The 57,671-nt window shown below is 46.2% G+C and carries 57 protein-coding genes (1 of these 57 running past the window's edge); 30 read left to right on the forward strand and 27 right to left on the reverse strand.

The window, feature by feature from the left end; genetic code table 11:
• Positions 1–156: 156 nt before the first annotated feature.
• Positions 157–1,347 (forward strand): hypothetical protein, encoded by a 1,191-nt coding sequence (locus CALK_RS01810; protein WP_022635929.1) that lies wholly within the window; start codon positions 157–159, stop codon positions 1,345–1,347.
• A gap of 16 nt (positions 1,348–1,363) precedes the next feature.
• Here the strand turns inward: CALK_RS01810 and CALK_RS01815 are convergent, their stop codons facing one another.
• The 9 genes from CALK_RS01815 to CALK_RS11895 all read right to left on the reverse strand — a co-directional run bounded on the left by CALK_RS01815 (position 1,364) and on the right by CALK_RS11895 (position 12,519).
• Positions 1,364–2,473, reverse strand: a complete 1,110-nt coding sequence (locus CALK_RS01815; RefSeq protein ID WP_022635930.1) for an aminopeptidase — start codon at positions 2,471–2,473, stop codon at positions 1,364–1,366.
• The gene (gene xerD, locus CALK_RS01820; RefSeq protein WP_022635931.1) at positions 2,454–3,380 is read right to left on the reverse strand and encodes a site-specific tyrosine recombinase XerD; all 927 of its coding nucleotides are present in this window, start codon (positions 3,378–3,380) and stop codon (positions 2,454–2,456) included. Before xerD ends, CALK_RS01815 begins: the two co-directional genes overlap by 20 nt.
• Positions 3,377–3,856 (reverse strand): GNAT family N-acetyltransferase, encoded by a 480-nt coding sequence (locus CALK_RS01825; RefSeq protein WP_022635932.1) that lies wholly within the window; start codon positions 3,854–3,856, stop codon positions 3,377–3,379. The genes xerD and CALK_RS01825 overlap by 4 nt, the downstream gene beginning before the upstream one ends.
• Positions 3,853–5,031 (reverse strand): BaiN/RdsA family NAD(P)/FAD-dependent oxidoreductase, encoded by a 1,179-nt coding sequence (locus CALK_RS01830; RefSeq protein ID WP_022635933.1) that lies wholly within the window; start codon positions 5,029–5,031, stop codon positions 3,853–3,855. Before CALK_RS01830 ends, CALK_RS01825 begins: the two co-directional genes overlap by 4 nt.
• A 69-nt stretch (positions 5,032–5,100) precedes the next feature.
• Positions 5,101–6,768, reverse strand: coding sequence for a hybrid sensor histidine kinase/response regulator (locus tag CALK_RS01835; RefSeq protein WP_022635934.1), 1,668 nt, complete (start codon positions 6,766–6,768; stop codon positions 5,101–5,103).
• An 83-nt stretch (positions 6,769–6,851) separates the two neighbouring features.
• A complete protein-coding gene (locus tag CALK_RS01840; RefSeq protein WP_022635935.1) occupies positions 6,852–11,129 on the reverse strand; it encodes an acyl-CoA dehydratase activase in 4,278 nt (1,425 codons plus the stop codon).
• A gap of 130 nt (positions 11,130–11,259) precedes the next feature.
• Entirely contained in the window at positions 11,260–11,721 is a 462-nt protein-coding gene (locus tag CALK_RS01845) for a Spy/CpxP family protein refolding chaperone (protein WP_022635936.1), read from the reverse strand.
• Positions 11,718–12,005, reverse strand: a complete 288-nt coding sequence (locus tag CALK_RS01850) for a hypothetical protein (RefSeq protein ID WP_022635937.1) — start codon at positions 12,003–12,005, stop codon at positions 11,718–11,720. Before CALK_RS01850 ends, CALK_RS01845 begins: the two co-directional genes overlap by 4 nt.
• Positions 11,989–12,519, reverse strand: coding sequence for an RNA polymerase sigma factor (locus tag CALK_RS11895; RefSeq protein WP_022635938.1), 531 nt, complete (start codon positions 12,517–12,519; stop codon positions 11,989–11,991). The genes CALK_RS01850 and CALK_RS11895 overlap by 17 nt, the downstream gene beginning before the upstream one ends.
• Before the next feature lie 176 nt (positions 12,520–12,695).
• On the opposite strand from CALK_RS11895, the gene CALK_RS01860 reads away from it, so the two are divergent.
• The 4 genes from CALK_RS01860 (at position 12,696) to CALK_RS01875 (ending at position 19,059) form a co-directional block, all read left to right on the forward strand.
• Positions 12,696–14,153: a TolC family protein gene (locus CALK_RS01860; RefSeq protein WP_022635939.1), complete on the forward strand. Its 1,458-nt coding sequence runs from the start codon at positions 12,696–12,698 to the stop codon at positions 14,151–14,153.
• A 12-nt stretch (positions 14,154–14,165) separates the two neighbouring features.
• Positions 14,166–15,197 carry an efflux RND transporter periplasmic adaptor subunit gene (locus tag CALK_RS01865; protein ID WP_022635940.1) on the forward strand — a complete coding sequence of 344 codons (1,032 nt, stop codon included), beginning with the start codon at positions 14,166–14,168 and terminating at the stop codon, positions 15,195–15,197.
• Positions 15,198–15,209: 12 nt separating this feature from the next.
• Positions 15,210–18,314: an efflux RND transporter permease subunit gene (locus CALK_RS01870; RefSeq protein ID WP_022635941.1), complete on the forward strand. Its 3,105-nt coding sequence runs from the start codon at positions 15,210–15,212 to the stop codon at positions 18,312–18,314.
• Positions 18,315–18,393: 79 nt separating this feature from the next.
• On the forward strand, positions 18,394–19,059 hold the full coding sequence (locus CALK_RS01875) for a TetR/AcrR family transcriptional regulator (RefSeq protein ID WP_022635942.1): 666 nt from the start codon (positions 18,394–18,396) through the stop codon (positions 19,057–19,059).
• A 35-nt stretch (positions 19,060–19,094) separates the two neighbouring features.
• On the opposite strand, the gene CALK_RS01880 is transcribed toward CALK_RS01875, so the two are convergent.
• The 4 genes from CALK_RS01880 to CALK_RS01895 form a co-directional block, all read right to left on the reverse strand.
• A complete protein-coding gene (locus CALK_RS01880) occupies positions 19,095–19,307 on the reverse strand; it encodes a hypothetical protein (protein ID WP_022635943.1) in 213 nt (70 codons plus the stop codon).
• A gap of 211 nt (positions 19,308–19,518) precedes the next feature.
• Positions 19,519–20,703: an FtsX-like permease family protein gene (locus CALK_RS01885; protein ID WP_022635944.1), complete on the reverse strand. Its 1,185-nt coding sequence runs from the start codon at positions 20,701–20,703 to the stop codon at positions 19,519–19,521.
• Positions 20,700–21,341, reverse strand: a complete 642-nt coding sequence (locus tag CALK_RS01890) for an ATP-binding cassette domain-containing protein (RefSeq protein ID WP_022635945.1) — start codon at positions 21,339–21,341, stop codon at positions 20,700–20,702. Before CALK_RS01890 ends, CALK_RS01885 begins: the two co-directional genes overlap by 4 nt.
• Positions 21,338–22,243, reverse strand: a complete 906-nt coding sequence (locus CALK_RS01895) for a metal ABC transporter solute-binding protein, Zn/Mn family (protein ID WP_022635946.1) — start codon at positions 22,241–22,243, stop codon at positions 21,338–21,340. Before CALK_RS01895 ends, CALK_RS01890 begins: the two co-directional genes overlap by 4 nt.
• A gap of 95 nt (positions 22,244–22,338) precedes the next feature.
• Here CALK_RS01895 and CALK_RS11900 point away from each other — a divergent pair, with 95 nt between their 5' ends.
• The 7 genes from CALK_RS11900 to CALK_RS01930 all read left to right on the forward strand — a co-directional run bounded on the left by CALK_RS11900 (position 22,339) and on the right by CALK_RS01930 (position 29,146).
• Positions 22,339–24,084, forward strand: a complete 1,746-nt coding sequence (locus CALK_RS11900) for a serine/threonine-protein kinase (RefSeq protein ID WP_022635947.1) — start codon at positions 22,339–22,341, stop codon at positions 24,082–24,084.
• Positions 24,081–25,265 (forward strand): ribonuclease D, encoded by a 1,185-nt coding sequence (locus CALK_RS11905; protein ID WP_022635948.1) that lies wholly within the window; start codon positions 24,081–24,083, stop codon positions 25,263–25,265. Before CALK_RS11900 ends, CALK_RS11905 begins: the two co-directional genes overlap by 4 nt.
• Positions 25,249–25,443, forward strand: a complete 195-nt coding sequence (locus CALK_RS01910) for a hypothetical protein (RefSeq protein ID WP_022635949.1) — start codon at positions 25,249–25,251, stop codon at positions 25,441–25,443. Before CALK_RS11905 ends, CALK_RS01910 begins: the two co-directional genes overlap by 17 nt.
• Positions 25,444–25,566: 123 nt before the next feature.
• Positions 25,567–26,382, forward strand: coding sequence for a peptidylprolyl isomerase (locus CALK_RS01915; protein WP_022635950.1), 816 nt, complete (start codon positions 25,567–25,569; stop codon positions 26,380–26,382).
• A gap of 14 nt (positions 26,383–26,396) precedes the next feature.
• Positions 26,397–27,680, forward strand: coding sequence for a peptidylprolyl isomerase (locus CALK_RS01920; RefSeq protein WP_022635951.1), 1,284 nt, complete (start codon positions 26,397–26,399; stop codon positions 27,678–27,680).
• Positions 27,680–28,426 carry a class I SAM-dependent DNA methyltransferase gene (locus tag CALK_RS01925; RefSeq protein ID WP_022635952.1) on the forward strand — a complete coding sequence of 249 codons (747 nt, stop codon included), beginning with the start codon at positions 27,680–27,682 and terminating at the stop codon, positions 28,424–28,426. The genes CALK_RS01920 and CALK_RS01925 overlap by 1 nt, the downstream gene beginning before the upstream one ends.
• Positions 28,427–28,429: 3 nt before the next feature.
• Positions 28,430–29,146: a cell division ATP-binding protein FtsE gene (locus CALK_RS01930; protein WP_022635953.1), complete on the forward strand. Its 717-nt coding sequence runs from the start codon at positions 28,430–28,432 to the stop codon at positions 29,144–29,146.
• On the opposite strand, the gene CALK_RS01935 is transcribed toward CALK_RS01930, so the two are convergent.
• Genes CALK_RS01935 through CALK_RS01950 form a run of 4 tightly spaced genes read right to left on the reverse strand, consistent with a single transcriptional unit; the run spans position 29,133 to position 32,925 of the window.
• Complete coding sequence (locus CALK_RS01935) at positions 29,133–30,029, reverse strand: ABC transporter ATP-binding protein (protein ID WP_022635954.1); 897 nt, start codon at positions 30,027–30,029, stop codon at positions 29,133–29,135. The genes CALK_RS01930 and CALK_RS01935 overlap by 14 nt on opposite strands.
• Before the next feature lie 10 nt (positions 30,030–30,039).
• Entirely contained in the window at positions 30,040–30,795 is a 756-nt protein-coding gene (locus tag CALK_RS01940; RefSeq protein ID WP_022635955.1) for an MlaE family ABC transporter permease, read from the reverse strand.
• Positions 30,795–32,216: a replicative DNA helicase gene (gene dnaB, locus CALK_RS01945; protein WP_022635956.1), complete on the reverse strand. Its 1,422-nt coding sequence runs from the start codon at positions 32,214–32,216 to the stop codon at positions 30,795–30,797. The genes CALK_RS01940 and dnaB overlap by 1 nt, the downstream gene beginning before the upstream one ends.
• 31 nt (positions 32,217–32,247) lie before the next feature.
• A complete protein-coding gene (locus tag CALK_RS01950; protein ID WP_081697958.1) occupies positions 32,248–32,925 on the reverse strand; it encodes a uracil-DNA glycosylase in 678 nt (225 codons plus the stop codon).
• Positions 32,926–33,052: 127 nt separating this feature from the next.
• On the opposite strand from CALK_RS01950, the gene CALK_RS01955 reads away from it, so the two are divergent.
• A complete protein-coding gene (locus CALK_RS01955) occupies positions 33,053–34,093 on the forward strand; it encodes a serine hydrolase domain-containing protein (RefSeq protein WP_022635958.1) in 1,041 nt (346 codons plus the stop codon).
• Here the strand turns inward: CALK_RS01955 and CALK_RS01960 are convergent.
• Entirely contained in the window at positions 34,074–34,571 is a 498-nt protein-coding gene (locus tag CALK_RS01960; protein WP_022635959.1) for a shikimate kinase, read from the reverse strand. The genes CALK_RS01955 and CALK_RS01960 overlap by 20 nt on opposite strands.
• Positions 34,572–34,685: 114 nt before the next feature.
• Here CALK_RS01960 and CALK_RS01965 point away from each other — a divergent pair, with 114 nt between their 5' ends.
• From CALK_RS01965 to CALK_RS02015, 13 genes are all read left to right on the forward strand, one after another.
• On the forward strand, positions 34,686–35,408 hold the full coding sequence (locus CALK_RS01965) for a polyprenol monophosphomannose synthase (protein ID WP_022635960.1): 723 nt from the start codon (positions 34,686–34,688) through the stop codon (positions 35,406–35,408).
• 88 nt (positions 35,409–35,496) lie between these two features.
• Positions 35,497–36,363, forward strand: a complete 867-nt coding sequence (locus CALK_RS01970; protein WP_022635961.1) for a glycosyltransferase family 2 protein — start codon at positions 35,497–35,499, stop codon at positions 36,361–36,363.
• On the forward strand, positions 36,360–37,757 hold the full coding sequence (locus CALK_RS01975) for an undecaprenyl-phosphate glucose phosphotransferase (RefSeq protein WP_022635962.1): 1,398 nt from the start codon (positions 36,360–36,362) through the stop codon (positions 37,755–37,757). The genes CALK_RS01970 and CALK_RS01975 overlap by 4 nt, the downstream gene beginning before the upstream one ends.
• 188 nt (positions 37,758–37,945) lie before the next feature.
• A complete protein-coding gene (locus CALK_RS01980) occupies positions 37,946–38,209 on the forward strand; it encodes a hypothetical protein (protein WP_022635963.1) in 264 nt (87 codons plus the stop codon).
• Positions 38,210–38,223: 14 nt separating this feature from the next.
• Positions 38,224–38,442 carry a cell division protein ZapA gene (zapA, locus tag CALK_RS13390; RefSeq protein WP_162146688.1) on the forward strand — a complete coding sequence of 73 codons (219 nt, stop codon included), beginning with the start codon at positions 38,224–38,226 and terminating at the stop codon, positions 38,440–38,442.
• Positions 38,382–38,516: a hypothetical protein gene (locus tag CALK_RS13325; RefSeq protein WP_022635964.1), complete on the forward strand. Its 135-nt coding sequence runs from the start codon at positions 38,382–38,384 to the stop codon at positions 38,514–38,516. Before zapA ends, CALK_RS13325 begins: the two co-directional genes overlap by 61 nt.
• A gap of 34 nt (positions 38,517–38,550) precedes the next feature.
• Entirely contained in the window at positions 38,551–40,119 is a 1,569-nt protein-coding gene (gene rny / locus CALK_RS01985) for a ribonuclease Y (protein ID WP_022635965.1), read from the forward strand.
• A 6-nt stretch (positions 40,120–40,125) separates the two neighbouring features.
• Positions 40,126–40,908 (forward strand): TIGR00282 family metallophosphoesterase, encoded by a 783-nt coding sequence (locus tag CALK_RS01990; RefSeq protein ID WP_022635966.1) that lies wholly within the window; start codon positions 40,126–40,128, stop codon positions 40,906–40,908.
• 6 nt (positions 40,909–40,914) lie between these two features.
• Positions 40,915–42,141 (forward strand): exodeoxyribonuclease VII large subunit, encoded by a 1,227-nt coding sequence (gene xseA, locus CALK_RS01995; protein WP_022635967.1) that lies wholly within the window; start codon positions 40,915–40,917, stop codon positions 42,139–42,141.
• Positions 42,138–42,410 (forward strand): exodeoxyribonuclease VII small subunit, encoded by a 273-nt coding sequence (xseB, locus tag CALK_RS02000; RefSeq protein ID WP_022635968.1) that lies wholly within the window; start codon positions 42,138–42,140, stop codon positions 42,408–42,410. The genes xseA and xseB overlap by 4 nt, the downstream gene beginning before the upstream one ends.
• A complete protein-coding gene (locus CALK_RS02005) occupies positions 42,403–43,275 on the forward strand; it encodes a polyprenyl synthetase family protein (protein WP_022635969.1) in 873 nt (290 codons plus the stop codon). Before xseB ends, CALK_RS02005 begins: the two co-directional genes overlap by 8 nt.
• A 64-nt stretch (positions 43,276–43,339) precedes the next feature.
• Complete coding sequence (locus CALK_RS02010; RefSeq protein WP_022635970.1) at positions 43,340–43,783, forward strand: universal stress protein; 444 nt, start codon at positions 43,340–43,342, stop codon at positions 43,781–43,783.
• Between the two features lie 7 nt (positions 43,784–43,790).
• Positions 43,791–44,531 carry a pseudouridine synthase gene (locus CALK_RS02015; protein WP_022635971.1) on the forward strand — a complete coding sequence of 247 codons (741 nt, stop codon included), beginning with the start codon at positions 43,791–43,793 and terminating at the stop codon, positions 44,529–44,531.
• A gap of 4 nt (positions 44,532–44,535) precedes the next feature.
• On the opposite strand, the gene CALK_RS02020 is transcribed toward CALK_RS02015, so the two are convergent.
• Genes CALK_RS02020 through CALK_RS02035 form a run of 4 tightly spaced genes read right to left on the reverse strand, consistent with a single transcriptional unit; the run spans position 44,536 to position 47,252 of the window.
• Entirely contained in the window at positions 44,536–44,865 is a 330-nt protein-coding gene (locus CALK_RS02020) for an HU family DNA-binding protein (RefSeq protein ID WP_022635972.1), read from the reverse strand.
• Positions 44,866–44,910: 45 nt separating this feature from the next.
• Positions 44,911–45,696 carry a TatD family hydrolase gene (locus CALK_RS02025; protein WP_022635973.1) on the reverse strand — a complete coding sequence of 262 codons (786 nt, stop codon included), beginning with the start codon at positions 45,694–45,696 and terminating at the stop codon, positions 44,911–44,913.
• 1 nt (position 45,697) lies between these two features.
• Entirely contained in the window at positions 45,698–46,618 is a 921-nt protein-coding gene (locus tag CALK_RS02030) for a helix-turn-helix domain-containing protein (RefSeq protein WP_022635974.1), read from the reverse strand.
• A complete protein-coding gene (locus CALK_RS02035; protein ID WP_022635975.1) occupies positions 46,605–47,252 on the reverse strand; it encodes a Maf family protein in 648 nt (215 codons plus the stop codon). The genes CALK_RS02030 and CALK_RS02035 overlap by 14 nt, the downstream gene beginning before the upstream one ends.
• A gap of 297 nt (positions 47,253–47,549) precedes the next feature.
• On the opposite strand from CALK_RS02035, the gene CALK_RS02040 reads away from it, so the two are divergent.
• Genes CALK_RS02040 through CALK_RS02050 form a run of 3 tightly spaced genes read left to right on the forward strand, consistent with a single transcriptional unit; the run spans position 47,550 to position 49,955 of the window.
• A complete protein-coding gene (locus tag CALK_RS02040; protein ID WP_022635976.1) occupies positions 47,550–48,401 on the forward strand; it encodes a PHP domain-containing protein in 852 nt (283 codons plus the stop codon).
• A 9-nt stretch (positions 48,402–48,410) separates the two neighbouring features.
• Positions 48,411–49,493 carry a mannose-1-phosphate guanylyltransferase gene (locus tag CALK_RS02045; RefSeq protein WP_022635977.1) on the forward strand — a complete coding sequence of 361 codons (1,083 nt, stop codon included), beginning with the start codon at positions 48,411–48,413 and terminating at the stop codon, positions 49,491–49,493.
• Positions 49,494–49,955, forward strand: a complete 462-nt coding sequence (locus tag CALK_RS02050) for a DUF151 domain-containing protein (protein ID WP_022635978.1) — start codon at positions 49,494–49,496, stop codon at positions 49,953–49,955. It abuts the gene before it with no gap.
• Here CALK_RS02050 and hemW read toward each other — a convergent pair.
• From hemW to CALK_RS02070, 4 genes are all read right to left on the reverse strand, one after another.
• Complete coding sequence (gene hemW / locus CALK_RS02055; protein WP_022635979.1) at positions 49,947–51,104, reverse strand: radical SAM family heme chaperone HemW; 1,158 nt, start codon at positions 51,102–51,104, stop codon at positions 49,947–49,949. The genes CALK_RS02050 and hemW overlap by 9 nt on opposite strands.
• A gap of 59 nt (positions 51,105–51,163) precedes the next feature.
• Positions 51,164–52,540 (reverse strand): DUF4139 domain-containing protein, encoded by a 1,377-nt coding sequence (locus CALK_RS02060; RefSeq protein ID WP_022635980.1) that lies wholly within the window; start codon positions 52,538–52,540, stop codon positions 51,164–51,166.
• A 107-nt stretch (positions 52,541–52,647) separates the two neighbouring features.
• Positions 52,648–54,933, reverse strand: a complete 2,286-nt coding sequence (locus tag CALK_RS11910) for a response regulator (protein WP_022635981.1) — start codon at positions 54,931–54,933, stop codon at positions 52,648–52,650.
• Positions 54,926–55,192 carry a hypothetical protein gene (locus CALK_RS02070; protein WP_022635982.1) on the reverse strand — a complete coding sequence of 89 codons (267 nt, stop codon included), beginning with the start codon at positions 55,190–55,192 and terminating at the stop codon, positions 54,926–54,928. Before CALK_RS02070 ends, CALK_RS11910 begins: the two co-directional genes overlap by 8 nt.
• A 421-nt stretch (positions 55,193–55,613) precedes the next feature.
• Here CALK_RS02070 and CALK_RS02075 point away from each other — a divergent pair, with 421 nt between their 5' ends.
• Positions 55,614–57,071, forward strand: a complete 1,458-nt coding sequence (locus tag CALK_RS02075) for a transporter (RefSeq protein WP_155851765.1) — start codon at positions 55,614–55,616, stop codon at positions 57,069–57,071.
• 47 nt (positions 57,072–57,118) lie between these two features.
• On the opposite strand, the gene CALK_RS02080 is transcribed toward CALK_RS02075, so the two are convergent.
• Positions 57,119–57,671, reverse strand: the 3' portion of a protein-coding gene (locus tag CALK_RS02080) for a fatty acid desaturase (protein ID WP_052569159.1). The gene runs 491 nt beyond the window's last position; only the last 553 of its 1,044 coding nucleotides appear in the window; its start codon lies off the right edge, out of view; the stop codon is at positions 57,119–57,121.

Here is a 57,671-nt window from a genome sequence, read left to right on the forward strand (position 1 = left end):
CCATGCAAGCTATAAGCTATTGGTACAACGAATTAATCAGTTTCGGAAAGAGCTGCTTAACCTTGCAGAAGATGATGATCGATCGGATCGTGTATACAATGTGAATTTTCTTGTGGTGCCTGTTTCTGAACAGGTTCAGAGGGGAGATACAGGTTCATGAGACTCTCTTTCTGCCTGCTTCTGCTGATACTGTGTTCCTGTTCTGTTGATCTGGCTGGCCCAGGATCTGAGACGGGGAATCCGAAAGTGGCCGGTGTTATTATGCATGAGGACGAACCGGTAGAGCACGGGAGTGTCTCCTTTTTCCCTGAAACCCCTTCCCACGGTATTGAAGGGGGAGAAGAAATTCGGACAGAGAGCAATGATAAGGGAGTTTTCTCCGTCTCTCTTCCTGAGGGTGGACGGTACCGGGCCTTGGCATGGAGCACGGATTCATCCTTTGGGGTGACCATGCCCCTTGATGATATTCAGGAGGATATCGAATTTTCCCCGTGGCACATGGATACTACAAGTAGCGTACAAATATACCGCGGAAATTTCGGGGCGGATTCCCTGGATGTTCATATGGTGGCAACCCCTTTTTCTGCAAAGGTTGCTCCGGAAAAAGAGTTTGTCGACTTCGATCACGTACCCCCGGGAAATTATGCCCTTTCTTTTGGTACGGAGGATACCCTTTCCAAGGACTCTCTTACCGTGTATTCGGGCGAATCGGGTATCTATATTATCGAGGCATCCACGGTGGTTGTTTTGGGTGATCCCGATGATACGGTTTTAGTAGAGTTACTGCAGTATCTACACGGAGCAACAGGGCTTCAATATGGTATTGTTTCGTGTCTGGAAGAGGCCCCCGAAGTGTTGACAGAGGCAGAACTTGTATACATTACTCCCGACTTTGCCTTCTCACAAACGGTGGCAGATCAAATCCGTAAGCAGGCTTTCCCCGTATTGTCCGGGCATGGAGAATATCACCACGCCCTTGGATTTGGTACGGATGGGTCTTCCTCATTGTATCGGGAAACCACGTCCATCCAAATTACCGAAGAAGGCCTTTCGCATCCTCTTGCAGCATTTCTCAATGCGGTGACAGTACAGCATATGCCGCTCTATGCCGATACCACTGCTCTTGCCTGGACCCATGTCGGCCCTGATGCTAAGATAATCGGACAGGGTATTACGGATCAGCAGGAAAGTTACGTTTTTCTCTATTCCATGGGATCTCTTCTGGCCGATGGAACCCTGGCTCATGGACATCGAATGGGATTTCCTCTCTCTTCCTCCCCGCTACTACACAACGGTGATGCACGTAGATTGCTTGCAGAGATGATCCTCTGGGCGGTTTTGTCGTAGGCAACCGGTGGAGTAATTACAAGTCAATTAAGAAGTTTCCTGCCTCGTAGATACATTGATTGTCTGCAAAGATTTTTCCCTCTGTGCGCATATCACAAATCATATCCCAGTGGAGCGCTGATTCGTTTGAGCCCCCCGTTTCCGCGTAGGCTGAGCCGAGAGCAAGATGTACGGTTCCTCCCATTTTCTCATCGAAGAGGATGTTCCCCGTGCAGCGGGTGATATTCTCATTGGTTCCAAGGGCTACCTCACCTACGTACGATGCATTTGCATCTGTGGCAATCATTTCGTGAAGAAAGGATTCGCCCCGGGCGGCCCGCGCCTCCACAACCGCTCCTTTTTTAAAGGTAAGACGTACATCTTCCACAATATTTCCTGCGTACACTGCGGGAAAGGAGTAGCGAATTGTTCCATTTACGGAGTATTTATGGGGTGCCGTAAAAACTTCTCCGTCAGGAAAATTGCGCTTGCCATGGCTGTTTATCCACGTTCTTCCCGCAATAGAGAAGGAGATATCCGTGTCGGGTGCGACATAGCGCAGGGTCGATTTTGTTTCGAGAAATCGACAAAGTCTTTCCTGTGTGCGTCCTCTTTTTTCCCATATCCCAACCGGATCGGGATGGGAAAGAAAGCCAGCGGAAAAGACAAAATCTTCGTACTCGCGCAGTGACATGGAGGCTTCCTGCGCATCGAGGGCTGTAGGGTATTGGGTTCCCACCCATGCGAGTTTTTTCTCTGCAGCCCGTTGTGAAAAGCGTTTCATCCAGTCACGACGAGAACGCTTCCGTAGGGCAATTTTCTCACTGGGAATGTGAGATAACTCCCGGGTGTTGGTGCCGCCCCACACCATCAGCAGGGCGTCGTACGTATCGGGAATACACGCTTCCCGTGGGCTTATATCGGTAATCTGTGTAGATGATCCTTCGCTCAGCAAAATTTCCTGTAGTCCTGTCAGAGAGACATCAACTTCGGGCAGCCCTCCCCGGGCAAGCACCTTGGCATAGCACTCATGGATAAGTGGGAGAGTGTGCTCATTTCCGCGAATCAGTACGCGCTGTCCTTTCTGTATATTGAGTGAGTGCGTGGTGAGTACATGGGCGAGACGTTCAAGGCGAATATCTTTCAAGGGATCTCTCCTGTTTTGATCGTGGGTGGAAGGATCGATGTACCTCCATAAGATGGGTACGGTCGATGTGGGTATAAATTTCGGTGGTGCTGATATTACGGTGTCCGAGCAGTTCCTGTACGACACGAAGGTCTGCCCCTCCTTCGAGCAGATGTGTGGCATAGGAATGACGAAAGGTGTGGGGAGAAACCGACTTTTCTATTCCTGCCTGAATACAGAGGGTCTGTACTATTTTCCACACCCCCATGCGTGAAAGCTTTGTCCCGCGATTATTGAGGAAGATCTCCGGTGCGGAGGGACTTTTTTTTCGTAGGCGGGGGCGTTCTTCTTCCATATAGCGTTTCAGGGTGCGACGACCATAGGCTCCCAGGGGAACCAGACGTTGTGTGTTTCCTTTCCCGGTAATATGAAGAAAGGTATCGTCCTCAATGCAGGCTCCGGGGGTGAGGTTTATGAGCTCTGAAACCCGCAGACCGCACCCGTAGAGTAATTCTATTATGGCTGTGTTGCGAAGCGAGAGTTTGGCAGAGGCAGGAATATGAGAAAGAATACGCTCTATTTCATCGACGGAAAGCACTTGGGGAAGATCTCGCGTTTTCCGTGGGGGTCGGAGCTGTTTGGTGGGGTTGCTTTCCACCACTTCTTCTGCGGTAAGAAAGGTGTAATAACTTCTGAGAGTACTGATTGTACGAATGATGGAGGCACGGGCAAAGCCTAAATCTGCAAGAAGATCCAGATACTGGGCAATTTCCTTGTGGCCTACGGAGGTATCAGTACGGCCATGGTCGTGCAAAAAGGCGGCAAAACGGTGCAGGTCGAAGGTGTATGAGGAATAGCTATTTTCGCTCAGCCCTTTTTCTGCGCTCAGCCAGCTTTGATACGCCGTAAGATGGGAAACCTCCTTCACGGTTTCAGCTCTTTTTCCATAATGACAATCTCTTTCTGCGGGGTTGCAATCCGTTCATGTACGGAGTAGCCCAGTTTTGCATAGAGGCCTTCGGCAGAACCTGTGTACAAATAGACGCGAGGGATATTAAAATCTTCCCACAGGAGTTTTTCAGCGTGGGTAATCAATTTCTCCGATATTTTTTGTCCCCGGAATTGAGGACATACAAATACTCCGGCAATCCATGGAGAGAGGTCGGGGCGCGTGGCGAAGTCGTTTTCCTTGAGGGTGATTGAACCGGCAAGGACCGAATCAACTACGGCTATGATCGTACAGGGGATCTTTCCTTCGACAGCGCGTTGGCGTACCTTGGTGATAACTTGCTCCTGCGATTCTCCCCGTTCGGTGTACATGGTTTCCCACTGGCGATAAATTTCTTCTCCCAGGGGAATAATATGGTGTGGATGACGGGCTAAATAGGTAATTGTAATATTCATTCATCCTCCGATACAGGCGTAATGCCGGTGGTATATGCCGTTGCTATATGAACGTGCACGGCAATGGATTCATGGAGCTGTATTCCCAGGCACGGGCCAGCGAAAAAGAGCCCTTCACAGCGAGTAGATTCTCCTGTTTTTTCATGGCGATCATGGATGTCAACGACCCAGGAGGGCTCACGGGAAGGCCCTGTACTTTCGGGAATACAGGGGAATTGTTTGAGTGTAAAGAGTATTTCTCTTCGTTCTTTTTTTCGGAGGTTCGGCACCGAAGAGGTGCAGCCCCGAGCATGGAGATGGTTTTCACAAGAAGGTATGAGTGCTGGGGGAATAAAGCAGGCGAGTAACTCGGCGTAGGTTTTATGTCCTCCCTGTTCTATTTCCCGGTTTAGGGCTTTCTTTACTTCTCCCTCGTCTAATTGAGGAAGAAAGTCGATGGTGAGTGAATCGTCCTCCTTGTGTACGAAGGGGGTAATACGACGAACTGCTGGTCCATCGATGGTTGTACCGGAAAAGAGAATCTCCCCATCGGTGTGGGTGATCTTTTTTCCGGTGGAAGACCACAGCACAATACGGCCCTTAACCCTGCACGGTTTTTCCAGATTTTGCGTGGTAGAGAGGGGCCTGGGAAGGGGGGGAGCGGCTGTGAGGGTATGCCCCATTGCTCGAATAAAGGCGGTACAAGGGGCGTTGTCTTCAAGGGGGCTGGTGGCTACTATTAAACGATGGGATTTTTCGGTTTTTCCCCGCTCTAACTGGACCACAAACTCTTTTATGCCGTACTCTATCTTTTTGATAGGTTCATGGATGACGGATACTCCAAGACGATCTGCCCAGGAGGAGAACGCCTCTGCCATATCCTGTGATGTGTTCCCTGAGATGCTGCACTGTCCCGCTGTATTTGTGGTCAGGGCTACGCCCATTCCAGCCAAGAGTGTTCGGAGCGTTCGTGCAGAACAGGTGCGAAGAGATTCTTGGAGGTGGTTTTTCCCTGAGATGATGTCATGTCCCACGGCATGGCGAGACCACGCACCGAAAAGATACCCCTTTTCGTCATAGGAATGGCTTTTGGGGAGATCCTGGGTAATTAGCTGTACCGTGTCACCCCGTAGTTTCGCTGCACAGGCAGCGGTGTAGCCGTAAATACCACTGCCGATAACAATGGTCTGTATCATAGTTCACCTTTTTGAAAGAGTCTCTAGAGAAAATATATTTTTCTCACGATTGGAGGGACACTGGAGCGCTTAGGAGAGTACTCGGGAAATCTCAGCGGTGATCGTGGCAAGAGAGAAGGGTTTAGCAAGAAACCCCTGGGCGCCCATATCATTAATATGTTTTCGCTGTTGTTCCTCCGAAAAACCTGAGATAAAGATAATCTTCATATTCGGTTGAATTTTCCGTAACTCCTGAGCAGCACTTACCCCATCCATTTCCGGCATGATAATATCAAGAATTGCCAAGTCAATGGGAGAAGATTCCCCTTCAGCATACTCTACGGCTTCAATACCATTGGAACAGCAGTGAACGGAGTGGTGAAGCCGTTGTGCAATAATTTTTGCAAGAATTCGTTGTACCGCCGGTTCATCATCGGCAATGAGAATTCTTTTTCGGGGAGTGTTTTTTGAAGAAAGAGTGTATTCTTCCTCGGCAGGGATGTCTTCTTTTTTATCTGTACGGGGAAGCGTGATTTTGAACACACTGCCCCTCTCCGGACTACTCTCAATTTCAATTGTTCCCCCATGTTTTTCAAGGGTCGTGTAGGCCGATGCAAGGCCCATACCCAAGCCATGGCCCGGGTCTTTTGTGGTGAAGAATGGCTCAAAGATACGATCTTGAATGGCTTCGGGAATGCCGCATCCTGTATCTGAAATTGTCAAGAGCAGTGACGTGGGGCCATCTTTTGTAAGGCGTATTGCGAGAGTTCCCCCCTCTGGCATGGCGTCTCGGGCGTTAAGAACAATGTTTAAAAGTGCATTTTGTAAGGCTGATTTATTTCCATGTACAAAGATATCTTCTTTGGGAAGGGTGTGTGTTACGTGTATATCTTTATTGAAGGTTCGTTCACAGATAGTGCTAATAGTACGAAGGAGGTGGGTGAAATGTACTGGTGTAAATTCGGGGACATCTTTACGGGAGAAGCTAGATAGTTTTTCTGTTAAGGTGGCAGCGTGATGTGTCGCAGCAAGAATAATATCAAGATTTTCACGACCGTCTTTTGAAAGGCTTTTGTCTTCTTTGAGAAGTTCTGCAACGCCATGTATGGCTGAGAGTTGATTGTTGAAATCATGGGAGATGCCCCCGGCTAATTCTCCCAGGGCACGCATTTTTTCCGAGAGAGCTATGGCCTGTTTCTGTGCAAGTTGCTCAGTAATATCTTTGAAAAGAAGGAGTGTTTTTTCTCCCTGTTGCAAAGAAAAAAGTTGTACGTGATGGATCGTACCATGAAGATCTCGAACATCGTAGGAAATCCCCTTTTCTGGGACATCTTGGTGCTCGGAAGAGGGGGTACGCACGGCCTTTGTACACCAGGAGGAATAGTTTGGTAGTTCTTCCCGGGTGTAGCCGAAGGTTTCCGTAAATGCCGGGTTCAGAAAGGTAATTTTGTCTTGAGATGAATACTCCATAATAGGGTGGGGAATGTCTGTAATTAGTTGGTACTTCTTATGAATTGTCTCTATGTTTTTATTGAGCATGGTGCGAATTAAGGCATAGAGAAAAATTGTGGTTGCTGTGACAAAGAAGAACCCCTTCCACGTTTGTAAGAAGGTAAGCTGTCCTGTGTCATGGGTTATGCGTTCAAGGGCGGCATCGGAAAAGGCAATCCACGTAATGCTGATACAAAAATAGAGTAGAATAATGCAAAAGGGGCTTTGAAGACATCGGCTGATACCCCTTTTGAGTAGTGCTCCCATGATGAACCTCGTACAGACAAACTGTTTGGAAAAAGTATACCATAGATACACTGTCCTGTCTATGATTTTATACAGGTGTGGTCTTAACTGTTGAGAATAAGCATTTGCAACCTGTTATGAATATTGGCAATACTGCTGTCGGGATCAAAGTCAAGAGAAAGAATTGTACTGTGTGGAGCGCGTTTTTTCAGTCGCTGAATTAAGCCCTTCCCCGTGATATGATTGGGAAGACAGCCAAAGGGCTGCAGTATAAGAAATGAACCAATACCGGCATCCATCCACGAGAGAATCTCTCCGGGCATAAGCCACCCTTCTCCCGTGCGATAGGAGATATCCATAACCTGTGCGGCCCGTGCAGCAATGTCCCGAATGTCGCTGTGTGGTTCATAGTATTTAAAAGAGCGCATCTGTTTCTCAACGCGACCAATGACATGACCAAACATACCTTCGTAGAGTGAGCCTTGGAGTGCCTTCAGTTTTCCTGCACGGGTATGACCCCGTTCAGCCATGGTTTTCCAGTTTATCGCATCTTGCCGCCAGAATTCTATGAGAGACGGCAGTACCACTTCTAAATTATTTTCTTCCAGATAAGGTACAATTCCATAATTACTGGCTGGGTGAAAATTAACCAGAATTTCTCCAATAATTCCCACTCGCTTTTTACGAACTCTTCTATCCGTAGCAAGATCATTGAAGGCGGAAACGGCTGTGGCAAGTTTTTTGAGTGCAGGGGAAAACCCCCGTGTGCGGAGAGTGGTGACACAAGTGGTGAGCATCCTGTCATGGAGGTTATCTACCTCTGAAGGAGATGCCGCATAGGGACGACATTTATAGAGCATATCATCAAGGGCATCAATCAGAGCGAGGCCATGCAAGGTGAAGAGATTAAACTGGAGGGTATTGACGCGAAATCCAGGATTTATCTTGGTATCGGAAAACTCCGTGGTTGCAACGGGAGTGTGGGAAAACCCCGCCTCATCAAAGGCTTTTCTTCCGAGGGCAGCGTAATGACCGGCGCGACAGTCTTGACAGTTTTTTGCAAATACTGCTGCTACGCGATGAGCCTCATGGGGATTGGTCTCAAGCCAGTGGAGGTGTTCGCCGATATTAATTTGAGCAGGAAAACAGATATCGTTATGAACATACTTTTTTCCCAGGTCAATGGCACGGCGGGTCGCCATGGGAACAATTTCAGGGGTGTACCCCTGTTTCCGAATTGCTTCACTGAGCAGGTATGAGAATGATTTTGACAAGTTGGGGATAAGAATTTTCCTGTCTCTATCCTTTTTGGTAAACAGTGGAGAGAAGGGGTGTGGCAAGGCGATATGTTGTGAAGGGGTGAGCTGTTTTCGTGCACGAAGTGATTCGATAAATGAGGTAATCCGTATTTTGAGAGGACCGTGAGCATCGCTTTCGTCAATTTTTAAAATGAGGGGTGTCTTCTGTGCTCCCGCAAAGAGAATTCGCTGGAGCTCATCACTGTAGATCGCATCGTGTCCGCACCCGAAACTCACCAGTTGCACCAATTCTGTGCGGGGGGTCGTAATGGTGTAGTGTGCCGCGTGGAAGAGGCGGGTGTGATAGTTGTTTGTAAGATCAATGCGAAGTGTACTTGGCTCAAGGGGTTGTCGCGGAAGATTCTCCGGTATCAATACGGCAATCCCCATGGCGGTAAATAAATCGGCTACACGATGGTTTACCAATTGATCTCCATGGTAGGGGCGACCAGCCATAACAATGGAGGTGGTACCGGTCTCTTCTGCATATTTCTCCACGTCATGGGCGAACTCCCGGAGACGCTTTTCGTAGTTTTTACGGGCATCCTCTGCTGCTGAGAGGGCTTGTAAAACGGCCTTTTTAGGTTCGCCGAAAGTCTCTTTGAAAAAGCGGATAATCTGGGTGCGGTAGAGCCGTTTGTTGGTCCATTTAAAGGCGGGAGAAATGAGGGGGACTTCTTTTGTGTCTCCTGTGGTTAGTCGGGTCGTTTTCACCAGTTCAGGATATCCCTGCAGCACGGCACAATTCCAAGAAGCTTTGTTTTCTGTGTAAGCGGGAAGGTTTTTTAACATGCGCGGTAAAAAGATGCAGTCAACCCCTTTTTCGGCAAGCCGATGGAGGTGGCCGTGTACAAGTTTTGCGGGGAAGCAGGCCGTGTCAGAGGGGATGTCTTGTAATCCCTTTTCGAAAAGTGGGTAGGAACTTCTACCGGATACATGAACGGCATAGCCTAAACGAGTAAAGAGAGTCTCCCAAAAGGGAAGGGTTTCATAGAAATCGAGTACCAGGGGAATACCCACATGTTTTTTCGGTTTTGCCGGTGGTGTGCGGCGTTTGAGAAGAAGTTTTTCGCGGAAATTCATGCCGTTGGGAACGCGGCGTTTTTCCTGTTTTGTTGGGGTGATTTCTTCGCCCCGCGGGCATCTATTTCCCTTGATAAAGGTTGTGCCATCGCAAAAGGTTATTATGGTTCGCAGGCAGGCGTTACTACACAAGCCACAGCGGTTTTCTTCTGATTGACGCCAGGTGAGTTTGCGCACTGCGTGTTCTCCAATAAAGTGCGACGAGGGCTTTCCCCTTTGCGCCTTGCGTGTGAGGAGGGCAATACCAAGAGCACCCATTTCACCTGGAAGGGGAGGTCGAATCACCTCTACATCATGACCCACATAGTCAATAAACGCCTTGAGTACCGCATCGTTTTTAAACGTGCCCCCTTGGACAACGATTTTCTTTCCCAAGGTGTTGGTATTTGAAAGACGTATTACCTTAGTAAAGAGATTTTCAATGATGGATCGGCATAATCCTCCAAGAATTTCACCCCGACTATGTCCCCGTTTTTGTTCTGAAATAATTGAACTGTTCATAAAGACCGTACATCGAGAGCCCAACTGGGGCGGATCTGCTGCGGTAAAGGCGTGATGGGCAATTTCTTGAGCAGGGATTCCCACGGAAGAGGAATAGGACTCTATAAAGGAGCCGCATCCAGCACTGCATGCTTCATTGAGCACCATGTTGGTAATTACGCCGTCCCGTAAGAACAGAGCTTTCATGTCCTGTCCACCCAGATCTAGTATAAAGGAGGTCTCGGGTTCATAAAAACAGGCTGCCTCCTTATGCGCCATGGTTTCTACGGTATGGATGTCTGCCCCAAAGGCTTTTGCAAACAATTCTTCTCCATATCCTGTGGTCCCCACACCCGCAATGTGGCAGGTTTTTCCTGCCTCTCTCATGCGATTAAAAAAAGAGATCAATCCCTTTTGTGCTGTACGTAGTGGTTCCCCGCTGTTACTTGCATAAAAGGTGTGAATAAGCTCTCTATCTTCTGTGATCACAACAAATTTGGTGGTTGTTGATCCTCCATCAATCCCAAGGTATACTCTCAGGGTGTCTGGAAGTTCTGTCAGATCTTTACATGGGAGCGATGAGGTGTAACGGTTTTGAAATTCTATTTGTTCTGCTGTTTTTGCGAAAAAGGGCCGCGGGGGGGCCTGTCTTTTCCGCGTGTGTTCTTGTGTATAGTGTTCCAGGGTTGTGAGCATTTCCTCTTTGTGCAGGGGCGTGGTGGTGTGGTTGAGCTGTGTGGAAAGGCAAAGAGCCGCGCCTTGTGCAATGAGTGTTTGCCCGTTGGGAGGAAGAGAGATATCTTCATCGGAGAGCTTGAGTCGTCTTTGAAATATCTCTTTAAGGAGCGGAATAAAATGAAAGGGACCACCGGAAAGAAGGAGTGGAGCATTGATCTCCATTCCTTGCGCTAAGCCGCCAATGGTTTGCTTTGCCAGTGCGTGGAGGCATGAGTAGGCGATATCCTCCCGGGGAATGCCTTGATTGAGGAGTGGTTGAATATCGGTTTTTGCAAAAACCCCACATCGGCCGGATATTTCATAGTGCCGTGTTCCCTTTGCGGCATACTCTTGAAATTGTTCCACAGGAATTGCAAGCAGAGAGGCTATTTGATCAATGAAGGCCCCCGTGCCACCGGCGCATACTCCGTTCATGCGCATATCATGAATATCTCCTGGCTGTTCCGTGGAGAAAAAGAGCATTTTTGCATCTTGTCCGCCCAGTTCAATTGCAGTTTGTATGGTCGGGTAGAGTTTTTGAATAGCCACGGCTCCGGCTATAACCTCCTGAACGTGCATGCAGGATAATGCCTGAGCGTATTCGGAACTTTGCGACCCCGTTAAGGCAAGATAACACCAGGGGGTAGTGAAGGTGGTGATGGCCTTTCGTAGCAGGCTAATTAAGGTTTCGAGGGGAGAGCCATCGTGTCGTTGATATACTTCAAAAAGAGGGGTCATTTCACGAAGGACCACTACCTTGACGGTGGTGGATCCTACGTCTGCGCCGATATGTACGGTATCCATGGCTACCTATGGGAGGAAAGAGTGATTGCACATACCTCAATATAAAACACGGTAAAAGCCCTCCGCCATGAAAAGCGGAGGGGATGGGTGGGGAATATCCCGGCTGTCCCCAATGCCGTAGGAATGTTCCTTAGTTTCTTCGAGGTTTTTTTCGTGTTTCTCCGCGTTTTTCTCGTGGAGCTCTTTCTTTTTGTCGCTCTAAGAGGGTGGTAAATTGTTCCGGGGTAAGGATCTCCTTGACAGCGAGAAGGTAGTCTGTCATGGCACGGGTACGTCGGGCATGGGCTGCTCCGATTTCTTCGCTAAAGGCATGTATTCGTGCAGTATCGGGGGTGTCTTTTTGTAGTTCCATGCGAATACTGTCACGGTAGGCATACATGGGAGAGGTTTCTCGGCCTGCCAGGGAAGCATGATTTCTCCGTTCTTCGCGGAGGGAGAGCCATGCCTCTTTTTGTTCCTTTGAGAGGTCTAATTCTTCATAGAAGGCTTCTCTTCTTTGAGTTGCTCTACCTTGGGAGCGACGGGGAGGCTGCGCAAAGAGAGAGCCGGTTGCCACCAGCAGTACAATAGATGATAGGGAAAGTAGGTTCATGGTTCCTCCGTAAAAGGGTCGGTAAAATAGTTATACTCGTTGGAAAAAAACGTATGAATGAGAACAATCTCTTCTTCTATGTGCCCCCTGTGTTCGGAGAATGTGCTCGGTCGGTGCAGGGAGAGGAATGTTGCGATTCCCATACTGAAAATAAGGGTTGCCGCTATACCGGTAAGAAACGGGCGAAGACGATGCTCCTTTGCATATTCTTCATAGATGGGGGTAAATAGGTCATCCCGTACAGGCGGTATGTACCCAAAGGTCGTATCAGGCATCTCTTTCATGGGAGTACTCCTGTTTTAGTTTTTCCTTTACTCGATGGAGCCGGGTTCGCAAGGCACCACTGGTTTTTCCCGTTATGAGCGCAAGCTCCGCAAAACTCATTCCCTGGAGCTCGCGCGCAGTGATGAGGTATCGGTCAAAGGGAGAAAGCCCGGTTAACACATCTTCCAAGATCTCTTTGGTATGGGGAGAGTCAGTTCTATCGCAGGGGTCATGGACGAGGGGTGACTCGCGGAGTTGTTTTTTTTGTTCTTTGCGGAGCCGATCCATGGTGGTGGTATAGGTAATACGATAAATCCATGTCGAAAGTTGCGCCTTATGGTTAAACCGGTGAAGTGAGCGGAATATTTTTACAAACACTTCTTGAAATACATCTTCTGCGACTGTTACGTCTCTGTGTACTGTGCGGTATACTAAGGCCCATACAAAATCTTTATACACCGTAAAGAGGTGGTTACACGCCTGTTTGTCTTTTTGTACTACCGCAGAGATTGTTTCACGACTTACTTCGTTCATAGTATCCTATACAGGTGAATATGCCCCTTAGACGTGGAATATATGTATGCTGTTACACAAAAATGAGGTTATTTTAATATACTTCGGGTTTTTTTGTAACTTCAGAGTCAGAAAAGTGTTGACTGGTTAATAAATATGAATTACATTATTACTACCTTTCTCACAATGGAGGTTGTATGAAGCGAGTCTGTACAGTAGTTCTTGTATCGGTAATGTTCTCTGTTGCTCTTGGGCAGGAACAAGTAACCCTTACAGATCTCTTATCCCACGCCTTTTCTCATTCGGAGGAATTGGCCCTGTTACGTAAGGAGCGGGAGCATGTGGCTCTGCAGGAAAAGGAGCATCGGGCTTCCGGGCTTCCTCAAATAAATGCATCCATGGCATATATCCACGCACCGAGATCGTATAACCCCTATGACCTATCCATGGATATAGAGGGGAGTCTTGCGGAGGAACTGGGAAATCCTGAAGAGGTTTTTCTGCAAAATCCCGACTATACTGTAACTCCCGGGGATATCCTTGCCTATGAGAATGCAATGGGAATTGCCCAAACCTTTGATGGAGTGCTTGCAGAGCTTGGGGGATTCGATTTAAGCCCTCCCAAGAACACCTTGAACTGGGAAGTAAAGCTTGAGCAGGTGATTTTTGCACAGGGGAAAATTAAAACAGCAGTAGAGATTGCCCGTATTGCATACGAAAATATTGATATGCAAATAGAGGCTGAAAAACTTGCCATCGCAAAGGATGTGCGGGAAAAACATCATACGTATCTTGTTGCACAGAGTAATTATGAGGTTCGACAAAGTGATGTAAAACTTTCCCGGAGAACCCATGAGATTTCCCGTATTCGCTTTGATACAGGTCACGGTACGGAGCTTGATACATTAAATAGTAAGTATCGCCTGAAGCAGTCTGAATCATCCCTCCGGGAAGCTGCCATGAATAAGCGGTTAGCAAAAAAAGATCTGCTCACCCGCGTCTCCATGGATTATGCTGATGATGAGGTGGTGATTCTGGGGCAGCTCACGGAGCCGGAATTTTCCCTCGATGTGAAAACCGCCCGAGGACGGATGAAGGAGGGTAATCGCACCCTCAAAGTATTGGATGTACTTGCTGAGATGCGAGACAAACAGGTAGATATGAGCCGGACGGACTTTTTTCCTTCCGTGGGAGCTTTTGCTTCGGCAGGACAGACATCGCTCTATGATGGAGTGGATGATATTGATTTTGGATGGAATGTTGAGCTTGGGGTTGGAGTACAGATCCCAATTTTCCATGGGGGGCAGCGTCGTCATCGCATGGAGCAATCACGAGTGAAGCGCCGGAAAGTGACAAGCCAGTACGATCAGGTGCTTCGCCAGCTTACCTTAGCTCTTGAGGCGGCCTATGAAACCTATGAACTTGCTCAGGAAGAGTTAGTTGAAGCACGGGATATGATTCGTCTTACCGAGCGAAGTGTCTCTGTGTCGGAAGTTGCCTATGAGATGGGGCAGATCAGCCAGTTGGAGCTTGATCAAACAAAACAGCAGTACCGTATGTCCCGTCTTGCAGAAAATGCCGCCCTTGGAAAGCTGAACGCGGCGGTTGCACAAATAGAAAGCCTAATTGGCGATACAACCCTTATCGAATTATAAGAGAGGTTTATTATGAAAAGATATCTTTGCGTGTATATGGTTATTGTATTGAGTATGCTTGGTTGTTCTTCTCAAGAAGGGCAGGAAGAGTTTCGCAGTATTCAAGATATTCAGGATGAACAGGGGATCCCCGTAAGTGTTTCTGAAGTAGAGCGGACATCCTTGAAGCAGGTTGAAGAGATAGGCGGTACTGTAAAGGGGCATCGTCAAACGTATATTTCCACTGCTGCAGCGGGCATTGTAAACCGAATCTCCGTCTCCCCCGGTGATTATGTACAAAATGGGCAAGTGGTTGCCTCAATGCGGTTTGAACAGGGGTCTCCCATAGCTGTTGCGCAATCTGCGTATGATCATGCAAAACGCTCCTATGAGCGGGTGCAGCGTCTGCAGAAAGAGGGGGCAGCTTCATCCTCAGAGCTTGAAGCGGTACGCGCCCAATATGAAAATGCAAAACATTCACTGGGGCAGGCACGGGTAGCACAGTATCTTCGTGCGTCTTTTAATGGTACTGTGGTGGATGTCCTTGAAAAAGAGGGCTCAAAAGTTGATACTCGGACCCCCGTAGTGCTCATGGCTGATATGTCACGTGCAAAGATTGAGTTGCAAGCGAGTGAGCGAACCTATGAACGTCTTCAAAAAGGACAACGCGCCTTTTTGTTTCATGGAGAAGACACTCTCTGGGGGGAAGTAACGGATCTTTCTTTGAGCGCCCATCCCTTAACACATAATTTTACGGTTACAACTCATTTTGATAATGAAGAAGACAATCTTCGTTCCGGTATGTATAAACAGGTGCGTCTTGTGGTCCATCAGAAAGATGATGTTATTACCATGCCCTTTGACCTTATCCAATACGATTTAATGGGGAACCCCTATGCGTATGTTATTGAAAATGGACGCGCCAAAAAACGAGATTTAACTCTCGGTGTAAGCGATGGGATGTATTATGAAGTTGTCTCAGGATTATCAGAGGGAGATCAACTTGTCGTGGCGGGAAACAGTCGCCTGTTTTCTGATGCAGCTGTAAATGTAGTGAACCAGTAAGAGGAGCAAAGAATGGATATCATAAAAGCGAGTATACAACGACCATTGATGATGAGCATGGTCATTCTTGCCCTGTCCATGTTTGGCTACGTGGCATGGAGTGATCTTGCCATCGACCGTATGCCGGAAATGGATCTTCCCTACGTTACCGTGCGGGCTGTGTATCCCGGGGCAACCCCCCAGGAAGTGGAAGACAACATTCTGCGGCCCATGGAAGATCAGCTGAGTACCATTGGCGGTATTCGTCATATTACTTCCTACGGTATGGAAAATGCGGGGTTCATTGTACTTCAATTTGAAGATGAGATAAATGAAGATGATGCAGCAAATGAAGTGAAAGATAATCTTGATCTGATTATGAATGATTTTCCCGACGACATGGAATCGCCCATTGTGACAAAATTTGACCCCAATGACGTTCCCATTGTTACCCTTGCTGTGACGGGCGATGTCGATATGGAAACCTTGCGTCGCTATGTTGACCAGAATATTGGAGACCGTTTTGGACGTATCAACGGTGTGGCCAATGTAGAAGTTACGGGGGGGCTTGAACGGGAGATATTGGTAGATCTTGATAAGGAAAAGATGGCCGCTCATAATCTCTCCATATTTCAAGTGATGCCGCTTTTGGAAATGCAAAACTTTTCTCTGCCTGCTGGGCGGATTATTGGAGAGCGAAAAGAGTATTCTGTACGAACTGATGGGCGATTTCAGAATCTTCGTGAAATTGAAGATATTCGTATTCCCATACATAAGAGCCTTGGAGATCATGAAGCCTCCTATCATATTCGCCTTCGGGATATTGCCACTGTAAGTGATTCCACAGCCTTAGTTCGTGATGGAGTGCGTTTTCAAGGGCAGGATGCGGTGCAGGTAGCTATTAATAAAAGCTCCGACGGAAATACTGTGGAAATAGCCGATGGGATCCTTGCCCTTGTTGAAGAGATTCGTCACGAACTTCCTTCCGGTATGGATATGGTGGTTGTTGAAGATAAGTCTGATTTTATTCGTGATACCATTGCTGGTACCTACGAAAATATTCTCATGGGTATTGTTCTTACTGGAGCCATCCTCTTTCTCTTTCTTTTCGATTGGCGTTTAACCCTCATTGTGGGTATCACCATGCCGGTCTCCTTGATTATGGCGATGATCGGGGTGGGAGCCATGGGATTTACCCTCAATACGGTTGTTATGATGGCTCTTACAATCTCCGTGGGTGTTTTGGTTACCAACTCCATTGTGGTGATTGAAAATATTGTACGACATAGAAATACCGGACAGGATGTGCGTCTTGCCTCTGAAGAGGGAGCTCGGGAGATCTTTACCTCCGTATTGGCATCAACGCTCACAAATCTGGCTGTGTTTATTCCCATTGCTAATACCACGGGGATTGTAGGGAACGTTTTCCAATCACTTGGTCTCACCATTGTTTTTGCAACCCTTGCCTCCCTATTTCTTTCATTTACCTTGGTGCCCATGCTTTCTTCACGCATGTTGAAGCCGAAGGATAAGACAAATCATGACGAGCTGCACATGGTGGATAAGGTATTACTCTATGTGGATCGTTTTTATGGAAATTTTCTCAACACGCTTTTGGAGCACTCATGGAGTAAGATTGGGGTGGTTCTTGGTACAATCCTCTTCTTCTTTTTCACCATGACTCGTATTGCTCCACAGTTGGGTAATGAATTTATGGAGTCGGTGGATCAAGGATATATTTCCATAAATATAGAGCTTCCTCCAGGTACTCCCTACGCAGTAACCGAGTCTGTTGTCGCAGATATTGAGCAACGTTCTCAGGATGTTCCTCATTTGCGTGAGATTTCTTCAAGTATTGGAGGCGGGGGTACAGAAACAGGGGTACAGTATGCAGAAGTGCGTCTTCGGCTTACGCCCGAAACAGAGCGAGATAAATCTGCCTTTGATATTGTTAATATGATTCGTCCGCAGTATGCCGATTTCCCCGACGCGCAAATCACCATTGCTGTAACAGACGATATGGGCGGCGGAGGTGGCGGTGATATTGTATTGGAGCTCTATGGTGACAATATGGATGAACTGCTAGCCTACTATGAAGAGGTAACACACCGTATGGAACATGAGATTGGGGGGTTGACAGATTTTGGAAGCTCCTGGAAAGGTGAGCAGCCGGAGATCTTTATCCGCCCCAAACGTGATATGCTTGAACATTACGGTCTTCAGAGAGATTTATCAGCCTCCATGGCCGTTCAAAATACGGCAGCTCTTCTTCGCTTTAACATCACCGGTAATGATGATGCGGTATTTACTGAGGACAACGAAGAGTATCCCATACGCATACAGCTTCAAGAACGCTATCGAAAGAATATTCATGATATTCAGACCATGGATGTTCTGACGCCGCGGGGCTATGTGCAGTTGCAAGAATTATTCCATATTGAAACAACTCAGGCGGTATCAAATATTACGCGAAAAAATCGTCAACGAATGATCCAGGTTACGTGCAATATTATTGAAGGTGATCTTGGGGGAAAAGTTGGGGAGATTGAAAATATGCTTGAGACCATAGAGGGGTTTGAAAACCTTTCCTATGCCTTTGGTGGGTATCAAGAGTTGAATGAAGAAACCAATGAGCAGCTTCTTTTTGCAGGTACCCTGGCGATTATTCTGACCCTGATGGTTTTGATTGGGATTCTTGAGTCTGTAAAAATGGGGGTTGTCATATTTCTCACCATTCCCCTTGGGTTCATTGGAGTTGTCTGGGCGCTCTTTCTTACGGGTAATAATATCTCCATGATCTCAAGTCTCTCCATGATTATGCTCATTGGTATTGTGGTGAATAATGCGATACTCCTTATCGATTATGCGCGGATTCAGCGGGTAAAACGAGGAATTACCGCTCGACGTGCCATTGTGGAGGCTGCGGAAATGAAACTAAAACCGATTTTAATGGCAAACCTTGCTATCATTATTTCCATGGTTCCCATGGCCCTTGCCATGGGTGCTGGAGGAAGTTTTCGTGCTCCCTTTGCAGTTACAGCCATCGGTGGTATTATCGTTTCAACGGCCTTGACCTTTTTTGTCATACCCATTCTCTATGTTGCGACAGCTTCTAAGGAGGTTGTCCCGCAGGAGTAGTGTAGTAGTGCGGCGGAGAGGACACCTCTCCGCCGGTATATAATATTAATGTCTATAACTTTTTATTGAGGTATGGGTAATGGAAAGACGAAAGAAACGGATCTCAAAAGTCCGGGATATGAAAATAAATCTTATTCTCGATGCTGCCTTAAAGGTGTTTTCAGAATGTGGGTTTCATGATACCCGCCTTGAAGACATTGCCCTGGAGGCAGGGTTTTCAAAGGCGTCATTGTATAATTACTATGAGGATAAGGAGTCAATATTTCTCAATGTGGCCATACGTGAATATGATATGCTCTTTGATAAAATCGGGTGTGGCCATCTTGCTCTTGATAAAGGTGCGCCCATAGAGGAAAATCTCCGTCGATTTTTTACCACGGTGTTTCGTTCCTTTGGAGAGCATTTTGCTTTCATCCTCGCCATGGAAGAGTTTCATGTGTTTAAACTAATGAGTTCGTATTTTGCTCGGGATAGTGAAAAGCAGATGAAAGACGCATACTTGAAGTCAAAACAAGATTTTAACAATCTGCTTCTTGATATCATATCTCATGCACAGCAGAATGGTGAAATTGGGTCTTCCCTGCCACCGGAGCGACTCACATCTCTTATTCAAACGCTCGTTTTAGGAACCTTAAAGGTGTGGAAAGAAGATCGTGTTATAGAACGTGAGATTCCTGAAACGGTGGAGGAGCTTCTTATATTTATCCGTGAAGGATTTATTATAGAAAAAAAGGTGCAGGAGTAAACTGCACCTTTTAATGATAAAGAACGAAGAGAATTTTAGAATTCAAATTCTTCTTCTTCACCAAGATCATCATCGCCCTCTTCTTCAATACCGAAATCATCTTCCGGGGTTGGCTCTACTTCAGGGGCTGGAGCTGGCTCTTCAATTTGCTGAATCTGATCATCAACAGGGGGCTCCATATCGCCACCGCATCCAACAAAGGCTACCAATAGAGCAAATAGGGCTGTTAGCATAAGGCACTTTTTCATACATACACTCCTTAATTAAAGTTAGTACTTGTCATACTATGGAATATAGTATTCGTATGAAATGATGCGGTAGATGAGCAAGGATTGCGTAAGATTTTTATGAGTGAGGGGTGTTTTTTTAAGATTATTCCCTTCATTCCATTCTCAATCCTCATAATATGCGTTGTTTGAAGAATCACCTACACCACAGCAGGAGAACTTTTCTGCTCTTTCACGAATGAGTCGCGATTCGGGTCACTTCTCGAAAAACGCAAAAACGCACAGCGAGAAAGGCCGTACAGAAAAGAAGTATTACCAAAATGTATACGGTTGGGTGAATGAGTGGAGTGGAAAGAGTAAAGGCTTCTAAATATGGACGAAGTACGGTGTTTACCATTCCCACAATGATAAGGGCGGCTCCGCAGATTGGAAGAAAGAGGAGGGTAAAGGTTCGCACATAAAAGCGAGAAAGGGTCTGCGGGGCATACCCTAAGAGAATGAGAGTGCGAATGCTATTTTCAGAACGGTCAATAATGTATTGGTAAGTTAGAACAAATATAAAGAGTGCTAAGAGGATAATTCCAAGAGCAAGAAGCCCCATCACAGAAAATAGAAACGACGCAATTTGGGAAATCCGACGGGCATTAAATAGCGGTTGTTCTGTCTCATAGCCCGCTGATTCTAAAAAATCGTGGAGGGTCGTACTTGTTGGATCTGGCGTTATAAGGAGGAGTCGGGTTGCCTCCACCTCTTTTTGAGAACCGTAGGTTGCATTTGCCCAGCGCAGAAACGATTCCGGTACGAGAAGGGTATTAAATGAGTCGGTAAAACCTCGAATGCGACCGTGAAAAGAGTCGCTTTTACCTGCACCGCGTAGACGGATTCGAAAGGGGATCTGGGTGACAAGATCGGGAGGCAGTTGTGGGAGTCCCTGTCCCTGTGAGAACCCAAAATTGTACAGGTTAAGATATTGTCGCGGCAGAAGAATATCAATGGTGTCACCGGCCTCTTTCCACTCCCAGTTGTTCGGTGTGTTGGGGAGCACTGAATCTGGGAGGGATTCAAAGAAGAGTTTTGTTGACATAGTTGGAAGGAGATCTCCAAGGCCGGTAAAGGCGGTTACCTCAAAGAGATTTCTCCGAAAGGGAGCTGCGGCGTTCACTGCTTCGTGGTCCTTTAAAGCCCGTTGTTCTTCCGGGGAAAAAGCTGTATTCATAACATCAGACACAGCGAGGGTTGCTGCAGGTTTGTGGATGACCAGAGTTTCCTGTTGCTCCTGTGGTATGTCAAAGGCTTTTTGAATATCAAGATAGAGCTGTAGGGTAAGAAGGAGCAGTACTATTCCCGTAAGGGTTCCCACGGATGCTGCGGTAAAATGGACGAGACGAATTTCTCGAAACAGAAGGGTACGTATCATAGGGTAAGAACCTTTGCGCTGTCTGTATAGGAGGATTCATCGAGACTGGTAAGAATGAAGTTTGCTCCGTTTTTCTCACATACATGAATAATAAGATCAAGGGCCGTGTTCGTATTTGCCTGATCAATATGGCTAAAGGGTTCATCGAGAAGGAGTGTGGAGAAGGGTTGACAAAGTGCTCGACAAATTGCACAGCGCTGCTTCTGTCCAAAGGAGAGTGTTCGTACCGGTGCGTCAAGAAGAGATGCTATGTGTAATTGGTGTGCATATTGCTCTATCTCTTCTTGTGAACAAGTGTCCGTAAGGCGGTTCTTGATGATGATATTTTCACGTACCGTGAGAGAGTCAAAGAGGCGGAGCCCCTGAAATACACAGGAGATCTGAGTTTGTCGAAGGGGCGCCCACTCTTGGGGCGTAATGGTACGAATGTCATGATCATCCATGGTAACTTTTCCGCTATAGTCGTGGCGTACACCGTAGAGGATAGAGAGAAGGGTCGTTTTTCCTGTTCCTGAAGCAGCACGAATTATGTAGTTGTGATCCCCGTGGAGAGTACACGTTTTGCCCCAGATAGAACTTTCTTGAACGGCTATCTCACGCAGAGGGTCAGGAAGGACATTTGACAAGCAGATGTTCACTGCGTCTGCCCTTTTAAGCCGGTATAAACACTTTTATACAGATGCTCATAAAAGGGGATAATCCCATTTTGAAACCCTTCCGCAGCGGGAACTCCCAGGGGCGGCGTAATAAGCGAAACACCATGGGCCGTACAGAGAGAGTCTATTGTTCCTCCGGGGTTCCATCGATGCATGACAAGGGAGAATTCACCTGCCGTAAGGCCCGTGATAAAACGGCTGCTATCGGCACTGTCCCAGTCTGATTCATGAGGAAAACGATGGGTAATGAAGAGGTTGATGTCTTCAGCAAGATAGGCGTACGCAGGATCCATGAGAGCTGTTTCAAAACGGGCCAGCTGTGCGTACTTTGTTCCAAACGTTCTTTGCAGGGCACGCATCTCTTGTCGAAATGATTGAAAATTTTGGGAAATTGTTTCTGCATATGCAGGGTAGAGTCGTTTGAGGTCCCTCTGAAGTGTGTATGCCATGGCAAGAATATTTTGTGGAGAAAGCCAGATGTAGGGGTTGGCAGAGCCAGCAGTGTCGCGTAATACCGCCGGCGAAGGAGCTCCTTCGTAGTAAGAGCGTGAGATATCAATTTCGACGGCGTGGAGGTTGTGGCGACGAACATGCGTAAAGAGTTGGTCTTCAGGTATGAGGCGTGCAAGGGTGATGACTGCATCACTGTGCGGAGCCTTTCCAGCAATCCACTCTTTTTTTGTGCGAAGCTCTTCCGCTAAGGTTTCAATCGTTGTATAGTCATCGGCGGGAGAGGATACTTCAACGGGCGTGCGTTCTGTGAGTTCTTCCGCAAGGTGTGCTATAAATATATGATGGGTGAGCAGTTGCTTTGGAGCACCAGCCTCGTGAGCTCTATCTGAACAGCCAATACATAAAAGGAGAAGGATAAGTATATATCGCATAATACCCTCAAAGTAACTTTTTTAAACAAACGTTCTTAAAAATAGTATATTGTTAGTGTAGGTTTACCAGACCAAGGCAAAATAATTGGATTTCTATGAACCGCAAAAAACATAAAACGGGTGTGTATCGGACAGAGTATGATGAGGTTGTGTCCCTGCCGGACGGAAATAGCCCGGTTCTTCTTGGTTCCGGTGTTATTACGGGTATTCTCGGGCAGGGTGGATCAGCTGTGGTGTATCGCATCTGGAATGAACAATTGGGTATTTACCGTGCGGTAAAACTTCTGCGTCCCACCGCTAGTATGGATAGCCGGGAACGCTTTGCCCGAGAAATAAAAATTCTTGCACAGCTTAATCATCCGAACATTATCAATGTGCACTCTGTGGGTGAGTGGAAGGGGTTGCCCTACATTGAGATGGATTATGTTGACGGTGCATCCTTAGAACAGCTTATTCAAGAAATGGGGCCCTTTCCTCTGAATGTTGTTCTTGCCATGGCTCTCTTTATTGCTCGTGCCCTTGATTATACCCATAGCCATAAGTATAAAATTCGAAATGTCGAGTATATCGGCTTGTTACATCGTGATTTGAAACCGGCTAATGTGCTCTTACCAAAACACGACGTGCTTCGACTTACTGATTTCGGTGTTGCTTCTTTTAATACCGTGACTATTACAAGCACAAGTCAAACGGGGCGTGTCACCGGTTCTATGCAGTATCTTGCACCGGAGCAATTGGGTGACGGCATTGTAGACCACCGTTCTGATATTTATTCTTTTGGATGTATTTTATATGAAATGGTCACAGGGGAGAAAGCCTTTCCCGAGCGGCACGTGGCTAAGCTGGTGAAGCAGCGGGTACAAAATAATTATGTTCGGCTTTCAAAAAAGACAAAGAAAACCCCCCGTGTACTGACCAATCTTATTGAGTCGTGTATGAGTCTTAACCCGTCGGGCCGACCATCCTCCATGAAGACCATTCTTTCATATTTGGAAACCATGTATCGCCGGGTGGAAGATCGACGCCCAGAGTCTATTATTCGAAGCTTTATAAATGGAGAAGCCATTTCAAGCAAATCGAAAATTAGTGGCATCCATCAAAAAATAAGTCATGGAAGCCGTTTTTTCACCACGGTGCAAGGGTTTTTCTTTGGTGCGGTGAGTATTGCCTTTCTTGCCAGTCTTCTCGTTATCTTTTTACATTCACCGCGATCTTCCCAGCATGATGAGGACTCTTTTTCCATGGCAGAATTTCGCCGCCAGTCGGGTGGGGGGGCATCGGCGCAGCCTCGTGAAAACCCTATTTTAGATAGTCTCATGAGTCGTTTTGATACCCGTGATACCGTTGCGGTAATCTCAAAACTTGATAGTGACGGCCATTATGAGGAGTTGCGGGAGGTGTTGCAGCGCCTGCCCCTCGAACTTCGGGCACGTACGGGAATGCGTGTTCGAAACCACCGGGCCATTATCGCCTTGGGGGGAGAGAGTTACTCTTATTACAGTAATAATTTTATCAGTGATGGAGAGTACATTTATGATAAGGGAACCTTTCTCTTTGAACAAGGAGAGTATCAGCGTGCGCTTTGGGTTCTTCGCGATGCCTTAACTACTCCCGCCCTGTTACAGAATGAACAGGAGTTTGTGATTAATGTTCGGCATCAAATGTCTCGGGCTAGTACGAAAATAGCCCAGCGCACGGGGCTTGAACGGGATTATCGGACTGCCTATGATCAATGGGATACCTTAGCACAGCTGATGAGTGAACGACCGTATCTCCCTCTTTATGAAGAAGCGCAGGAGCGCAAAGACAATGTATTACAAGAACTCGAGGAGCTTTTTTGACCAAGTATATCAATGATGATGCATCCCTTGAACAGATGTGTCGTCTCCTTCTTTCCCACAAACGCATTGCTGTTGACACCGAGTTTATCTGGACAAAAACGTATTTTCCCCTTCTTGGAATTATTCAAATAGGGACAGAAGATGAAACCTTCGTGGTTGATTATCCGGCGATTACCTCTTGGGAGCCCTTTGCCGAAGTATTGCAGAAGAAATCTGTTTGTAAGATTTTCCACGATGCTCCACAGGATATTTCTATTCTTAAAGAGTATGTGTCACCAGATATTACAGGTATCTTTGATACACAGCGAGCCGGAGCTATGCTTGGTGAAGGGGAGGCCGTATCCCTGGAGAATCTTGTTGCGGCATATACGGGTATTCGCCTTGCAAAGACAGAAACACGTACGGACTGGTTAAAGCGTCCCTTGGATCCGGCTCAATTAGCCTATGCACGGGATGACGTAAAATATCTTGTTTCTATTACGGAGCAATTGCTCTCTCGTGCTCATGACCATGGCATAGAAACGTGGGTGTATAATGAAATGGAATCACTCGAAGATGTGTATCTCTTTGCCTATGAATCAAATGTTGAGCGACAATTTCTCAAACAGGCATCGCGTCTTGCTCCGCGCTATCACGAGCGATTGTACCGTCTTATATCATTTATGGAAAACACCGCACGGAAAGAGAATGTTACCCGTACACGAGTATTACGTCGACAGATAATTCCACGATTAGTAAAGGGATGGTTTTCCTCACTTGAAGAGCTTCGAAAAAGCAAAATTCTCTCTCCGCGTATGACAAATCGCTATGGTTCCGATATTATTACAGCGCTTCATGGAGATACTCCCCGTCTGCCCGCTGAGATGAAGGAGCATCTTCGCAGTATCACCAAGCGGACAGCTCGTGAAAGTAGCCTCTCACGCTTGCTTCTCACTCTTATCACTGATCTTGCTCAGAGAAAAGAGATCGCACCGTCACTTGTATGCACTAAGCGTGAGTGTGACATGCGGGCAGCCCGATATTATCGAAAAGGGGAAATCCCCCTGTTTTCCGGATGGCGGGGAGATTTTTTAAACCCCTTTCTTCATGATTTTTTTACATATGGGCGGGAAGAGGGATTTACCGAAAAAACAGTTTCAACAACAGTATCCGCAGGAGGTTCTCATGCGAAAACTCTTTGAAAAACATGCGCATCTTTGTATGCTCATAGGAATGCTTATTATTGGTGGAGTGCTTATTTTTTCCTTTGGCAGAGTTGTTGGTCCCTTACAGTGGATCATTGCCGGTGTCGGTGTCACCATTTACATCATTGGACGTATTTTTGCGGGATTGCAAAAATCGAGGCAACGGCGTGGGTGAGATGTAGCTCTTTCCTTGCATTGCTGCAGCACCATGGTATAATTCTAACTAATTTTGAAAAATATAGAACGGTCATGAGACCATTTTATATTTTCATCCCCGTGCTGCAAAAAGGATATGTACATGAAATTTCTGATACCACTGTTAGTTCTTGTTGTACTTGGGTGTCGTCGTGAAAATCAGCCCCCTTCAGGAGCTGTTGTCGCTCGTGTGGGAGACACCTATCTCTATGAAGAAGATCTTCATCGTAATGTCTCTGATGATGCGACTGTAGAAGAGTTAGTAAGTCATGTAGAAGAGTGGGTAAACAGGGAGCTTCTTGCCCACCAGGCAAAACGTGAAGGTATCCACCGTGAAGAAGAGTATCGTCGCCGGAAAGAGCAGGTGAAAACAAGCCTTTTAGCATCGATGTATCTCAATCGAACTCTCAATCATGGGGAACCTGTTCTTGAGGAACGGCATATTCAAGCATATTACGATAATTATCGCAATGAGTTTCTTCGCCCAGAACCGTATATTGAATACGAAATGATCTCTTTCTCAAATGCACGACGTGCGTGGGATCTTCGCTCTTCCTTGCGCAGTGGCAATTTTCGTGAGCACATACGCCGCGGACACGGAGATTCTACCTATATCTCTCCAGAGCCAGAACCAGTACGTGTCCTTGAGGATCGTGGCTGTTCTTTTGTAGCATCAATCCGTGAAGGCGGAATTGCAAATCCGCAAAATGTGGGCGGACAAATTCATATTTATCATGTTGTAGCGAAATATGATTCAGGAAGTGTGTACAGTCTTGAAGAGGTTCGTCCTCAGGTAGAACGACGAGCTCGGCATCGGTTGCATACTGCCCGTATAGATAGTTTTATGCAGGAGTTACGAAAAAGTTCCGATTACTTTTTTGACACTGAGTATTTTACACAAAAAGAGGAACGTGAATAACATTTGAGGTGTGTATGGTAAAGCAAGGTCTTATCTCTTTCATATGTATTATGTTGTGTGCCGGATATGCTCTGGGAAGCGATGGTATTGCGGCGATTGTGGGAGATTCTATAATTTTACGTTCGGAAGTTGAAGAGATGGTCGCCTTGGAAATGGAGTCAATGGGGGCTCAGCGCGACCTCATGATGGAAAACATTACCTATGAACAGGTTTTAGAAGAGATGGTTGAGAACATGGTTATTGCCGTGCACGCAGAGCGTGATTCTCTTATTGCAGTGCCTCATGACCGGGTTTCTGCTGCGGTAGAAGAGCGTATCCAAGCGTTACTTCGGGAGAATAACATGACTCGGACAGATCTCGAACGAGAACTGATTGATGGATATGGTATCTCCTTTGATGAGTATGAAGAGCGTCTATTTACTCAGATGCAGAGCCAGATGATTATGCAGAATATTCAGCAGGTGTATCTTAAAACCTCCCTTACTCGCGGTGAGGTGCGAGAAATATTTGAGGAGTATCGCGATAGTATTCCCGGTGTCGGGGAAAGCTACCGCTTTCAAGAAATCAAGATCTCTGTTCAGGCAGATAGTTCTTTGCGGCAAGATTTATACAGTAAATTGATCAATCTTCGCGAGGACATTATTGCTGGAACCCTCACTTTTCCTGAAGCTGCAAAGAAATATTCCGAGGGCCCAAATGCAGCACGGGGGGGGCGTTTAGGGTTTATCTCCAAGGGGGACTTAGCGCTTCGAAATCTTGAGCGTCAAATCTTCTGGTATTCTCCCGGTGATATCTCACCGCCCATTGAAACAAGCATGGGGTTTCACTTGGTCCGAATCACAGGACGGCGTGGAAGTTCCTTAGAGGTTGAGCAGATATTTCTTCCGCTTCCACAAAACACTCAGGCTATTGCTGATGCCCAATTTCTCCTCGACTCTATTGCCTCCCATAGTACCGCTCCGGAGGAGTTTGCCCAAGCCGCTCGAAAGTTTAGTGAAGATCCGATTAGTAAATCCTACGACGGATATACCTCCTGGATGTCAGCTCGGGAGTTACGCGGTACCCTTCGGGAAAAAGTTCGCTCCGAGTCCTATTCTCCTGGCGATATGATTGGCCCATTTCAAGAACGGGATGCTCTATATCTTTATCGTTTTCATGAGTATGAAGCAGATAGGAAGCTCTCTTTTGAACATGATTATCATCGGATAAAAGAGATTGCGGAGAGTATTGCATCGCAGCGAAAAATCTCTGATCTTGCGCGTACGTGGCGGCGAGATATTCTTGTTACGGTGTACTAATGACTGTGGCACAACAGGAGTGTTATGGGCGACTGGCCTCGTTTTATGACACCATGATGTCTCATGTTCCGTATAGCAACTGGGTACATCTTATCAAGGATATTCTGGCTGATTACTGCGAAAAAGAGGATCCTCGGTTGTTTGAAATTGGCGGGGGCACGGGTACCTTAGGGTCAATCCTCGTCTATGAAGGCTTCGCGTATCAAGGGTCTGATTACTCTTTTGATATGTGTCAAGCTGCGTGGAAAAAGGGGCTTGACTATCTCTGTTGTGACTGTAGACACATACCGATTCAGTCTATCTATGATCTCGTCTTTTTCTGTTTTGACGGTATAAATTATCTCCACTCTCTTGATGACTATGCCATGACATTTCTTGAAGTTCACCGTGTGCTTGCACCAGGCGGACTCTTCCTCTTTGATATTACCACGGAGCGCTCATCACGCCTCTTTTTTAACGACTACACAGAGGCAGAGTCCTTTCCCCATGGTGCCTATATTCGCTACTGTACATATGATGTTCCAGAGCGAAAACAGTATAATACCTTTGATATCTTTTATGAGACCGATACAGACCGGTATTGTCGTCAACGTGAAGAGCATGTCCAAACGGTTTTTCCGACTCAGGAAGTATCTGGAGCAATTCCTGAAGACCTATTCCGTATTGTCGGAATGTGGGAAGACTTTGATAGAAGCAATGCAGGCCCACTGGCTGAACGGGTTCATTTCCTTTTACAAAAACGATAATTCATGATAGAGTTTCTCCACGTACAGAAAGTGTATGAAAATGGGTATCCTGCCCTTCGGGATATCTCCTTACACATTGATAAGGGCGAATTTGTATTTCTAACGGGAGAAAGTGGGGCGGGGAAAACGACCCTTCTTAAGCATATTTTTATGGATCTTTTCCCCGATCAGGGGCATGTTTCTGTTGCAGGAATGACATCGGGCGGAAGTTCGCGCCATATGCCCTCGCGTCGGCAGGTACAGCTGTTGCGGAGAAAGATCGGTATCGTATTTCAGGATATCCGGTTGCTCCATGATCGTTCTGTCCTGGAAAATATCACCTTTGCAGCACGAATTGGCCGCAGCCGCGAGCGGGCCGTTCGGAAGAAATCATACGATGTTCTTGCCCGGGTTGGTCTCTCCCATAAATGTGGGAATTACCCGCATCAACTTTCGGGGGGGGAGCAGCAACGAGTTGCCATTGCCCGAGCCTTAGTAAATGATCCACGTATCTTTATTGCTGACGAACCAACGGGTAATCTTGATTATCGAATTTCACGGGAGATTTTTGCTCTGCTTCAAGATATTCACAACAACGGAACAACCGTAGTAATGGCAACCCACGAGCGAAGTTTTATTGAAACAACCCACTATCGTGAAATAGTCCTTCATGACGGCCTACTCCGTTCGGGCGGAGAGGGACGCCGGTTTCAATGTAGTGTGCCCCTTATGGGGGGGTGACTTTTCGTATCTTCGGTTCTACCCGTAGATTTTCAATGCCGCGGAACAATTTTTGGTGATCCCGGTGTTCGCGGATAGTGTCGGAACTAAACTGTTCTTCAAATTTATTCTCTGAGTCAAGGGCGTAGTAAATCTTTCGTTGCCCGCGGATAAACTGCTGGATATACGGGTTTCGTGATGCGCGGATTTCTGCCGGGCTTCCATGAAAAATAATCTTTCCGTTATAGAGCATGGCAATGGAGTCTGCAATTTTATAGGCTGAAGACATATCGTGAGTAATGACGATGGACGTCATGTTCAGCCGGTCCCTCAGGGAGAGTATGAGATCATTGATTTTATCAGACATGATGGGATCAAGGGCTGAGGTGGGTTCATCATAGAGCATTATCTCAGGCTCTAAGGCAACCGCTCGGGCTAGGCCAACACGGCTCTTCATACCTCCGGATAACTCAGCGGGCATAAGATCTTGGATATTCTCAAGACCAACCATTTCAAGACCCAGGGATATTTTTTCTTCAATCGCCTCTTCAGAAAGCGAGGTCCGTTCTCGCAGGCTGAATCCGATATTTTCTCCAACCGTCATTGAATCAAACAGAGCTGCGCCTTGGAAAAGCAGTCCGAACTTTTGCCGGACTTCATCATAGGTTGATGAGTCGGTTGTTGGTGAGGCGATAACACGATTTTTAAAGAGAATCTGACCACCGTCAGGCTTCATCAGTCCCATGATATTTTTCATAATCACACTTTTGCCGTGTCCTGATTGTCCGATAACGCAGAGTATTTCTCCCTGTTGTGCAGAGAATGATACATCTTTTAGTACCACCTTCGGGCCGAAATGTTTCCGTAAATGCCGTACTTCAAGAATGGGGTTTTTGGATTTCATGAGACCTCTATTAGAGAAAAAGAAAGGCAACAAAAAAGTCAATTATTAATATAAGAATGGCGGAGAGCATAAAGGCGCGGGTGGTTGCATTTCCGATGCCTTCGGCGCCCTTTTCGCAGGAAAGACCGAAGTAGGCTCCAGAAAGAGCAATAGCTCCACCAAAGAAGGTGGTCTTAAAAATGCCGAGGAACATATCAAAGGGGTTGAAAAAAAGCTTCAGTCCTGCAACATATTCGTAGAGAGTTACATTTGTTACCAGTAAGGCCGTAACCGTTGAAGAGGCAAAGGCGATTAATTCGCAGAAGATCACCAAGACCGGTAACATGAGCACGGAGGCGACAAATTTGGGGACTACCACATAGCGTAGGTGGTCTAGGGAAAGGCAGTGCAGAGCATCAATTTGTTCTGTTGTTTTCATACTGCCGATTTCAGCTGCGATGGCTGTTGAAATGCGGCTTGCAACAACGAAGGCCGTGAGGACCGGGCCAAGTTCAGTTACAATACTTTTACTTACGGCAAAGCCGAGGTAGGAGAGGGGTATAAACCCCTGAAACTGCATATGTGCTTGAATAACCGTGGCAGCACCGACAAAAAGGGCGGTGATTATCACCAGGGGGAGGGATTCAAGGCCAATGGTTTTCATTTGAGTATGGGTGAGATTCCAGTTTTTACGTATCAGGGGTACACGCCAGAGGGTTGCCGCGGTAAGACGAGAAAAGAGGGCTATATTTTCAACCCATCTGATGATAAACATGCGCCCTGTCACTAGAAACCCTCCGGTTCTTCATGGTGCGTTTTATCAAGATTGTCAAAACGGGTGTATTTTCCAATAAAGGAAAGCTCTACGGTTTCAAGGGGGCCGTTTCGTTGTTTACCGATAATAACCTCAGCGACGTTTTGCAGGTTTTGGTATTCCTCACTGGCTCGGCCTTCAGGCGATTTTCCGAGATAATACGCTTCCCGATATAAGAAGAGTACCAAGTCAGCATCTTGCTCAATAGCGCCAGATTCGCGAAGGTCTGCCAGTTGTGGACGGTTGCTTCCGGTGCGGTTCTCAACGGAGCGATTCAGCTGTGAAAGCGCAATAACAGGAACCTTGAGTTCCTTTGATATTTCCTTAAGAGTTCGTGAAATAGATGATATCTCCAATTGTCTGCTCTCTTCTTTGTCAGTTGATTTCATCAGCTGGAGATAGTCAATAATAATGACTCCCAGATCTTTCTCCTGGGCTTTGATGCGGCGGCATTTTGAGCGAAGTTCCATAGGGTTTAAACTTCCTGAATCATCAATATAGACAGGGGCTTTATACATTTTTCCCGCGGCATTTCCCAAGGCGGCAAAGTCTTTCTTGCTGAGAAACCCACCGCGGAGTTTGTTCATCTCTACCGATGCTTCAGAGCAGAGCATCCGATGCATGAGCTGTTCCCGGGGCATCTCGAGGGAGAACAGAGCTACGGGACGTCGCTCACCGCCTTGGATACCGATATTTGATGCTAAGGAAAGGACGAAGGCGGTTTTCCCCATACCGGGTCGTGCTGCAATGATAATCAGTTCCCCCGGGTGAAGTCCCGTGGTAAAACGATCTAAATCATGAAATCCGGTTTTTAAGCCGGTTACCCCTCCGTTGTTCGAGATCTGTTCAAGTTTGGTAAAGGTATCTTTTAAAAGCTCTCCCATGAGCACAGGGCGATTGCTGATATTCTCGTCGGAGATACGAAATATTTTCTGTTCAGCCTGATCCAAAAGTTCACGTGCATTGATATCATTTTCAAAGCATCCCGTGGCAATATCGGTGCTTTCGTGAATAAGACGCCGGAGAATTTTTTTCTGGTGTAGAATTTCAATATACTTATCGATATTGGTTGAGGTCGCTGTTGTTGTGACCAGTTGTGAGAGATACACCTCTCCACCCACAAGATCGAGTTTTTCCAGAGAACGGAGCTTTTCAGCTAATAGGGCGACATCAACCGTATGTTCTTCGTTTGCAAGGGTTCGCATGGCAGAAAAGATTGTTCGGTGTTCCCGAAGGTAGAAATCGTCCTCTGAAAGACTCTCCATGGCAGTATCAAGAACCGACTCATCTATAAGGGCCGATGCGAGAACACATTTTTCCATGTCTGACGAATGAGGGGGTACACGAAGTGCTCCACCTGATTCGCGGGAGGAAGACGGGGCTGTTGAATTCATTCACTGCTCTCCTTTTGTGCATGAGAACTTTCTAACAGGGCACGAAATCGCTGCAGGGTTTCCCAGGTACTTTTTTTAGGCTGGCATTTCGTAAGAGGGCCGCTGGGTGGTATGTTACCATAAGGGGGATATTCTTGTAGTGAAATACGTGATTTTGTAATGATTTTATACTGTCGGTTTCTTGCAAGAGGGTGTGAGCGGCCACACGCCCCAAGAGAAGTATTGCCCGTGGTTGTACAATTGAGATTTGTTTTTCTAAGTAGGGAAGACAGGTTTGGGCCTCATCGGTTGCGGGATCACGGTTTTCCGGCGGGCGGCATTTAACAATATTTGAAATAAAAAGATCTTCGTGGCGACTAAGAGATATGGCCTGCATCATTTTTGTGAGTAGTTCTCCTGCTTTACCTACAAAGGGAAGTCCTTTTTGATCTTCCGAAAACCCCGGTGCTTCGCCAATAACAAAGACTGAAGCATCGACATTTCCTGCGCCAAAAACTGCCTTATGTCTCCCTGTGTGCAGGGGACAACGTTGACACACCGCAACCTCCCGAAACAGCTCTATGAACAAGCTCCGTTTTTCTTCACGGGAGAGACGCGTTTTTGTTCCTTTTTTCTGAGGCGCATGTTGCAGGCAAGAGGGCACAAGGATTTCTCCAGGCAATCCCTGCTCCCGCACGTGTTGACAGTATTGTGCATAGGCGTCATTCATTTTCATTTACCGGTTGAAGTGTTCACCACTCTGGAAAATATACTATGGAGAAATAGCGTGGGTCTTTTCCGTGTTGTCTCAATGCTGTTGTTCCATGGATATATATTTATTTTTTTTAGGGAGATGTATGGATATTCCACGTATTCTTCGCTCGGCAATACAACAAAGAATGTTTCCCGGAGCAGTTGTGGGGACGGTTGATTCGAAGGGGGTAGAGCGAATCTACTGTTGCGGAAAATCGCAATACATAGAAGGTGAACCGCTCACGGCTTGTTCAATTTTTGATGCTGCGTCTTTAACGAAGGTCTTGCCCACCTCTGTTCTTGCATTGATGGCCATAGACCAGCAGGCCTGTTCCCTCACCACTCCCGTTCATACGATTCTGCCACGTTTTACGGGGCCACATAGCAGGGGTGTGACAGTGCAGCACCTGCTTACGCATACGGTTCCTTATGAGATTCCGCTCTCAAAGCTGAAAAATCGCAGTGCTGAAGAGATCTTTAATACTATCGTTACAACGGGGTTTTCCCGCTCTCCCGGTCGTGACTACGCCTACTGTAATGCCACAAGCATTGTCTTAGGACGAGTGGTGGAGGCTCTTTGGGGACAACCTCTTGATGTGCTCGGGCAGACCCGCCTTTTTAGCCCCTTAGGAATGAAAGATACCACCCTCCATACCCCGCGCAGTATGGGGCGTGTGGTACCCACAGAGGTTGATACATGGCGCGGTCGTGTGATACGGGGAGAGGTTCATGATGAAAGTGCATGGGTACTGCAAGATCTGCTCACTCCCGGTTCTGCCGGTCTTTTTACTACGGCTCCCGATATTCTCCGGTTTCTACAAGTTCTTTTACACGCACCGCAACAGTTGTTTTCTGAGGCAATGTGTGACCTAATTGTGCAAAATTATGGAGAGCCTCTGGGCAAGTCTATTGGTTTGGGATTCGAGAGAAATCAACCGCGGTATATGGGCTCTTATGTGTCTCCGGGTACGGTGGGTAAGACCGGTTTTACGGGGTGTCATTTTGTTGCCGATCGTACCAAAGGAAAGGGGCTTGTGCTTCTTTCAAACAGCACCTACCCTCGTCGTAAATACGATGCACGCCGCATAGATCGAGTACGGCGTGCCGTGACAGATTCTTTTTTTCTTAAGAGATTTTTGTTATAATCTCTTCTGCGATGGAATCCAGCTGTTTGCCTTCAGTGTCAATGGTTACATGGGCATATTGCCTGTAGAGGTCAGTACGTTCTTGGAAAAGTGCGTCTAGACTCTGATCTGGTCGTCGTGCAATGCCCCGTGTATCAAAATTGGGTATGCGTCGGCGAATTTCCTCAAGGGACGCTTCGAGATACACAAGGGTAGAACCCTTTTGGAGATGCTCCATGGCCCGTGCTCCGTATACGGCGCTGCCACCGGTGGCGATAACGTGGTTATCTACATTAAGCTTGCATATTTCCTGTTCTTCTATGTCGCGCAGGTGCAAATGTCCCCGTGTATCGATGATTGATTGCAGACTCTCCTGATGATTAATCTGTATGAGGATATCTGTGTCAATAAAACCTTTGGCAGAAAGCTTTGCCAGAATAATTCCAACGGTACTTTTTCCTGCGCCTGGCATGCCGATTAGGGTGATATTATTGTTCATTCGTTCCCCGTATGAGAAAAGATCTCAAAGATTTTGTCCTTAGTCGGTTTGAATATAAATTACTTTATACTCAAGTAAGATTCTTTTTGGAAAGTATGCTTGGGGAGGTTTTTTTTGAGTGAACATAAGATCGTTGTTATCGTACCAACCTACAATGAGAAAGAGAATATTGTACTTCTTATTCCAGAAATAAAAAAACATCTTCCTCAAGCAGATATTTTGGTGGTGGATGATAACTCTCCCGATAAAACATCCATGGCTGCGAAAGAGGTTGGAGAAAAGTACTCCGGTGTATATGTTCTGGATCGTGAAGCAAAGGAAGGCCTTGGAAAAGCATACGTAAGCGGATTTCGTTGGGCGCTTCAAAAGGGATACGATCTCATTTTTGAAATGGATGCAGATTTCTCTCATGACCCGGCATACTTACCTGATTTTGTTGCCGCTGCACAGGAACATGATCTTGTGATCGGCTCTCGGTACATTACGGGGGTAAACGTTGTTAATTGGCCTTTGAGTAGGCTTCTCCTAAGTTATTTTGGAAATGTTGCAGCTCGATGTATTGCCGGATTACAGATCCGTGACTGTACGGGGGGATTCAAATGTTTTCATGCCCATACCTTGCGTGCCATTGATCTTTCTAAAGTAACCTCTTCGGGATACTCGTTTCAGGTAGAAGTAAATTATTACGTTCAGGAACAGGGGCTGAGTATACATGAGATTCCGATCATATTCAAAGATCGAGTCCACGGGGTTTCAAAAATGTCAACAGCTATTATTCGTGAGGCCGTGGCACTTCTCTGGAAACTACGACTAAAAAAGATTCTCTCCTTTTCTTAAGAGCGTAATATCGCCTTTGTTTGAAAGGTATAGTAATACTTATGGAGCGGTTTTACGTGGAAGGGTTTCTGCGTGAGCGGGAGAAAAAATGATTTCAGTACTCATTGTTCATTATAAAACAGAGGCTTTGTCTCGAGCGACGCTCAATGCGGTGTATGCGTCAAATCCGTGCCCCCCTCTTGAAGTAATTCTTGTGGATAATAACTCCCAGGATGGGTCTGCGCAAGGGCTTTCGCGGGAGTTTCCGCAGTTACGCGTCTTGTACATGGAAGAGAATCTTGGTTTTGCTCGAGCCAATAATGTAGCCCTTGCAGAAGCGACAGGAGATGTGCTACTCCTTCTTAATTCAGATGTTGTTCTCGAAAAAGACGCCTTGTCACGGGCCTATGAACTCCTGATGTCTCACAAGGATATCGGCTGTGTGGGAGCACGGCTTACTCTGCCTGATGGCTCGTTAGATCACGCATGTCATCGGGGGCGGGTAACACCCTTGAGTGCCCTCTATTATTTTACGGGGCTTGCAAAGCGGTTTCCCAACTCACGTCGATTCGGCCAGTATACACTCTCCTGGATGCCCTTGGAGAGTCCACACGATATCGATGCACTTTCCGGTGCGTTTTGCTGTATTCGTCGTGAGGTCTATGCACGCATTGGTCCCCTTGATGCGCAGTATTTTATGTACGGCGAAGATTTGGATTGGTGTGCAAGGATACGCCAAGCTGGATGGCGTATCTATTACGATTCACGCATAAAAGGAATTCATTATAAAGGGGGAAGTAGCGGAAAACGTCCTTGGTGGCTTGTCTATGAGTTTTATCGGGCCATGTGGATTTATTACGATACGCATCATGCTCCTGCGGCATCTTTGCTTGAAAAGATTTGTGCAAAGGGGGGCATCGCTCTTCTCTGCGGGATTGCTCTTTTACGAAATTGTATAAAGAGGAGAATACGGTGATACAAGCAACATTTCGCTGGCTCTCCCTGCTGAAGCTAGGGGTTGATACTGTGGCGATTTCCCTCAGCTTGGTTTTGGCGTATCACATCCGTTTTTCTTCCTTTTTTCATGATCAACTTCAGGCGCATAAACCGTTTTATGAACACTTCATCGGCCTCATATTTATCTTGCCCTTGTTTCTTTTTCTTTCTTTCTTGTCAGGTCTCTATAGAAGTAGGAGCCACTATTTCCGTCGCGAGCTCTTTCTTCGTATTATTCGAGCTCATGTAACTGGTACGTTGGGGGTATTGTCCCTTCTTTTTGTGCTGCGTACTATTCACTATTCTCGATGGATGATTGTTGCCTTTGCCCTTTTGTCCCCCCTTTGTACGTATGGTGGCCGTTCTTTCCTCTCTTTGTATCTCAAGAGGTTGCGAAAGCGTGGTATCCTTACTATACAGGCAGCACTGGTAGGTTCTCCCGATGAAATGCGTTTTTGTGCAGAAAAAATTCTCGCGCACCCCCAGACAGGATATACACTTGTCGGAGCATTTACGGAAGAACAAGGGGCAGAGATTCCACTTGTGTATCTTGGGGGATATAATGATCTTGAGAATGTTGTTATAGAGCGGGGTATTGAAGAAGTTCTTATTACCCTGCCCTTATCTGAGTGGGAAACCATAGGGAGGCTTGTGAAGGAGTGTGACTATATTGGCGTGAAGTCCCATATTGTGCCGGGCTTAACCCCCTTTCTTTCATCAAAGCCTTCTGTTGATATTCTTGAAGGGATGCCGCTTATATCAATCCACCATGTTCCTTTGGATGATCCCTTTAATAATATGATTAAACGTTTTTTCGATATTCTGTTTTCAATTTCATCCTTAGTGGTACTTTCCCCGGTTCTTTTACTCGTTGCTCTTCTGATAAAATTGACCTCACGAGGGCCAGTTATCTATGCGCAAAAACGGGTGGGCTTAAATCGACGTGAATTTAATATGTATAAGTTCCGTACCATGACGCACTGCCCAGGGCAGCAGGATGAACAGCCGGGATGGACTGTTAAAAATGATCCGCGGAGAACTCCCATTGGCGCTGTGTTGCGGGCGGGGAGTATTGATGAGTTTCCCCAATTTTTCAATGTCCTTAAGGGAGATATGTCTGTTGTGGGGCCACGTCCTGAGCGCCCTTATTTTGTCGAAGAATTTCGTAAAACTGTTCCTGATTACATGATAAAGCATCATGTGCGCCCCGGAATTACGGGGTGGGCCCAGATTTGTGGATGGCGTGGAGATACCGATATTGAAGAACGTATTCGCCATGACTTGTTCTACATAGAAAATTGGAGTATTTCCTTAGATCTTCTTATTATTTTAAAAACTCCATTTTGCGGTATGATTAACCCCAATGCTTACTGATGCTGTTCCAGCCGTAGGTTTTCTATGAGGAATAATGGGGTGCTCTTTTGCGGGATGAAACCACGTGGTTTTTACGGTATCTCTTTTTCTAAGACTCTTTCTTCTGCGGCTATTATTTTATTGTATATGCCTAGGGTATATACTATTTTATGGGGAACGAAGTGCAGAATTGCCGAGAGGAGCCTTTTATGATAGAACTGATTAATGAACTTGAAAATAAAGTGAATGAATTATTGGGTGCCGTGGACGAAAAGAAGCGTCATATAGAGCATCTCAATGGTGAGATTCATGAGAAAAACGAGTATATTCATGAGGTAGAAGAGCAGAATAATCGCCTTGAACAGGAGCTGCAACAGATTCGTGAAGATGCAGGGCAACGACAGGACTCCCTCAATCAAGCGGGAGAACGGCTAAGATCGATCATCAACAGGATCAATGAAACACCTCAATAATCCTAGGCACCCCTTTGCAGAACACAAATGTAACCATACGTATCGATAATAAAGAGTACACTATTCGCGGTGACATTGATGCGGAGCGTTTGAAGGCCGCCGTGGAACTTTTAAACAATCGGATTGATGCGTATAAAAAAAGAGCAATCGCGATGAGTTGCGTTCCATCGTCATGGCTGCTCTTAGTATTGCCATGGAACGAAATGATGGAGCAGAGTCTTCGGCCCATTTAGATGCAACCTTTGGAGAGTGTCGGGGAAGACTTGAAGATTTGATTAAAAAACTACGAGAAATAGATACTGAGTAGAGTGAAATAAATTAAAGAATTATCAGGAGAAAAGATGGAAATGAATTCGATTATACTAGTAATTTTTGTAGCCCTCTCCTTTGGGTTTGGATTTTTCTGGAGAATCTTAGTTGATAAGAAATATTTGGAAAAACGTCGTAAAGAGGGTGAACAGGAAAAGAATATGCTTATTACCAAGGGACGCGATGCGGCAGAACTGGTAAAAAAAGAAGCGTACCTTGCAGGTCGGGATGAGTGGTATGCAGAAAAGGAAAAGCATGATAAAGAGCTTGAGGAGCGTAAAGAGGCTGTTCGTGCTGAAGAGGTGGAACTCCGCGATGAAAAAAATCAGCTTCAACTCGAGCAGGAGCGTCTTGAAACACAGCTGGAAGATCTTACTGCTCGGACCAAGTTTATCGAAACCCGGGAAAAAAGTGTGAGCTCGAAAGAGAAAGAGCTGAGTTCTTTGATTAAAAGTCAGAATGATAAGTTAACGCGTATTGCTCATATGACTCAGGAAGAAGCACGTAAAACCTTATTAGATAATTTAGAGCACCAGATTCGTACCGAGAATGCTGAGTTGATCAAGGAGCGTCATGATGAAGCGGTTGAAAAAGCAGAAGAAGAAGCCCGGGAGATTGTTCTTCAGGCAATTCAGCGTTCTGCCGCGGATACTACGGCAGAGTCAACAGTATCAGTTGTTACCCTTCCCAATGATGATATGAAAGGGCGGATTATTGGTCGTGAAGGCCGTAATATTCGAACCTTTGAAGAGCTGACGGGGATCGATGTTATTGTTGATGATACACCGGAAGCAGTTATACTTTCTAGCTTTGATCCGGTACGGAGAGAGGTAGGACGCCTTGCGCTACAGGAATTGGTTCAGGATGGTCGGATTCATCCGGGGCGCATAGAAGAGATGATAAAAAAGTCAGAGCAGAAGCTTGATAAAAAGATGAAAAAAGCGGTGGAAGATATGATGTTGGAATTGAATGTACACCGCTTGAAACCGAAGATGATAGAGTTGATGGGGAAATTGAAGTATCGAACATCGTACGGACAAAATGTTTTGCAGCACTCCTATGAAGTTGCAATCTTTGCTGAACTTATTGCCGCTGAAATGGGTTTTGATCCAAAGCCAGCCGTTCGAGCGGGGTTTCTCCATGATATTGGAAAGGCTATCGATCGCGAAGTTGATGGGACGCATTCTGAAATCGGTGCGGAACTTGCCCGAAAATATGGCGAAAACGACATTATTTGTAATGCCATTGCGGCTCACCATGAAGATGTGACTCCCATTTCAGTATATCCGGTTATCGTACAGGCTGCCGATTCTATTTCATCAAGTCGTCCCGGAGTGCGTAAGGAGACCCTTGAGAAATATGTTAATCGCCTAACAAAGCTGGAGGAGATTTCTGACTCCTTCACAGGGGTGAAAAAGGCTTATGTGATACAGGCGGGACGTGAAATACGTATTATCGTTGAGCCTGAAGCAATATCCGATGCACAAGCTGAAGAGCTGGCTCGAAATGTGGCGAAGAAAATTGAGCGTGAAATGGAATATCCGGGGCAAATTAAGGTGACCATTATTCGTGAGATTCGCCACTCAGAGTTTGCTAAATAGGGCCGTATGCGGATTCTCTTTGTAGGAGATGTTTTTGGTGATGTTGGGCGGCGGGTGTTATCAGAACATCTTCCGCGTATTAAAGATGAGTATTGTGTAGATATGGTGATTGCCAACGGAGAAAATTGTGCCGGTGGTCGCGGTATTACACCAAACTATGCGCGAAAATTCCGTAAATACGGTGTGGATATTATTACCGGTGGAAACCACTCTAAAGAGCAAGAGGCCGTTTTTTCTGATCCACGGTGTGCAACATATGTTCTCCGGCCTGCAAATAGCTCGTCCATTGCTGCAGGGGAGGGAGTACTTTCCTTTTCCTGTCTTGGTGAGTCTGTCATAGTAATTAATCTGTTGGGGCGGATCTTTCTTCGTGGTAAACGGATGTGTCCCTTTGTGGCTGTGGACGGTATTCTGCAAAAGCTCTCCTCTGAAGAAAAGGTGATTCTTGTTGATTTTCATGCTGAGGCAACAAGCGAAAAGGTTTGTATGGCGCATTATTTAGACGGGCGGGTTTCTGCGGTGGTGGGGACACATACTCACGTACAAACCAACGATGCACGTATTTTTCCCCACGGAACGGCTTTTATTACTGATGCCGGCATGACTGGCCCCGAATTTTCAGCCATTGGAATGAAACATGAGCAGGTTCTTGACAAGATTCTCACCGGAACAAATGTGCCCTTTACGCAAGCTCATGCCGGGGCGATGTTTAATGGGGTTCTCTTTGATATTGATTCAAAGAATGGGCTGGCAACTTCCGTATTGCCCCTCTTTTTTCGGTACTACTAAAACAGTATGAGTGAAGCATATTTTCAGTCCCCCCGAGAGCGAAGTGCTCCCTATACGGTTTCAGAAGTTAATGCAGGAATCTCTCATATTCTCAGCGACACGGTTGGAACGATGCTGTATGTTACAGGAGAAGTTCTTTCGTGCAAGCATGCCTTTTCCGGACACGTATATCTTACTCTCAGCGATGGGGTATCAAAAATATCAGCAGTTCTGTGGAAATGGGCTGTTCCCTATGTAACAGTAATGCCGGTTGCGGGGGATGCCGTGTGTTGTATAGGGGGCGTGCGGGTCTATGAAAAAGGGGGCGTGTATCAGCTTGATCTGCGTAATATCTGGAGTGTCGGCCTTGGAAATTATGAAGAAATGTTGGAGCAACGCTATCGTCTCTTGGCAAAGGAAGGGATATTTGCAGAGGAACGCAAACGCCCTTTACCGAAACGCATTCGTCGTATTGGGCTCATTACCGGTGAAGAGAGTGCTGCTTTGTACGATATGGTACGTACGATTCATACCACTGCGCCCTATCTCCATATACTTGTTGTTCCGGCTGTGGTACAAGGAAGCAAGGCGCCGGAGTCCTTGGTACGTGCTGTAGAGAGAATGAATGCACACGCTCAGGTGGATCTATGTATCCTCGGGCGCGGTGGTGGGGCGAAAGAAGATTTAAGTGCCTTTGATACAGAAGCAGTTGTTCGTGCCGTGGCTGCTTCTGAGATCCCTGTTGTGTGTGCCGTAGGACACCAGATTGATCGCAGTTTATGCGATCTTGCTGCAGATCTTTCCTGTTCCACCCCGACTGCCGCAGCGCAGGCCGTACTGCAACGCTGTGATGATACGGAGGGGGTGGTAGAAGAGCTTTCTCAGCGTCTTGTCTCCTCTATGGTGGCGCTTTGGCAGCAAAAAGAAGGAAAATATAGCGCCATGGTGGCGCGTACAACATTTTCGAAGTATATTAGAAACATTGCGCGGCGTGCGGAGTATGTGCACAGCCTTGAAGAACGCCTCAAGCGGTCTTGTGCAGCCCTTGTTGAGAAAAAGCATCACAGTATGCTTCTTGCCATGCATCGTCTGCATGGTGCAAGTCCCCATGCAATATTGCGCCGCGGCTATGCAGCAGTATTGCGGGATGGAGCTCCCGTTACATCTCAAGCTGATACTGCAGCGGGTGAGCTCTTGCAAGTGCGTTTTTATGATGGGACTGTTTTAGTACGGGTGGAGAAGGAGGATTCGTGACAGCAAAGAGAAAGAAATATACCTTCGAGGAGTCCTTGGAGGCCCTTGAACAGGCTGTTTCTGCCTTAGAGTCTGGTGATATGCCCTTAGACGCAGCTATCCAGGAGTTTGAATCGGGTATGAAAGCGGTAAAACGGTGTCGGACAGATCTTTCCCGGGCGGAAGGAAAAATACGCAAATTGGTTGAGCAGAGTGATGGCGAATATGTGGAAGAGTTGCTTGATTTAAAACTGGATACGTTAAACGAAGGAGAGGTTACTTTTGAGTGATTTACAAAGTTATTTACAATCCTGTACAGAAAAAATAGAAGAAACCCTTGATGAGTTGCTGCCTTCGAAAGAACTCTATCCCCAATCTATTCATTCACTCATGCGGTACAGCATGTTTGCGGGGGGAAAAAGAATTCGTCCGGCCCTTTTAATAACAGCTCATGAATCCTGTGGAGGAGATTGCTTTGCTCGTAATGCCCTGTATACAGGGGCTGCAATTGAAATGCTTCATACTTTTTCCTTGATTCATGATGATCTTCCCTGTATGGATGATGATGATTTTCGTCGGGGAAAACCAACAGCACATAAGGCGTATTCTGAATCTTTGGCAGTGTTAGGAGGAGATGCTCTCTGTATCTTTGCCTATGAAGTCTTAAGTCGTACTGATAATATGGCGGTTGTGGCAGAGGTATCACGTTGTTTAGGTACTGCGGGTATGATTGGTGGCCAAGTGGTTGATATTGAGTCTGAAGGTAAGGGTGTTACCTTATCTACAGTTGAATATATACATAAGAATAAAACAGCAGCCCTTATTCGCTGCTCTCTTGTCTGTGGCGCCTTGCTTGCAGGAGCATCAAAGAAAGAGGTAGATCTCCTTGGAGAGTATGGTGAGTCTCTGGGGGTTGCGTTTCAAGTAATTGATGATATCTTGGATTGTACCAGCTCTACGGATGTCTTGGGAAAGAATGTGGGGAGTGATTTAGAAAAGGGGAAAGCCACGTGGCCTGCCTTAACATCCCTGGAAGAATCGCGACGGTATGCTCATGAACTCACTGCGCAGGCAAAAGAGTGTGCTGCCCAGTTTGGGGCCGCCGGAGAACGGTTAATAGAAGTGGCGCACTATTTGGAAGAGCGCATACATTAATACCTTGCACATCTGCGGAAGCAATGGCATACTGTAAAGAGATAATTATTTTTATGGAGGTTGTATGAAAATCGTATTACCTGTTGATATGTCAGAGGTTACGGATTTTGTTGTGCAAGAGTCTATTTCTGTGCTTAAGGCCATGGGAGGCAGTGTTGAGCTTGTCCATGTGCTCCAGTCTATTCCTGAAGCATTAATTTTTGATGAAAGCCTTTCTGTACTTCCTTATACCTATGGCATGGAAGAGATTGAGGCTGATCGAAAAAAACTTTTGGCGCGTATTAAGGAACGTTTTCTTCGTGAAGAGATTCCCTGCGATATTGTATTACTTGATGGTGATCCAGCCGACGAAATACTCACATATATTTCACAGAGCAATTGTGACTGGGTTGTTATGGGGTCTCATGGGCATGGTGCATTGTACCATCTCGTCTTGGGCAGTGTGAGTGAAAAGGTTATTGATAAGGCGTGTTGTCCTGTGTTGGTTGTGAAAAAACAGAAGAAATAAGGTGGGTATGGAAGAACAGGTGCGGTTGAATAAGTATATGGCCTCATGTGGCATCGGATCTCGTCGGCACTGTGACACCTTGATTCGGGCCGGAAAAGTATGTGTTAATGGGCAGCATCCAGAGTTGGGGCAGAAGATAACACCTGGGAAAGACACCGTAGAATATGAAGGGCGCCCCCTCGTTCCTTCTCCCGAAGATACACATTTGATTCTTCATAAACCTCGCGGGGTCATTGTATCAGCCTATGACCCCCATAATCCCTACACTGTGTACGACCTTCTGAAAGAAAAGGGGATTACTGTGCCGGGGTTACAATATGTTGGCCGTTTGGATAAAGATTCTGAGGGGCTTCTTTTATTTACAACCCGGGGGGATCTCAATAATGCTTTAACGCATCCGCGGTTTGAAATAAAGAAAGAGTATTCGGTTCTTGTTGCGGATGAAATTCCTGATACGGTTATTGCAAGAGTGCTTTCAAGGGGAATTGTTTCAGAGGGAGAGCTCTTGCGTGCAGGACGAATTCTTCGTCGTGATTCTACTTCAGAAGGGGTGTGGTATACCGTTACTTTGTATGAAGGAAAGAATCGACAAATACGGCGTATGGTGTCTACCATGGGAACACGGGTACTTCGTTTAATACGACACCAATTTGCGACGCTTCGCCTTGGTGACGTATCATACGGAGAGTATCGATATCTCACTGGTCGTGAGATCCGTGGGATATGTAGAAAAGTACATCTCTCGTAGACGGTTATCCGTCAAATACATTCGTAACGGGAGATTCTCCCAGAAGAGCCTTGTTTATTTTATCTTTTAGATTTCCTGAATACCGAAAGAGGGGAACCATTCGCTCCCGTAAGGGCACAACTTCCCCAGTATGAATATTTCGTGCCGGTCGCGGTTTCCTTTTTTTGGGATAAAATGTTCCGAATCCTCGAATTTCAAAGGTTTGATTTGCTTCAAGGATCGAAGAAATTTCTTCGATAAATGCTTCAATAATATCCTTTACTTCAGTTTGGGTAAGACCTGTTTGATTTGCGATCTCAATAACAATCTCACGTTTCGTAACGGTGTTGGACATACATCCCCCTTTTTTTCTTGAGTATGTGATGATTTTTGTATGATGTCAACTAAAATTCGGTGCAGGAGTTCCAAAAAGTGAGCTAAATGTTTTTTGAAATATCTCTGCTGCTGTTTTCTCGGAGATGCCGAGTACTGTAGCAATATATTTACCAATGAGATAGGCGTTTTGGGGTGTGTTTGCTTTTCCGCGGTATGGCTCAGGAGAAAGGTAGGGTGAATCTGTTTCTATAAGAATCTTTGCAGGATCGCACGCCCTAATAACCGTATCAAAATGGGCATTTTTAAAGGTGATGATTCCAGAAAACGAGATATGGTATCCTGAATTGCAAATACTGCGCGCTGTTTCAGCATCCCCGGTATAGCAATGAAATAGAGCACGGTGTATCTCTTCTTCTTGGAGAATGTTTAGGACATGCCGTTCTACCCCACGAGAGTGAAGAATGACGGGCAGGTCTTTTGTTTTCGCAAGGCGAAGTTGTCTTCGAAAGAGTTTTTCCTGTTGTGCCATGGGAGGGTATGCGTTTTGTATCCCATCCATTCCAATTTCACCAATGGCAATAATTCCCGGTGTATCTACTAGGGAAGAGAGGGTTTCTATGTCCGCGGCGTGGGCTTCACGCAGGGCTGATTCGGGAGAAATTCCGCATGCCCCATAGAGCGAAAGTGTGGTGCTGCCCTGAAGCACTTGTTTCTGTACCTCCATACTGGTAGGTACATCAGTTGCCGTGGTGACAAGGGTAGTAACACGGTGTCGTGCGGCCTGTTCATAGAGAGAGGCCAGTTCTGTTGATGAACAGTTGTAGAGGTGGCAGTGACTGTCTATCCACATATTATTGTCCGAAAACGGCGTTCCAGTCTGCACGAGAGAGCTCAGTAACCCCCTCTGGAGTTATACGGGTAAAGCGGATTCGCTGTCCGGAAAGATCTAAGGGTTCTCCATTGAGTGTATAGGTGACGGCACTATTATTGCCCACATTTATATGAATGCTGTCACTTGCTTCTAAGAGAATCGTCTGGTCGTAGTAGATACCATTCTCAACCCTGCGTCCATCTGCATAAATTTGCATCCATGTAGAGTCTGAAGAGATGTCGAGGGATATTCTGAGAGCTTCTGAATCAGTGGTATTGCTGGTGTCGGCGGTGGGAGTATGGGTCGTGTCGTTATCATCCTGTGCAGGAACGGCGGGCTCTTCCGTGTCTTGAGGAAAGGGATCAGGATACGATTCGTGCTCCGGTTGGGGAGTCGAAGGTTCCTGTTGGAGGGTATCCGGTGTTTCCTCGATATCCTCCTGATTTTGTTGATGCAGGATGTAGGCAAAAATACCCACAAGAACAAATATCACAGCAATGGGAAGGAGGTGGCTATGTTTTTTTTCGTCTTGTACGTTAATAGTAATGGTGTTTTGTCGTTCCCGTTGTGGGTCGGGGAGTACATTATTTGTTTCATCGGCATATTTTTTCAGCAGGCGGTCTACATCAAGGTCAAGATAGGTGGCAATAGTCTTGATATAGACTCGTCCGTAGGGGGGGGCGGGCAAAGTCTGATACTCTGATTTCTCCAGAGCTTCAATATAGACTTCGTTAATTTTTAGATCTTCCGCAATATGTGCTATGGAGATACGTCGTTTTACTCGTTCTCGTTTTAAGATTTCTCCCACACGCTCTTGTTTTGGTTGTTTGGAGGATTCTTCATTTTTCGAATGTTCGGGAGGGGTGTTTGGGTTGAACGAAGGGGTATCATTTGTATTCATGGCGCGTATCCTGTTGTATGGTGTACTGTCGAAGCAGTTCGATGGTTTTTGCGGGGGGAAGGCCCATTACATTATAAAAGCATCCTGAAATGGAGGCAACGAGCAGAGCGCCTGCTCCCTGTATTCCATATGCTCCTGCCTTATCACCGTAGAGGTTAAAAGAAAGATATCGTTCTATGTCATATTCAGAGAGAGGCCGAAATGTGACCTCTGTTGATTCCGTTGTTACAAGTGAGATCCCGCGTTGCCGGTGGAGTACTGCCACAGCGGTTATTACGGTATGAGATCTTCCCGAGAGCTGTTTGAGCATACGGCGGGCATGCTTTCTGTCATGAGGTTTTCCCAAGACTGTGCCATCAATCTCTACAACCGTGTCTGCAGCGAGGATTACCCTCTGTGCATACTGAGAGGGGAGTGAAGAGGCCTTGGCTGTAGCAAGGGTTGTAATGGCTTTCTCTACGGGTGCTGTTTCAAAATAGGTATGCTCTGATTGAACAGTTCCGGGACAAACCTCTACGGTAATTCCCATGTAGTCTGAAAGTATTTCCTTACGTCTCGGCGACTGAGATGCAAGGACGAGGGGAGCTGATTCTTCTTTAAACCACGGAACTGCGGGAGCATTATATTCCGGCAATACGACCTCCCAAGGCAATAATAAGTACTATGCACGCAAGTAGGGCAAAGATTTTTACTGCTTTTTCTTGTAAATTCATTGGTGTATCCGGATAAATTTCATCTAGAAATATACGTGATCGGTGATATGAAAGGGTACTATCACGGAAAATTTAATCTGGATACCCCTGGATGTTTAAAACCAAGAATTATTACTGTGCAATATGGGAGATCTTCCCCCTGTTTTTCGTAGACTAACTTGACAATGGATATGATCGAAGTCTATATTGTGGGTTACTAAAAATAAGAAGAATCATGAATGAAGCTAAAAAAAGACAGGCCTGACGGAGTTGATCTGCATATCCATAGTGTCCACTCAGATGGAGCAAATACGGTGGACGAATTGATCGGTATTGCCCGGGAGCGGGGTCTTGCCGCCATATCTATAACAGATCACGATACCTTGGATGCGTATCCCTATGCTATCGAAGAAGGAAAACGGTGGGGGATTGAAGTTATTCCCGGTACAGAGCTTTCCTGTGAGTATAAGGGAACGGACATTCATATTCTCAGTTATTTTCTCGACTATGAAAATACGGAACTGAGACAGATGTTGAAGAACATGCGCGATGCGCGGTATTTTCGTGCTAAGAAGATGGTTACAACCTTAAATAGTCTTGGGGTTGACCTTCGTTTTGAAACGGTTTTGCGTTTTTCCCGTGGAGGGGCTATTGGACGCCCGCATATTGCAACTGCGCTTCTGCATGAGGAGTTTGTCTATTCATTTCGAGAGGCCTTTGATAAATATATTGGTTACGATTCTCCTGCTTATGTCGAAAAAATGCACGTGACTCCCGAAGAGATCTTTTCTCTTGTTCGTCGTGCCGGCGGTGTACCCATTCTTGCTCATCCTGGTGTGACCGCTGTGGATGATTTTTTGCCTGAGTTGGTGCAGCAGGGGCTTGCAGGACTTGAGGTCTACCACTCTGACCATGGAAAGGCAACTCGTAAGCGGTATGCCGCTTTTTGCAAAAAGCACCGTTTGTTATTTACGGGTGGGTCGGATTTTCATTGTGATATGCATCGCCCCGGACAAAGCATTGTTGGTGACCCGTATATTCGGTACAGCTTGCTTGCGGGACTGAAAAAAAGATATGCGAGTTTTTTATAAGAGGTCTCCATGAATATTGTGCCTGTAATTCTTGCTGGTGGTATTGGTGAGCGATTTTGGCCGGCGAGTCGTTCTTCCCGTCCCAAACAGCTTCTTTCTCTTGCCAGTGATGCCCCCCTCATTGTTGATACCTTGAGACGGGTTGTGCCACTTTGTGAAGGTGGTGTTCGTCCCGTAATTCTTACTTCGCGTACCTTAGCACCTCTGTTCCGCACGTCCCTGCTAAAAGAGTACTCCTTTGATATTTTGGCTGAGCCCGTAGGAAAAAACACTGCTCCTGCCATAGCTGCTGCAGCATTTTTTTGCCGTCAGACATATGGAGATGCAGCAGTCATGGCAGTTGTTTCTGCAGATCATGCTATTTCTCCCGTACAAGGGTTTCTTGATACGGCCAAATACGGAGCAGAACTTGCACATCAATTGAAACGGTTAGTGGTGTATGGTATTCCACCAACACGCCCTGAGACAGGGTATGGGTACTTGGAGCTGGGTGAGCTACGGGAAGAGCGTGGTGCGTGTCGTTCCTATGAGTTGCGTCGCTTTGTCGAAAAGCCGTCCATGGCTACGGCACAGCAGTATGTTTCTTCAGGGGAATATCTCTGGAATTCCGGTATGTTTTTGTGGCGAACGGACGTTATTATTGACCAGTTTCGGCGTATTATGCCTGCGCTCTATTCCGCGGCCTGTGCCTTAGCAGAAGCCGAATTTTCTCCTCATGCTATGGAAACCTTTTTCCATGAAGCCCCCAGTGAGTCAATAGACTATGGTATTTTAGAGAAGACAGACACTATTTGTGCAATTTCCGGTTGCTTTTCTTGGGATGACCTTGGCTCATGGACTGCCTTGGAACGTATCTTGCCCCAAGATGCGCACGGGAATGTGCAAGATGGGGATACCGTGTTTATGGATGGATGTACAAACACCCTTGTGTCAAATAGCTCTTCCCATCCCGTTGCTGTGATTGGCATGGAGGACGTAACAGTGGTAACGGAAGGTGATGCGGTTATGGTTATTGCCAAAAAGGAACTACCGCGTTTGAAGGAGTATCTTCGAAAAATGAAAGATGCAGGGTTTCCCCGGGAGGTGTTTTAAATGAAGCAGCTCGTAGATCTCCGTTTTACCGGTATTAAGTCGAAAGAGCTTTCGCATCCTGTTATGGTCCTAGAGTCGGCGTTTTCTCAGACACAATTGTATATAGCCGTAAACCCTTTCGATGCAAATCGGCTGGGTTTGTCAATTCTGAGATTTCTCAATTATTCTGCAGATAATACCTTGCACCGTCTTATGACTGCCTTGGGTGGTCGTCTGTATATGGTAACCTTGGAACAGGAGAAAGAAGTTGTTGCGTGTTTTCTTCATGTTCGCACATCGTATGGGGTTGAAAAAATAGAAGCTCGTCCTGGTGAAGGAGTGTACATGGCTCTGGAAGAACAGGTGCCCTTACGGGGTGAAGAGTCTTTATTTGCCTTAGGAAAAACGCAGAAAAAACGATCCTTAGCTGAGCGGATTCGGCGCAAACAAACTGAAGAACTCGCAACATATCACCTACAGTAAGCGCAGAGCTATTCCATCAGCCCGAAGCATTCCGGCTCTGGTGGGATAGACGCGTTGAGGCTCTTCCCGAAGAAAACCGGCTGCACAAAGATCTGAAATAACCTCTTTTCGTATCCCTGTAAAAAGGGGCTCCTTGAATTGATGAAGAAACTCTTGTTTTAGAATGCCCCGCCGTGTTCGCAGAGACAGAAAGAGATATTCCTCACGGTGTTCTTCCCTTGACAATTGGTGCACAGAAAGGTTTGAAAAATAGCCCTTGGCTGTCTCTTTTGTATAGCCAGATAGATCTGCTGGACGAGACAGTCGGTAAGATCCATCATAGGAATGTGCCCCCGGGCCCAAGCCGAGATAGGGACGACGCTCCCAGTAGGCTTTGTTGTGGCACGATTCATCACTCACAGTTCGTGCAAAATTTGATATCTCATACGGATAGAATTGAGCTTGTTCGATGGTGTCATGACATATTTCCGTGAGTTTTTCGAGTTCCTCCTCTGTAGGAAAGGGGATGCTGGGGTCTTTCCCAAAGGGAGTGGTTGGGTAGCGGGTGAGTTCGTAGGCAGAGATATGGCCTATTGAGGAATGTTTTGTCAGTTTTTCAATGGTGTCAATGAGACCTTTTTCTGTTTGTCCGGGAAGACCGTAGATAATATCACAACTGATGGAATGAAATTGTTTTATGGATGCGTTTGCGAAGATACGTTCAATATCATCTGGGGTATGGTTGCGGCCAATATGACGAAGCTCTTTTGCTTGGAGCGTTTGTACGCCAAGGGAAATTCGTGTTACCCCCTGTGAGCACCAAAGATCTGCCATGGATGAGGAGAAATGTTCCGGATTTACCTCTAAGGTCCATTCCATATCCGCTGTATGGGTAAAGCGATGCACGATCTCAGCAAGGAGGAGAAAAGACTCTTGTCCAAATAGAGAGGGGGTTCCTCCACCGATAAACACGCTCCGAAGGGGCGTGTGTTCCAGATGCGGTGCTTCTGTAAACAGACCGTCAACTTCCTGAGAAAGAGCTTTGATATAGGAATTGATATCATGGGGAGGGCATGAGTAAAAGTCGCAGTATGGACATTTTTTTGCACAAAAGGGAACGTGAATATAGAGGGAAAGATCTTTTGTCGTTGAAAATATACGTGGGGGCATAACTCTCCTATACAATGTATATACAAGGTCCTCCTGCCGTATCTACAGCAGGGGGAGTATTATCGTACCCGCTCCCGTACTCCATAGGTGAGCGTTTTTTCCTCACTTGGTTGTACCGACAGGGTGAATTTTACCCGATGGGCGGAGAGACGGGTGTAATCAGGAGCATCAAAGAGCGTCCACTCTCCACTGAGGGGCACTATGATATCCACGGATACGGGAGAATCTTTTTCATTTCTCAGGAGTAGCTCATAGGTACTTTCAGCGCGTCTATTTGAAACCCGTTCATACTCAGTTTGTCGAAATTGCGCTGTTACATCAAAAGCAGTGCCTGTCCTTAGGGAAACCTCGTGGTTCTTAGGAGTATGGGGGAGGCGGTTTTCTCCTGAAAAAATGCTGAGTCCCGACTCCATCTCTTTATAAATACGTAGGGTACCACCCGGCAAAGGTTCCTTGATTCGGTGTTCCTCTTTTGTAGTAAAGCGAAGGATATTTTTCACAGGAAGGTCATTGATATGGGTATTTCGTGCGGTGTAAAACTGTGGTGCTGTGATTTGATATGATTGGGTAACTGGTAGGGAGTCAACGTGTATCAGGCGAAGTTGTTTTTGTTGGTCATTTCTCAGGGTGGTTGGAAAAGGAAGGGTGTAGCGATGCATGTCGCCAAGGGATTCCCGGGACATTTCTCTGTCCCCAGAGGGAGGCGAAGCCTGTGCTCCCATGGGTGCACCACGATGGCGGCTGGAGTGGTCTTGCACGGTATGTACATCCCCAGCTATGAGACTTATTTTTGTCGTATCAAAGGATATGCCGGAGTTGTTTTGTACAGTAGCCCATCCGGTAAGATGTGCTGTGGTTTCATCTGGTGCTATGGTGAGGACGTAGTCGGCTGTCCAGCTCATTCCACGGGTAAGGTAACGAACATCAAGGGCGTGTTGCCCCTCTTGGCGTGTCTCTACGTCCCAGGTTAGTTTCGGTACTGCGGAGAAATGGGGCGGAAGTTGTGGAAGTAGCACCGTGCCGGGATGCCCAATATGGACCTCTTCATCTATCTTAAATATGGGGTCCCCGTCAGCTGACAAAAGAGTTGCTGTTTTTTCCGTTCCGTCCTCTAAACGAAGAGAAACGTCTTTTCCTACATAATGAGAAAGAAGCCGTTGCCGACGTATATTAGCAACGTCATAGTTTTGTTCGCGTACGGTAATTACAGGATCACTGTGCACGGATACGGTTTGAGGAATGATTTGTGTTGCCACATCTTCATAGCGTATTCGCGTATTTCCAGGGGAGAGTTGTACGTGACGTCTTTCATAGATCATACCTCTATCAGAGTTGTAGATTGCCACATGCGAGCATTGTCTATCCTCCACAGTCGAAATTGTCTCTGCGCCGTATAAAAAAGCTGTCATGGCATAGATAAATATGTATGGTTTCACGAAGAACTCCTTATGTAGGTAGAGGTATATAAAGATATGTTTTTCTTCTTAGAGAAGGGAGATCTTTCTGTGTTTGTAAGGTAAGGATATACACATCATGAACGGATCTATTTTGAATTTTTGCGGGGCGGTTGAGTATTTCTTCGTATCTTTTGTAGTACCGTAGCAACTGTTGCGTAGAGTTCCTGGCGACGAAAGGGCTTTTGAAGAAAGGCGGTATAGGATTCTTCTTGTATTGTCGTAACGTATGCTGAATGAGAAAAACCGGAAGAAATAAGTACGGGAACCTGTGGAGAGATTGTACGAATTTCCTCAAAGGTTTCCCTGCCACTCATGACAGGCATATTCATGTCAAGAATAATAAGATCGATCTCTTTTTTCTTTTTGCGAAAGAGAGTTACTCCACTGGGACCATCTGAAGCCGTATACGCATGATACCCCTTTTTTTGTAGGATGGTTTGGGCGGTGTGTCGAATGAGTTCTTCATCATCAATGATAAGTATTGTCCCCGCTTCAGTTTGGGTTACAACCCTTTCCTGAGGAAAGGAGGATCGTGTATCTTTTGTTACTGGTAGATAGATGTGAAATACTGTTCCGACTCCTTCTTCAGAAGAGAGGGTTATGGCACCACCGTGGTCCTGAACCGTTCCGTAGACAGTTGCCATGCCAAGGCCAGTCCCTTTACCCACTTCTTTTGTGGTGAAAAAGGGGTCAAATATTTTATCCGCCACTTCCTTTGGCATTCCGCAGCCCGTGTCTTCCACCATAATATCGATATAAAGGCCTTCTTCCAAGGAAAAGGGAGAATTTTTGCAATATTCAGCATCGAGAGTGACAGTATGGGTGGAAATAGTAATACGACCACCTTCTTTCATGGCGTGAGATGCATTAATTCCCATATTCATTATGGCGTTTTGAAGAAGGGCTGCATCTCCAATGAGCTTACTTTCGGTGGCGTGTAGTTCTACGGAGAGGGTAATTTTTTTATCAAGAGAGTGCTTGAGAAGACTGGCTGTTTCAGTTAGTATCGCATGACAGTCTATACAGGTATTTGTTTTCTTGCCAGATCGTGCAAAGGAGAGCATTTTTCGTGTGAGACTGCCTGCGCGTTCCGCTGCAGTAATAATTAATCGAGTATACTCCCGCTGTTCTTGGGTTGTGTGGGTGGTTTGGAGTAGTTCTGAGGCGCCAATAATACCACTGAGGGCGTTGTTAAAGTCGTGTGCAATGCCACCGGCAAGTTGACCAAGGGCTTCCATCTTTTGTGTTTGATGAATTTGTTCTTGTAAGGCTTGTTCTTTTTCTTCTGCTCGACGTCTTTGTGTTATATCTCTGATATTTATTAAAACTCCTGCCACGGCTGGTTCGTTGAGGAGATTGCAACCGATACTTTCTAGTATAATCCATGCCCCGTCCTTATGTCTCACTCGAAATTCTCCACGGAAATTAGTATTAGGGTGTGCGAGAATTTCACGGAACAAAAGGGCCGCATCCTTCCGATCATGGGGGTGAACTTTTTCAAGATAGAGTTTCTTTTGCAGCTCTTGGGGGGTATAGCCTAAAATGCGAGAGACGGAATCACTTATAAAAGAGATGTGTCCGTTTTGGTCGGTTATTTGAAAAATATCATTAGAATTACTCAACATGAGATGCATACTTTTTGCGTGTTTTTCTGCGTCTTTCCTCGTGGCACGAAGGGCGGTATTCTTCTCTTCAATGGCAATACGCATGGTATCAAGGGTTGTGGCAAGGGTGCCGATCTCGTCATTTTGACTTAAGGCAACAGGATGAGAGAAATCTCCCTGTGATAGTTGTTTCACAGCCGTGGTTACTGTTTCAAGGGGAGCTAAGATTGTCGCGTATATACCATGATACAATATGCTTATTATGGCCGTTAAGAGTATGAGGTTTGAGATGATAAGAACGAATGCTTGAGAGCGCAACTCGTCACGTAAAGGAACACCTGAAAATGCCATATATACCGTCCCAATGGGTGTTCCTTCATGGTAGACGGTGAAGCTTTTTTGCATTGCATCTTTGGAAAATTCATCTTTGGTGCAGGTACTGAGGGTTCCGTCTTTTCTTCGATATACACAAATATGAATATCCGTATCTGTATCAATAACAGCAAGTGCATGAATATTTTGATCACTCATGGTTGCTTTTAAAATGTTCTCTATGGCACTGGCATTAAAATCCCATACGGGAATGGAAAGGACATTCCGCAGATGACGTCCTGTTGTTGTTGCATGAGTTGTTAATTGCTGTTCTATAGAGTGTTTTGTCCGAATGAGAGTATACACGGTATAGGTTGTGGCGATACATACTGATACAGAAAGGATGAGTAGGGTGAGTTTCTTTTGTATGGAGAGATTCTGTAAAAAATTATTCATACATCTTCTGTCCTGTAAGGGATGGGTATGCCTTTATAACGTGATAGGCTATTCTTTGACTCTTTCCTCCAATTAGCGAGGCCGTTGAAGGGATGATTTTCATAATGGGCGGCCACTTATGAATGTACCAAAGGAGTGTCTCCTCTATGTTCCATGGGGAGGTTTCTAGATTTTCTGAGGGGAGCTTCTCGGTGTATGTAGTGTTAGCGGCGCAGGCATGAAGGAGTAGGTAGAGTATGGAAAAGAGGTACAGGGTCATATGAAGGCCTCCAGTCTACTCGTAGTATACCATATATCTTGTTGCATGCAATTCTTTTATACCTGCCATGGTAATTCCTTTGAGAAAACAAGTATAAGGAGCAGAGGCGGTGAGTATTCAATACGATTAGATATACTGATGTTTCTGTCCATATACTATATTTGCTAAGATCGTATCAACATACACATCAGGTTATTATTGCAGCATACTCACTAGGAGTTTTTCATGACGCTATGCAGGGAGTGTCCTTCGTTGTTTTTGTTTTCTAAAAGGTGCGTTTTTCTTCCTTTCTCAGCACACCTGCTGTCGTGCTTCAGTATGTTGCCATGGGTTGACGCATCCAGTACTGGGTGATCGATTATTTCAAGGGAATACTATAGAGATCGGTAATAGTAATATCTAACATATACGTGGAGGAATAATGAGGAGTAGTTTTCAGAGAATGATTTTATGTGCGGGGATTCTCTTTCTTACAGGAGGATATCTCTATGGTGCAGGGACCATGAACACCCGTGGGCTGGCAGGGGTAAGCCGAACCTTGTCAACTTATCCTCTTGGTCAGGGGTTGTATCATTTTGGCGGTTCGGCTAAGTTTGATATTGCTCCAGAGGGGGTAGAAACTGATGCTGGCACGGAGCGAGTCGTCTCCCTTTCTCAATCACTTTTTTGGGCGTATGGGCTCAACCCGTCCCTTGATGTAAGCATGGAACTTCCTTTTTATCAAGACTTTTGGGATGGCCGTGAAGATGACCGGGCGGGTCTGGGAGATCTTGCCGTGGCGATGAAATTGCAACACCCCGGGTTTAAGGAAAATGCACCCTTTACCTTTGCTTATCACATGGTTGCTCATCTACCTACGGGAAGCAGTGATAAGGGGGTATTTCCACGGCATAGTTATTATACTACGAAGGATAGTGCCGCTGGAAATCAAGCGTTTACAGGAGAGGCATGGCGTCTTGCTCCATCTATGGTGTGGAGCATCGATCTTGCTCGTCGCTCTAATCCTCTTCCCATGCGTATTCATGGGAATTTGGGCGCTTCTGTTGCCGTACACACTCCCGATAAAAACAATCTCTATAACATGTATTCAGCGGCCATTGGAGCTGTAGCTCTAGAGTATGATATTGAGAAGGACCTTACTCTTTTCACAGAACTTTCGGGAGAGTTTCGTATTGGTCATTTTATTGAGGGGTTTAGTCTCACTGATTTCAATAACGATCGTGTCCTTTTCTCTCTTGGCGGTACGCGGTACTTTCCTCGCGGTATGTATCTTACCAGTTCTGCAGACATCGGCGTTTCAAGTAGACAACACAGTACTCCCTGGGAAATTACGGATGATGCAGGTGCACCGCTTGTATATGAAACACGGGCAGTTCCTGAGATCGGTGTGAATTTCACCTTTGGTCGGTATGGGAGAAAAATGAAATCACCGGTAAAGACAGAATCACACCAAGAGAGACAGGATATACAGCCAATTCGCGAGGAGCCTCGGGAAAAAGAGCTCTTGTCCCCTGAAGAAAATTGGCAACGTCTTGAATCACATGAAGAAGAGATTGAGGAACAGGAAGAGCAGAAAGAAACAGAAGAGATCTCGCATGAGGTGTCTCTTGCAGATATAAACGAAACTTCAGAGGTGTACACTTCTCTTCTTGACAGGGTTGCCCAAAAACTTATTGAGGATGAGCTTCATCTTGTCATTATGGCCTATCGTGATGGAGTTGTTACAGAGGAGCCGGCCGAATGGGCGCGAAGAGTTGGCCATGACTTAATTGATCGGGGGGTTGATGAAACTCACCTGATTCTTCGTGTGAGTACTGTGCGAGACAGGGAGGAGTCTGAGCAGACGAACCATCGCGTAATTTTAACATTTCAAGAATAGGCCGTTCTTTTTCATCATGAGTGTGGAGCCTTTCGGCTCCACTTTTTTTATGCCTGCGTGGCTTCCTTATAGGTACACCATTTTTCTGTAGATGGAGCATATAGTTTGCATTTCTTTGTGATTTTAAGATAGTCACGAAAAAGACGGTTGCTCTCGTGCAGTGTTGGACCATAGACGTTTTTTAAGACCTTGTATGCTGCGGGGAGATGGTAGAACGGGATTTTCATATGTATATGATGTGGGACGTGTACGTAGATATTATGGAGAAAAAAGTTATACCATGCAGGGACAATGTAGGTTGCAGTGCTTTCTATTTGCCCATGGAAGGAGGTCCATTTTTTTCCCGGACGCCACGCAATATTGGGATGTATATGTTGGACATAGACAGTTGCTCCCATAATATAGTTCCATATAATAAAGGGTATGGCAAAGACACGAAGAAATGTTGCTCCCCCCGCTGCAAGGGAGTATCCCTGTGCGGTATATCCTCCTCCCCACACAGAGATAGTAATCATACTGATCATTGCAATAAGTACAATGGCTTTATCTCGTCGAACCCCTTTTCCTGGTGCTGTAAACAAGAGCATACCCTTGGCCCAA

It is taken from the genome of Chitinivibrio alkaliphilus ACht1, assembly GCF_000474745.1.
In the GTDB taxonomy this organism is placed as follows: domain Bacteria; phylum Fibrobacterota; class Chitinivibrionia; order Chitinivibrionales; family Chitinivibrionaceae; genus Chitinivibrio; species Chitinivibrio alkaliphilus.

Bases quoted from the DNA above. Each gene is read 5' to 3' on its own strand.
- CALK_RS01880 (WP_022635943.1), bottom strand. From the start codon at position 19,307: ATGAAAAAGTGCCTTATGCTAACAGCCCTATTTGCTCTATTGGTAGCC.
- dnaB (WP_022635956.1), bottom strand. From the start codon at position 32,216: ATGAATTCAACAGCCCCGTCTTCCTCCCGCGAATCAGGTGGAGCACTT.
- CALK_RS02010 (WP_022635970.1), top strand. From the start codon at position 43,340: ATGAAAATCGTATTACCTGTTGATATGTCAGAGGTTACGGATTTTGTT.
- CALK_RS01850 (WP_022635937.1), bottom strand. From the start codon at position 12,005: ATGAAAGAGATGCCTGATACGACCTTTGGGTACATACCGCCTGTACGG.
- CALK_RS01920 (WP_022635951.1), top strand. From the start codon at position 26,397: ATGGTAAAGCAAGGTCTTATCTCTTTCATATGTATTATGTTGTGTGCC.
- hemW (WP_022635979.1), bottom strand. From the start codon at position 51,104: ATGCCCCCACGTATATTTTCAACGACAAAAGATCTTTCCCTCTATATT.
- CALK_RS01930 (WP_022635953.1), top strand. From the start codon at position 28,430: ATGATAGAGTTTCTCCACGTACAGAAAGTGTATGAAAATGGGTATCCT.
- rny (WP_022635965.1), top strand. From the start codon at position 38,551: ATGGAAATGAATTCGATTATACTAGTAATTTTTGTAGCCCTCTCCTTT.
- CALK_RS01825 (WP_022635932.1), bottom strand. From the start codon at position 3,856: ATGAATATTACAATTACCTATTTAGCCCGTCATCCACACCATATTATT.
- CALK_RS02040 (WP_022635976.1), top strand. From the start codon at position 47,550: ATGAAGCTAAAAAAAGACAGGCCTGACGGAGTTGATCTGCATATCCAT.
- CALK_RS11895 (WP_022635938.1), bottom strand. From the start codon at position 12,519: ATGAACGAAGTAAGTCGTGAAACAATCTCTGCGGTAGTACAAAAAGAC.
- CALK_RS02020 (WP_022635972.1), bottom strand. From the start codon at position 44,865: ATGTCCAACACCGTTACGAAACGTGAGATTGTTATTGAGATCGCAAAT.
- CALK_RS13325 (WP_022635964.1), top strand. From the start codon at position 38,382: ATGGCTGCTCTTAGTATTGCCATGGAACGAAATGATGGAGCAGAGTCT.
- CALK_RS02015 (WP_022635971.1), top strand. From the start codon at position 43,791: ATGGAAGAACAGGTGCGGTTGAATAAGTATATGGCCTCATGTGGCATC.
- CALK_RS02025 (WP_022635973.1), bottom strand. From the start codon at position 45,696: ATGTGGATAGACAGTCACTGCCACCTCTACAACTGTTCATCAACAGAA.
- CALK_RS01960 (WP_022635959.1), bottom strand. From the start codon at position 34,571: ATGAACAATAATATCACCCTAATCGGCATGCCAGGCGCAGGAAAAAGT.
- CALK_RS01860 (WP_022635939.1), top strand. From the start codon at position 12,696: ATGAAGCGAGTCTGTACAGTAGTTCTTGTATCGGTAATGTTCTCTGTT.
- xseA (WP_022635967.1), top strand. From the start codon at position 40,915: ATGAGTGAAGCATATTTTCAGTCCCCCCGAGAGCGAAGTGCTCCCTAT.
- CALK_RS01840 (WP_022635935.1), bottom strand. From the start codon at position 11,129: ATGGATACCGTACATATCGGCGCAGACGTAGGATCCACCACCGTCAAG.
- CALK_RS01885 (WP_022635944.1), bottom strand. From the start codon at position 20,703: ATGATACGTACCCTTCTGTTTCGAGAAATTCGTCTCGTCCATTTTACC.
- CALK_RS02070 (WP_022635982.1), bottom strand. From the start codon at position 55,192: ATGACCCTGTACCTCTTTTCCATACTCTACCTACTCCTTCATGCCTGC.
- CALK_RS01845 (WP_022635936.1), bottom strand. From the start codon at position 11,721: ATGAACCTACTTTCCCTATCATCTATTGTACTGCTGGTGGCAACCGGC.
- CALK_RS02050 (WP_022635978.1), top strand. From the start codon at position 49,494: ATGAAGCAGCTCGTAGATCTCCGTTTTACCGGTATTAAGTCGAAAGAG.
- CALK_RS01910 (WP_022635949.1), top strand. From the start codon at position 25,249: ATGCGAAAACTCTTTGAAAAACATGCGCATCTTTGTATGCTCATAGGA.
- CALK_RS01950 (WP_081697958.1), bottom strand. From the start codon at position 32,925: ATGAATGACGCCTATGCACAATACTGTCAACACGTGCGGGAGCAGGGA.
- CALK_RS01955 (WP_022635958.1), top strand. From the start codon at position 33,053: ATGGATATTCCACGTATTCTTCGCTCGGCAATACAACAAAGAATGTTT.
- CALK_RS01835 (WP_022635934.1), bottom strand. From the start codon at position 6,768: ATGGGAGCACTACTCAAAAGGGGTATCAGCCGATGTCTTCAAAGCCCC.
- CALK_RS01865 (WP_022635940.1), top strand. From the start codon at position 14,166: ATGAAAAGATATCTTTGCGTGTATATGGTTATTGTATTGAGTATGCTT.
- CALK_RS01830 (WP_022635933.1), bottom strand. From the start codon at position 5,031: ATGATACAGACCATTGTTATCGGCAGTGGTATTTACGGCTACACCGCT.
- CALK_RS01980 (WP_022635963.1), top strand. From the start codon at position 37,946: ATGATAGAACTGATTAATGAACTTGAAAATAAAGTGAATGAATTATTG.
- CALK_RS11910 (WP_022635981.1), bottom strand. From the start codon at position 54,933: ATGAATAATTTTTTACAGAATCTCTCCATACAAAAGAAACTCACCCTA.
- CALK_RS01935 (WP_022635954.1), bottom strand. From the start codon at position 30,029: ATGAAATCCAAAAACCCCATTCTTGAAGTACGGCATTTACGGAAACAT.
- CALK_RS11900 (WP_022635947.1), top strand. From the start codon at position 22,339: ATGAACCGCAAAAAACATAAAACGGGTGTGTATCGGACAGAGTATGAT.
- CALK_RS01915 (WP_022635950.1), top strand. From the start codon at position 25,567: ATGAAATTTCTGATACCACTGTTAGTTCTTGTTGTACTTGGGTGTCGT.
- CALK_RS02030 (WP_022635974.1), bottom strand. From the start codon at position 46,618: ATGAATACAAATGATACCCCTTCGTTCAACCCAAACACCCCTCCCGAA.
- CALK_RS01990 (WP_022635966.1), top strand. From the start codon at position 40,126: ATGCGGATTCTCTTTGTAGGAGATGTTTTTGGTGATGTTGGGCGGCGG.
- CALK_RS02045 (WP_022635977.1), top strand. From the start codon at position 48,411: ATGAATATTGTGCCTGTAATTCTTGCTGGTGGTATTGGTGAGCGATTT.
- CALK_RS01970 (WP_022635961.1), top strand. From the start codon at position 35,497: ATGATTTCAGTACTCATTGTTCATTATAAAACAGAGGCTTTGTCTCGA.
- CALK_RS01870 (WP_022635941.1), top strand. From the start codon at position 15,210: ATGGATATCATAAAAGCGAGTATACAACGACCATTGATGATGAGCATG.
- CALK_RS01875 (WP_022635942.1), top strand. From the start codon at position 18,394: ATGGAAAGACGAAAGAAACGGATCTCAAAAGTCCGGGATATGAAAATA.
- CALK_RS01925 (WP_022635952.1), top strand. From the start codon at position 27,680: ATGACTGTGGCACAACAGGAGTGTTATGGGCGACTGGCCTCGTTTTAT.
- CALK_RS02075 (WP_155851765.1), top strand. From the start codon at position 55,614: ATGAGGAGTAGTTTTCAGAGAATGATTTTATGTGCGGGGATTCTCTTT.
- CALK_RS01810 (WP_022635929.1), top strand. From the start codon at position 157: ATGAGACTCTCTTTCTGCCTGCTTCTGCTGATACTGTGTTCCTGTTCT.
- CALK_RS01895 (WP_022635946.1), bottom strand. From the start codon at position 22,243: ATGCGATATATACTTATCCTTCTCCTTTTATGTATTGGCTGTTCAGAT.